The sequence below is a fragment of the Streptomyces sp. NPDC093260 genome (genome assembly GCF_040683715.1).
In the GTDB taxonomy this organism is placed as follows: domain Bacteria; phylum Actinomycetota; class Actinomycetes; order Streptomycetales; family Streptomycetaceae; genus Streptomyces; species Streptomyces sennicomposti.
The window spans coordinates 57672-114525 of record NZ_JBFBEK010000008.1; the positions used below are offsets into that span (position 1 = coordinate 57672).

Annotated in this window: 51 protein-coding genes and 1 pseudogene (2 of these 52 only partly in view); 23 read left to right on the plus strand and 29 right to left on the minus strand. The window is 71.5% G+C overall.

Going from position 1 to position 56854, the window contains the following annotated elements:
- Window positions 1–863, minus strand: partial view of a fatty acid--CoA ligase family protein gene (locus AB0N63_RS12435; RefSeq protein WP_365527728.1) — the 5' portion only. 661 nt of this gene lie to the left of the window's left edge; 863 of the gene's 1524 nt are visible here — the first part of the coding sequence; the start codon lies at window positions 861–863; its stop codon lies off the left edge, out of view.
- Between the two features lie 238 nt (window positions 864–1101).
- On the opposite strand from AB0N63_RS12435, the gene AB0N63_RS12440 reads away from it, so the two are divergent.
- The 4 genes from AB0N63_RS12440 to AB0N63_RS12455 all read left to right on the plus strand — a co-directional run bounded on the left by AB0N63_RS12440 (window position 1102) and on the right by AB0N63_RS12455 (window position 6655).
- The gene (locus AB0N63_RS12440) at window positions 1102–2727 is read left to right on the plus strand and encodes an NAD(P)-binding domain-containing protein (protein WP_365527731.1); all 1626 of its coding nucleotides are present in this window, start codon (window positions 1102–1104) and stop codon (window positions 2725–2727) included.
- A complete protein-coding gene (locus tag AB0N63_RS12445) occupies window positions 2724–3845 on the plus strand; it encodes an alpha-hydroxy acid oxidase (protein ID WP_365527733.1) in 1122 nt (373 codons plus the stop codon). Before AB0N63_RS12440 ends, AB0N63_RS12445 begins: the two co-directional genes overlap by 4 nt.
- On the plus strand, window positions 3839–5296 hold the full coding sequence (locus tag AB0N63_RS12450; protein WP_365527735.1) for a cytochrome P450: 1458 nt from the start codon (window positions 3839–3841) through the stop codon (window positions 5294–5296). The genes AB0N63_RS12445 and AB0N63_RS12450 overlap by 7 nt, the downstream gene beginning before the upstream one ends.
- A gap of 90 nt (window positions 5297–5386) precedes the next feature.
- Window positions 5387–6655, plus strand: coding sequence for a cation:proton antiporter (locus AB0N63_RS12455; protein WP_365527737.1), 1269 nt, complete (start codon window positions 5387–5389; stop codon window positions 6653–6655).
- A gap of 240 nt (window positions 6656–6895) precedes the next feature.
- On the opposite strand, the gene AB0N63_RS12460 is transcribed toward AB0N63_RS12455, so the two are convergent.
- Window positions 6896–7249, minus strand: coding sequence for a nuclear transport factor 2 family protein (locus tag AB0N63_RS12460; RefSeq protein ID WP_365527739.1), 354 nt, complete (start codon window positions 7247–7249; stop codon window positions 6896–6898).
- Window positions 7250–7293: 44 nt separating this feature from the next.
- Complete coding sequence (locus AB0N63_RS12465; RefSeq protein WP_365527741.1) at window positions 7294–8088, minus strand: SDR family oxidoreductase; 795 nt, start codon at window positions 8086–8088, stop codon at window positions 7294–7296.
- Between the two features lie 80 nt (window positions 8089–8168).
- On the opposite strand from AB0N63_RS12465, the gene AB0N63_RS12470 reads away from it, so the two are divergent.
- A complete protein-coding gene (locus AB0N63_RS12470) occupies window positions 8169–8984 on the plus strand; it encodes a MerR family transcriptional regulator (RefSeq protein WP_365527743.1) in 816 nt (271 codons plus the stop codon).
- A 212-nt stretch (window positions 8985–9196) separates the two neighbouring features.
- Here AB0N63_RS12470 and AB0N63_RS12475 read toward each other — a convergent pair whose 3' ends face one another.
- Entirely contained in the window at window positions 9197–9952 is a 756-nt protein-coding gene (locus tag AB0N63_RS12475; protein ID WP_365528149.1) for a methyltransferase domain-containing protein, read from the minus strand.
- Between the two features lie 598 nt (window positions 9953–10550).
- Here AB0N63_RS12475 and AB0N63_RS12480 point away from each other — a divergent pair.
- Window positions 10551–11030 (plus strand): hypothetical protein, encoded by a 480-nt coding sequence (locus AB0N63_RS12480; RefSeq protein WP_365527745.1) that lies wholly within the window; start codon window positions 10551–10553, stop codon window positions 11028–11030.
- 258 nt (window positions 11031–11288) lie between these two features.
- On the plus strand, window positions 11289–13376 hold the full coding sequence (locus AB0N63_RS12485) for a LysM peptidoglycan-binding domain-containing protein (protein ID WP_365527748.1): 2088 nt from the start codon (window positions 11289–11291) through the stop codon (window positions 13374–13376).
- Between the two features lie 312 nt (window positions 13377–13688).
- On the opposite strand, the gene AB0N63_RS12490 is transcribed toward AB0N63_RS12485, so the two are convergent.
- The 3 genes from AB0N63_RS12490 to AB0N63_RS12500 all read right to left on the minus strand — a co-directional run bounded on the left by AB0N63_RS12490 (window position 13689) and on the right by AB0N63_RS12500 (window position 17382).
- Window positions 13689–14255, minus strand: a complete 567-nt coding sequence (locus AB0N63_RS12490) for a type 1 glutamine amidotransferase domain-containing protein (protein WP_365527750.1) — start codon at window positions 14253–14255, stop codon at window positions 13689–13691.
- A gap of 319 nt (window positions 14256–14574) precedes the next feature.
- Entirely contained in the window at window positions 14575–15750 is a 1176-nt protein-coding gene (locus tag AB0N63_RS12495; RefSeq protein ID WP_365527753.1) for a glutathione-independent formaldehyde dehydrogenase, read from the minus strand.
- A gap of 516 nt (window positions 15751–16266) precedes the next feature.
- Complete coding sequence (locus AB0N63_RS12500) at window positions 16267–17382, minus strand: hypothetical protein (RefSeq protein ID WP_365527755.1); 1116 nt, start codon at window positions 17380–17382, stop codon at window positions 16267–16269.
- Window positions 17383–17879: 497 nt separating this feature from the next.
- Here AB0N63_RS12500 and AB0N63_RS12505 point away from each other — a divergent pair, with 497 nt between their 5' ends.
- Entirely contained in the window at window positions 17880–18185 is a 306-nt protein-coding gene (locus AB0N63_RS12505; RefSeq protein ID WP_365527758.1) for a hypothetical protein, read from the plus strand.
- A gap of 107 nt (window positions 18186–18292) precedes the next feature.
- Here the strand turns inward: AB0N63_RS12505 and AB0N63_RS12510 are convergent, their stop codons facing one another.
- The 3 genes from AB0N63_RS12510 to AB0N63_RS12520 all read right to left on the minus strand — a co-directional run bounded on the left by AB0N63_RS12510 (window position 18293) and on the right by AB0N63_RS12520 (window position 20155).
- Window positions 18293–18853, minus strand: coding sequence for a PAS domain-containing protein (locus AB0N63_RS12510; protein ID WP_365527761.1), 561 nt, complete (start codon window positions 18851–18853; stop codon window positions 18293–18295).
- 501 nt (window positions 18854–19354) lie between these two features.
- On the minus strand, window positions 19355–19510 hold the full coding sequence (locus tag AB0N63_RS12515; protein WP_365527764.1) for a hypothetical protein: 156 nt from the start codon (window positions 19508–19510) through the stop codon (window positions 19355–19357).
- Between the two features lie 105 nt (window positions 19511–19615).
- Window positions 19616–20155 (minus strand): phenolic acid decarboxylase, encoded by a 540-nt coding sequence (locus tag AB0N63_RS12520; protein ID WP_365527765.1) that lies wholly within the window; start codon window positions 20153–20155, stop codon window positions 19616–19618.
- Between the two features lie 137 nt (window positions 20156–20292).
- Between AB0N63_RS12520 and AB0N63_RS12525 the strand changes: the two genes are divergently transcribed.
- On the plus strand, window positions 20293–20826 hold the full coding sequence (locus AB0N63_RS12525) for a MarR family transcriptional regulator (RefSeq protein WP_365527768.1): 534 nt from the start codon (window positions 20293–20295) through the stop codon (window positions 20824–20826).
- A gap of 268 nt (window positions 20827–21094) precedes the next feature.
- Here AB0N63_RS12525 and AB0N63_RS12530 read toward each other — a convergent pair whose 3' ends face one another.
- On the minus strand, window positions 21095–22045 hold the full coding sequence (locus AB0N63_RS12530) for an SDR family NAD(P)-dependent oxidoreductase (RefSeq protein WP_365527770.1): 951 nt from the start codon (window positions 22043–22045) through the stop codon (window positions 21095–21097).
- Window positions 22046–22436: 391 nt separating this feature from the next.
- Window positions 22437–23021, minus strand: a complete 585-nt coding sequence (locus AB0N63_RS12535; protein ID WP_365527772.1) for a TetR/AcrR family transcriptional regulator — start codon at window positions 23019–23021, stop codon at window positions 22437–22439.
- Window positions 23022–23234: 213 nt separating this feature from the next.
- On the opposite strand from AB0N63_RS12535, the gene AB0N63_RS12540 reads away from it, so the two are divergent.
- Window positions 23235–24173 (plus strand): alpha/beta hydrolase, encoded by a 939-nt coding sequence (locus AB0N63_RS12540; RefSeq protein WP_365527775.1) that lies wholly within the window; start codon window positions 23235–23237, stop codon window positions 24171–24173.
- Window positions 24174–24381: 208 nt separating this feature from the next.
- Here the strand turns inward: AB0N63_RS12540 and AB0N63_RS12545 are convergent, their stop codons facing one another.
- The 3 genes from AB0N63_RS12545 to AB0N63_RS12555 form a co-directional block, all read right to left on the minus strand.
- On the minus strand, window positions 24382–24789 hold the full coding sequence (locus AB0N63_RS12545; protein WP_365527777.1) for a TraR/DksA C4-type zinc finger protein: 408 nt from the start codon (window positions 24787–24789) through the stop codon (window positions 24382–24384).
- Between the two features lie 265 nt (window positions 24790–25054).
- Window positions 25055–26134, minus strand: a complete 1080-nt coding sequence (locus tag AB0N63_RS12550; RefSeq protein WP_365527779.1) for a hypothetical protein — start codon at window positions 26132–26134, stop codon at window positions 25055–25057.
- A 474-nt stretch (window positions 26135–26608) separates the two neighbouring features.
- Entirely contained in the window at window positions 26609–27343 is a 735-nt protein-coding gene (locus tag AB0N63_RS12555) for a TetR/AcrR family transcriptional regulator (protein ID WP_365527781.1), read from the minus strand.
- Between the two features lie 89 nt (window positions 27344–27432).
- Between AB0N63_RS12555 and AB0N63_RS12560 the strand changes: the two genes are divergently transcribed.
- Together AB0N63_RS12560 and AB0N63_RS12565 are read left to right on the plus strand one after the other, a co-directional pair.
- Window positions 27433–28293, plus strand: a complete 861-nt coding sequence (locus AB0N63_RS12560; protein WP_365527784.1) for an SDR family oxidoreductase — start codon at window positions 27433–27435, stop codon at window positions 28291–28293.
- Between the two features lie 449 nt (window positions 28294–28742).
- Window positions 28743–28874 (plus strand): GTP cyclohydrolase I, encoded by a 132-nt coding sequence (locus AB0N63_RS12565; RefSeq protein ID WP_365527787.1) that lies wholly within the window; start codon window positions 28743–28745, stop codon window positions 28872–28874.
- Between the two features lie 123 nt (window positions 28875–28997).
- Here AB0N63_RS12565 and AB0N63_RS12570 read toward each other — a convergent pair whose 3' ends face one another.
- The gene (locus tag AB0N63_RS12570) at window positions 28998–29843 is read right to left on the minus strand and encodes a helix-turn-helix transcriptional regulator (protein ID WP_365528152.1); all 846 of its coding nucleotides are present in this window, start codon (window positions 29841–29843) and stop codon (window positions 28998–29000) included.
- Between the two features lie 93 nt (window positions 29844–29936).
- Between AB0N63_RS12570 and AB0N63_RS12575 the strand changes: the two genes are divergently transcribed.
- The gene (locus tag AB0N63_RS12575) at window positions 29937–30713 is read left to right on the plus strand and encodes an alpha/beta hydrolase (RefSeq protein WP_365527790.1); all 777 of its coding nucleotides are present in this window, start codon (window positions 29937–29939) and stop codon (window positions 30711–30713) included.
- 369 nt (window positions 30714–31082) lie between these two features.
- Here the strand turns inward: AB0N63_RS12575 and AB0N63_RS12580 are convergent, their stop codons facing one another.
- Both AB0N63_RS12580 and AB0N63_RS12585 read right to left on the minus strand, forming a co-directional pair.
- Window positions 31083–31229: a hypothetical protein gene (locus AB0N63_RS12580; protein ID WP_365527792.1), complete on the minus strand. Its 147-nt coding sequence runs from the start codon at window positions 31227–31229 to the stop codon at window positions 31083–31085.
- 50 nt (window positions 31230–31279) lie between these two features.
- Window positions 31280–31423 carry a hypothetical protein gene (locus tag AB0N63_RS12585; protein ID WP_365527795.1) on the minus strand — a complete coding sequence of 48 codons (144 nt, stop codon included), beginning with the start codon at window positions 31421–31423 and terminating at the stop codon, window positions 31280–31282.
- 536 nt (window positions 31424–31959) lie between these two features.
- On the opposite strand from AB0N63_RS12585, the gene AB0N63_RS12590 reads away from it, so the two are divergent.
- Window positions 31960–32577 carry a lasso peptide biosynthesis B2 protein gene (locus AB0N63_RS12590; protein ID WP_365527797.1) on the plus strand — a complete coding sequence of 206 codons (618 nt, stop codon included), beginning with the start codon at window positions 31960–31962 and terminating at the stop codon, window positions 32575–32577.
- Window positions 32578–32662: 85 nt separating this feature from the next.
- Window positions 32663–34363: an asparagine synthase-related protein gene (locus tag AB0N63_RS12595; protein WP_365527800.1), complete on the plus strand. Its 1701-nt coding sequence runs from the start codon at window positions 32663–32665 to the stop codon at window positions 34361–34363.
- Here AB0N63_RS12595 and AB0N63_RS12600 read toward each other — a convergent pair.
- Window positions 34347–35666: a hypothetical protein gene (locus AB0N63_RS12600; protein ID WP_365527802.1), complete on the minus strand. Its 1320-nt coding sequence runs from the start codon at window positions 35664–35666 to the stop codon at window positions 34347–34349. The genes AB0N63_RS12595 and AB0N63_RS12600 overlap by 17 nt on opposite strands.
- Before the next feature lie 681 nt (window positions 35667–36347).
- Between AB0N63_RS12600 and AB0N63_RS12605 the strand changes: the two genes are divergently transcribed.
- The 4 genes from AB0N63_RS12605 (at window position 36348) to AB0N63_RS12620 (ending at window position 40820) form a co-directional block, all read left to right on the plus strand.
- The gene (locus tag AB0N63_RS12605) at window positions 36348–37586 is read left to right on the plus strand and encodes a transcriptional regulator (protein ID WP_365527805.1); all 1239 of its coding nucleotides are present in this window, start codon (window positions 36348–36350) and stop codon (window positions 37584–37586) included.
- Between the two features lie 128 nt (window positions 37587–37714).
- Window positions 37715–39232, plus strand: coding sequence for an aldehyde dehydrogenase family protein (locus AB0N63_RS12610; protein ID WP_365527806.1), 1518 nt, complete (start codon window positions 37715–37717; stop codon window positions 39230–39232).
- Window positions 39232–39636 carry a DUF779 domain-containing protein gene (locus AB0N63_RS12615; protein ID WP_365527808.1) on the plus strand — a complete coding sequence of 135 codons (405 nt, stop codon included), beginning with the start codon at window positions 39232–39234 and terminating at the stop codon, window positions 39634–39636. Before AB0N63_RS12610 ends, AB0N63_RS12615 begins: the two co-directional genes overlap by 1 nt.
- Before the next feature lie 512 nt (window positions 39637–40148).
- Window positions 40149–40820: a GNAT family N-acetyltransferase gene (locus AB0N63_RS12620; RefSeq protein ID WP_365527811.1), complete on the plus strand. Its 672-nt coding sequence runs from the start codon at window positions 40149–40151 to the stop codon at window positions 40818–40820.
- Window positions 40821–40880: 60 nt separating this feature from the next.
- Here the strand turns inward: AB0N63_RS12620 and AB0N63_RS12625 are convergent, their stop codons facing one another.
- Complete coding sequence (locus AB0N63_RS12625; RefSeq protein WP_365527813.1) at window positions 40881–41726, minus strand: LLM class flavin-dependent oxidoreductase; 846 nt, start codon at window positions 41724–41726, stop codon at window positions 40881–40883.
- Window positions 41727–41939: 213 nt separating this feature from the next.
- On the minus strand, window positions 41940–42629 hold the full coding sequence (locus AB0N63_RS12630) for a M24 family metallopeptidase (protein ID WP_365527815.1): 690 nt from the start codon (window positions 42627–42629) through the stop codon (window positions 41940–41942).
- A 220-nt stretch (window positions 42630–42849) separates the two neighbouring features.
- Between AB0N63_RS12630 and AB0N63_RS12635 the strand changes: the two genes are divergently transcribed.
- Entirely contained in the window at window positions 42850–43119 is a 270-nt protein-coding gene (locus AB0N63_RS12635; protein WP_365527817.1) for a hypothetical protein, read from the plus strand.
- A 128-nt stretch (window positions 43120–43247) separates the two neighbouring features.
- Here the strand turns inward: AB0N63_RS12635 and AB0N63_RS12640 are convergent, their stop codons facing one another.
- The 3 genes from AB0N63_RS12640 to AB0N63_RS12650 form a co-directional block, all read right to left on the minus strand.
- Complete coding sequence (locus tag AB0N63_RS12640) at window positions 43248–43697, minus strand: DUF2267 domain-containing protein (RefSeq protein WP_365527820.1); 450 nt, start codon at window positions 43695–43697, stop codon at window positions 43248–43250.
- Window positions 43698–43789: 92 nt separating this feature from the next.
- Window positions 43790–44206, minus strand: coding sequence for a DUF2267 domain-containing protein (locus tag AB0N63_RS12645; protein ID WP_009193204.1), 417 nt, complete (start codon window positions 44204–44206; stop codon window positions 43790–43792).
- A 114-nt stretch (window positions 44207–44320) separates the two neighbouring features.
- Window positions 44321–44761: an Hsp20/alpha crystallin family protein gene (locus AB0N63_RS12650; RefSeq protein WP_365527822.1), complete on the minus strand. Its 441-nt coding sequence runs from the start codon at window positions 44759–44761 to the stop codon at window positions 44321–44323.
- 123 nt (window positions 44762–44884) lie between these two features.
- Between AB0N63_RS12650 and AB0N63_RS12655 the strand changes: the two genes are divergently transcribed.
- Both AB0N63_RS12655 and AB0N63_RS12660 read left to right on the plus strand, forming a co-directional pair.
- Window positions 44885–45547, plus strand: coding sequence for a type III effector protein (locus AB0N63_RS12655; RefSeq protein ID WP_365527824.1), 663 nt, complete (start codon window positions 44885–44887; stop codon window positions 45545–45547).
- A 133-nt stretch (window positions 45548–45680) separates the two neighbouring features.
- Window positions 45681–46209: pseudogene (locus AB0N63_RS12660) on the plus strand (GNAT family N-acetyltransferase); the annotation flags it as partial.
- A 226-nt stretch (window positions 46210–46435) separates the two neighbouring features.
- Here AB0N63_RS12660 and AB0N63_RS12665 read toward each other — a convergent pair.
- Window positions 46436–47653 (minus strand): PucR family transcriptional regulator, encoded by a 1218-nt coding sequence (locus AB0N63_RS12665; protein WP_365527827.1) that lies wholly within the window; start codon window positions 47651–47653, stop codon window positions 46436–46438.
- Between the two features lie 128 nt (window positions 47654–47781).
- Between AB0N63_RS12665 and AB0N63_RS12670 the strand changes: the two genes are divergently transcribed.
- A complete protein-coding gene (locus AB0N63_RS12670) occupies window positions 47782–49308 on the plus strand; it encodes an NAD(P)/FAD-dependent oxidoreductase (protein WP_365527829.1) in 1527 nt (508 codons plus the stop codon).
- On the opposite strand, the gene AB0N63_RS12675 is transcribed toward AB0N63_RS12670, so the two are convergent.
- The 4 genes in view from AB0N63_RS12675 to AB0N63_RS12690 are tightly spaced (at most 40 nt apart) and all read right to left on the minus strand, a layout consistent with a single transcriptional unit that may run on beyond the window.
- Window positions 49274–50470, minus strand: a complete 1197-nt coding sequence (locus tag AB0N63_RS12675; protein ID WP_365527832.1) for a cytochrome P450 — start codon at window positions 50468–50470, stop codon at window positions 49274–49276. The genes AB0N63_RS12670 and AB0N63_RS12675 overlap by 35 nt on opposite strands.
- Window positions 50424–52136: an NAD(P)/FAD-dependent oxidoreductase gene (locus AB0N63_RS12680; protein WP_365528154.1), complete on the minus strand. Its 1713-nt coding sequence runs from the start codon at window positions 52134–52136 to the stop codon at window positions 50424–50426. Before AB0N63_RS12680 ends, AB0N63_RS12675 begins: the two co-directional genes overlap by 47 nt.
- Before the next feature lie 40 nt (window positions 52137–52176).
- Window positions 52177–53841: an NAD(P)/FAD-dependent oxidoreductase gene (locus tag AB0N63_RS12685; RefSeq protein WP_365527835.1), complete on the minus strand. Its 1665-nt coding sequence runs from the start codon at window positions 53839–53841 to the stop codon at window positions 52177–52179.
- Window positions 53831–56854: the end of an amino acid adenylation domain-containing protein gene (locus AB0N63_RS12690; protein ID WP_365527838.1), read on the minus strand. Its footprint extends 6723 nt past the window's final position; the window shows 3024 of its 9747 coding nt (coding positions 6724–9747); its start codon lies beyond the right edge, outside the window; its stop codon occupies window positions 53831–53833. The genes AB0N63_RS12685 and AB0N63_RS12690 overlap by 11 nt, the downstream gene beginning before the upstream one ends.

Genomic DNA, 56854 nt, shown 5'->3' on the forward strand with positions numbered 1-56854 from the left:
CGGTGCGGGGCAAGAGGGGATCCGGCCACGACCAGGGCGCGCAGACTGCTGGTGTCCGCGCCGGTGTCGCGCACCGCGTCGAGGATGCCGTACAGGCGTGGCACCGTGGTCATGCAGGCGGTGACGCGCAGGTCGGCGAAGACGTCGGGGAAGACCAGAGGCCGGTGCGGTACGACGGCGGTGCCCCCGGCCAGCAGGGCGAGGCCCAGGTGCTCGAACATGACGGCACTGGTGAGGGTGCCGAAGAGCAGGAACCGTTCGTAGCGCGCCGCGAGGCGCCGGACGCGGTCGGTCCAGCGGGCGGGCTGAAGGGCCCAGTGCTCCGAGAGGGCCCCGTAGGTCACCATCGTGCCCTTGGGCCGGCCGGTGCTGCCGCTGGTGAGGTGGATGACGCCGACGCCGTCGCGGTCGCCGCGGGGAGTGAGGTCGCCGGGTGCGGCGGTGAAGCCCTTCGGGGGCCGCAGCGCGCCGCCGGTCTCCAGGAGTCGTGACCGCCCCGCGGCAGCAGTCAGTTCGGGGCGGCTCGCGGCGTCGTCCGTCACCACCGCCTCGATGTCCCGGGCGAGGATGTCGCGCAGGTGCTCACGGGTCAGTCCGGGGCGCAGTCCGACCACCTGGCAGCCGACGAGGTGGGCCGCGACGCGCACCGCGAACGCCTCCGGTGTGACGCCGGTGTCGAGGGCCAGGCGGGCTCCCGGGGCCAGGCCGGCGGCGCGCAGCCCCCGGACGAAGCCGGCGGTCAGCTCGAGCACCTCCCCCCGGGTGACCGTGCGTGCCCCGTGCTCGAAGGCGGGCAGGTCGGGGGCGTCACGGAAGGCTTCGACGAACGCCTGCGGAAAGAGGGTCCCGGGCTTTTCGTCCACTTGGTCTCCATTCTGGACCGGAAGCAGCCGACATAAAGACGGCGTGAATGTCTGGAAAGCGACCATGCCGAACGGCGAATGGGCTCACTCGGACCGTCAAACACGCCCCACGTTAATCGAGGGAAGAAATTCACCGACCGGAGGAGCAAGTGACCTACGTCACACCGAGGCGGTCTGGCTCAGTGCTTTAACCATCAAGTAAGGTCCTTTCCGCCCCCACGGAAGGCAGGACGAATCCATGTCCGCTTTAACGCAGGTTGACTATCTCGTCATCGGCGGCGGCCCCGCGGGCCTCCAGGCCGGCTACTTCCTGGAAAAGAACGGCCGAGATTACCTCATCGTGGAGCAGAGCGACGCTCCAGGAGCCTTCTTCACGCGTTTCCCCCGACACAGAACGCTTATCTCGTCCAACAAGGTGCACACCGGCTGGAGCGATCCGGAACTGCGTCTGCGCGTTGACTGGAACTCCCTCCTCTCGGACGACGGACCGCTCTTCACCGCCTACTCCCCGCGCTACTTCCCGCCGGCCGACGACATGGTCCGCTACCTGGCGGACTTCGCGCGGACCCAGGGACTGCGCCTCCGCCTCGACAGCCGGATCACCCGCGTCACCCGGCCCACGGACGGCCTCTTCACGGCGACGGACCAGAATGGCAACGTTATCCGCGCGCGCCGGATCCTCGTCGCCACGGGGGTCTCCCGGCCGTACGTGCCGGACATCGAGGGCGTCGAGGAGGCCGAACGCTACGACACGGTGACCGTCGACCCCGCGGCCTTCACCGACCAGCGCGTCCTCGTCATCGGGCGCGGCAATTCCGCTTTCGAGACCGCCGACAATCTCATCGAGACCGCCGCCGTCATCCACGTCGCCGGACCCGGCTCCCTCAAACTCGCCTGGCGGACTCACTTCGTCGGACATCTCCGCGCGGTCAACAACAACTTCCTCGACACCTATCAGCTCAAGTCACAGAACGCCGTACTGGACGGCGACATCCTGCGCATAGCACGGCAGCCGGACGGCACTTATCTGGTGAGCGTCAGATTCGCACGCGTCGAGGAAGTGGTGAAAGACATCCCGTACGACCGGGTGATCCTGGCCACCGGATTCCGCTTCGACGCCTCGATATTCGACGACGACTGCCGTCCCGATCTCGTCGTCAAGGACCGATTCCCGCTGCTCACCAGCGCGTGGGAATCCGTGAACGTACCCGGCCTGTATTTCGCCGGGACGATCACCCAGTCCCTCGACTTCAAGAAGTCCACCAGTGGTTTCATCCACGGCTTCCGGTACGGGGCGAAGGCGCTCAGCCGCATACTCGAACGCCGGTACCACGACCGGGACTGGCCGCACGCCGACCTGCCCGCCACCGCGGATGCGGTGAGCGACGCGATCATCACGCGGGTCAACCGCACCTCCGCCCTGTGGCAGCTGTTCGGGTTCCTCGGCGACGCGGTGCTGCTCGGCACCGACGGCGGGACCCGGTACTGCGAGGAGGTCCCGGTGGCGCATCTGCACGAGGCCGCCGCCCGGGGCGAGTTCGGGGCCCTGGCCGGCTACTTCGCCGTCACCCTGGAGTACGGCGCCGACCACGACCAGGTCGACCCCTTCGACGTCACCGTCACAAGGACACCCCAGCGGGACACCGGTGGCCTCGACGCACGCTATCTCCACCCGGTGGTACGGCAGTTCCTGCCGGACGGCACCGGCAAGCCGGTCGCGGAACACCACCTCACGGAGAACCTGGAGAACGAGTGGGACGACCCCGACGTCCACGTCGGCCCGCTCGGCTCCTTCCTCGCCTCCCGGCTCTCCGCCGGGGAGGGTCTCCCGGCCGGCGGAGCAGCCGCCGCGCCCAGGCCGTGACCGGCCCGCGGACGGGCCCGGCGTACGATCCGGCCGCACTGGCACTCCGGGCCCGCGCGGAACTGCGGCCGGAGCACTACGACTTCATCGCCGGCGGGGCGGGCGAGGAGACGGCACTGCGGGAGAACGAGGACGCCTTCGCCCGGCTGGCCCTGCTCCCCCGGGTGCTGCGCGGCGGCCCCGGCCCCGGCACGCGCGTGGGTGTGCTGGACCGGGAGTGGCCGGCGCCGCTCTTCGTCTCGCCGACCGCCTTCCACCGTCTCGCGCATCCCGACGGCGAACTGGCCACCGCGCGTGCAGCCGCCGCGGCCGGCACCCCGCTGGTCACCGGCATGGCCGCCACCATCGCCGTCGCGGACGTCGTCGCGGCGGCCCGCACGAGGGACCCGGAGGCCGTCGTCTGGTTCCAGCTGTACCTCCAGCCGGAACACGAGGTCACCGCCGAACTCGTGCGCCGGGCCGAGCGGGCCGGCTGCTCCGCCCTCGTGGTCACCGTCGACTCCCCCGTGTTCGGAAGCCGCACCCGGGACCTGCGCAACGGCTTCCACGACCTGCCGCCCGGTCTCGCGGCCGAGAACATGCGGGACCTGCCCGGCGCCGCGCCCGGCGGCACCCTCGACATCGCCATGTGGCCGGCGGGCTGGGACGATCTGCGGCGGCTGCGCGACCTGACCGACCTGCCCCTCGTCCTCAAGGGCGTGCTGCATCCGGCGGACGCGCAAACGGCGGTCGAGCAGGGCGTGGACGCGCTGCTCGTGTCCAACCACGGGGGACGGCAGCTCGACGCCGCTCCGGCGGCGGTCGAGGCGCTGCCGGCCGTCGCCGAGGCCGTCGCGGGACGGATACCGGTCCTCATGGACGGCGGGGTGCGCCGCGGCACCGACATCGCGCTCGCCCTGGCCCTGGGAGCGGTCGCCGCCGGCGTGGGGCGGCCGGTGCTGTGGGCGCTGGCGACGGCCGGTGAGGACGGGGTGAGGGAACTGCTGAGCGCGCTGCGCGCGGACTTCGCCCAGGTGCTCGCCCTCTGTGGCGGGCACCGGCCAGGGGACCTCACGGCCGACCAAGTCGTCACACGCGGGTTCCCGCGTCACCGGCCGGAAGGAGAACGCACATGGTGAACCGGAGGACGACGGCGGCGACGGCGCTGGGCGGCGCACTGCTGCTGTCCCTGCCCGCCTGGCTGCCCGGCCGGGTCGTCGCCCTGAGGATGAAGGTCTTCGCCCGTGTCAACGGCGACGAGGGCATACCGCTGCCCAGCGCCGTCTTCGGCGCCGACCGCTTCCAGGAGGTCTACGGCCACCCCGCCGCCGGGGGCCGCAGCAGGGGCGCGGCACTGTCCGACCTGTTCTGGTACTGGCTCGCGCCCGGCGCCGACGTCCACCAGGAGCATCTGGAGGCCGGTCCCCGCTACGACGAGGTGGCCCGGCGGACGCTCGCCATCCTCTCCGGCCCGTCGGCCGAGCTGTACGCCGCCGCGGCGAGGGCGACCCGGCGCATCCTGGAGACGGCGGACACCGGTCGGACCCGGTCCGTGCGGCTGCGTGACCTGATGATGCCGGTGTGGGCCGAGTTCTTCTACGAACTGGTCTTCCGAGAGCCCTGCCCGGCCGAGGCCCGGCGGCTGATCGTCGGCAACGCCACCGACGTGGTCGACGCCCTCAAGTGCATCCGGCTGCGCCACATGCGCCGCAGGAACCGGCTGACCCGCTATCTGCTGCGCCGGCTGGCCGCCGGTGATGTGCCCCACGAGCTGCCCGGCGGTCTGACCCCCCGCCAGCAGGCGTTCTATCTGCAAGGCACCTTCTTCAACACCGCCGTGGTCCAGATGTCCGAGGCGATGGCCCATCTCCTGCTGGCCCTGGCCCAGCACCCGGACGTGCAGCGGAGGGCGGCGGACACGCCAGACGACGACCGCTATCTGTCGTACGTCATGAACGAGACGTTCCGGCTGTTCCCGCTGTTCGGGGTGGCGCATCGCATCACCACCGCCGACATCGCGCTCGACGGCCTGCCCACGATCCCGGCGGGCTCCGTCCTCACCTTCAGCTACCCCGACTACCACGCCACCGGTCACACCGATCCCGAGCGCTTCGATCCGGAACGCTGGGCGACGCGGTCCGCGAAGAACGCCCACCACATCCCCTTCGGCGTCGCCGCCAACCGGCCCTGTCCCGCCTGGCGCCTCGCACCGGTCGTGATGCGCGCCGCGACCCGGGAGGTGCTGGCCCGCTACGTGCTCGACTCACCGGTCGGGCACACCCGTTCCATCCCCCACCGCGCTCCCTGTCTGCTGCTGCCCCGCGAGCGGCCCGTCTCCCGGGCCACCAGGGTCGCGCTGCGCACGGCGCTGGCCGTTCGCGACCGGGCCGAGGACGTCGGACGCAGCCTGCTGCAACTGGTCCTCGGCACCTGGATGGTGCTGGACGCCCGGCGTACCAAGCCCGCCACGACGTACTTCGCCCGGTACGACACCGAAGGCCGCCCGCTGGGCGCCGGCGGTGCGCCGGGCGCCGGGGCGGGACGGGAGCACGGCGTTACGGCCTGCCCGTACCCGGGCCAAAGGACGTGAAGCCGTCATCCCCGCAGACCCTCGTGGACGTCCCCGGCTCCGCACGGGCCCGCACGGGACTCCATGGGTCTCCTCCCCCAGGAGTCATCGTTGTCCACCACCGAGATGGGCCCGGCGTTCTTCCTGGCCGTGGCCGTCATCCTCAGCGTCTGCCGTCTCGTCAGTCTGCTCCTGCGCCGCCTCGGCCAGCCGCCCGTGGTCGGGGAGATGGTCGCCGGGGTGGCCCTCGGGCCGTCCGTTCTCGGCCTGCTCTCCCCCGGCCTGGAGAAGTCCCTGTTCCCGGACGAGATGCGGCCCGTGCTGTACGTGGCCGGGCAGGTCGGTCTCGTCGTCTTCATGTTCCTGTCCGGCTACGAGTTCCGGACCGACCGGCTTCGGTCGGTGGGCCGCACGGCGGTGCCCGTCTCGGCGGCGGGCGTCGTGGTGCCCCTTCTGCTCGGCTCCGGGCTGGCCTGGGCGGCGCACGGGACGGTGGACCTCTACCCGGACGGTGTCTCGCCCACGGTGGGCGCACTGTTCGTCGGGGTCACCGTGGCCATCACCGCGTTCCCCATGCTGGCCCGGATCATCACCGAACGCGGCCTGACCGACACCCGCTTCGGCTCGGTCGCGCTGGCCTCCGGTGCGCTGGACGACGCCGTGGCATGGGTGCTGCTGGCGATGGTGCTGAGCATGGCGGGCGGCAACGCCGACACGTTCCTGCTGGCCGTGGGCGGCGCGGCCGGGCTCGCCGTGTTCCTCGGCGCCTTCCTCCGCGTCCGGGCCAGGGCCCTGGAACGGGCGCGACGGCTCACCGAGGAGCACATGCTCCTGGTCACCGTGCTCCTGCTGTTCCTCGCCGCCTGGTACACCGACCGCATCGGCCTGTACGCCGTGTTCGGCGCCTTCAGCCTCGGCGTGGTCTTCCCCCGCGACCCGGTGGCGACCCGCGCCGTGACGGCCATCGCACCGATCAGCCGCATCGTGTTCCTGCCCCTGTTCTTCACCTACTCGGGGCTGAACACGGACTTCACGCTGCTGTCCGGCAGCGGTGTGATCCTGTTCACCGTCGCCTGTGTGGCGGTGGCGATCATCGGCAAGTTCGGCGCCTGCTGGGCGGCGGCGCGGATGCTGGGCGAGCCGCCGGAGATCGCCCTGCGGGTGGGCGCGCTGATGAACGCGCGCGGGCTGATGCAGCTCATCGCCATCAACGTCGGCCTCAACGCGGGCATCGCCTCGCCGGCCCTCTTCGGCGTCCTGGTCGTCGTCGCCCTGGTCACCACGGTGATGACGGCTCCCGTACTGACGTCGCTGGACCGGCGGGAGGCGGCTCGGCACCCGGACGAGAACCCGGCGGCCGAGATGCGCCCTGCGCGGTAGCGGGCTCGCCGGGCGGGGTGCCACCCGAAGGCGGGGGGCTGAGGGCGCGGCGGCGCGCACGGGTACCTGCGTCTGTCGCCGGCATGTCCAGAGCCGCGTACGTCCTCGCAACGGCCCTGCCGCCGGTCGGTCGACAGGATCAACAGGGGTTGCTCACCCCCCTTCTTGCGGCGCCGCGTGAACACGGAAGTCACCCGGTCGGACGATCACGCCCCGCTGCCCCCGGCCCCCGCGGGACGTTCACATGCACGGGGTGATGGTGAGTCCGGTGATGCGTCCGTCGTCGTCGAGCGTGAAGGCGTGGGCGAGGTCGACGGTGCCGCCGGGGAAGTCGCCTTCGAGGCGCTGGGTCACCGTCCAGTGCCGGTCGTCGTGCGGGACGGCGGTGAGCGGGGTGGTCGTATAGCTGTACTCGGTCGAGGTCCGGTCCAGCCAGGCCCGGACCTCGACACGGCCGCGGTGGGTGCGGCCGTCGTCGACGACCGCGGCGGCGGGTGCGAAGCAGTCGGCCGCCGTGGGCACGTCGTGGCGGGCGTGGGCGTCGAGGTACGTCCGGACGCGGACGGGCAGGTCGGGGAAGCCGTTCGGGGTCATGCGGGTTCTCTCCTCGGGTGCGAGGCGGGTCGGACGGTGGTGGGTCAGACGGTGGGGACCGTGCCGCTGTCGATGGTGTGCTCGGCGCCCGTGATCGCGGCGGCGCGGTCGGAGACGAGGAAGGCGACCAGTTCGGCCACCTCCTCGGGGTGTGCGGGGCGGCCGAGGGGGATGCCTCCGAGCGAGGCCAGCACCTGCTCCCAGGCAGCGGCCCGGTCGATGCCCTGCGCGTCGGCGATGCGGCCGACCAGGGCCGTGGTGCCCTCCGTCGCGATGGCGCCCGGGGAGACCACGTTGACCCGTACGCCGTGCGGCGCCAGTTCGCGGGCGAGGCCCTTGCTGTACGTGGTCAACGCGGCCTTCGCGGCGGCGTAGCCGAGCGTGGCGTCGGGCAGGGGCAGACGCCGCTGGATGGAGGAGACGTGGACGACCGCGCCCCGGCCCGCGCCGCGCATCGCCGGCAGCAGCGCACGGTCCAGGCGGACGGCGGCCAGCAGGTTGAGGGCGAGCTCGTCCTGCCAGTGCGCGTCGGTGAGGGCGGCGAACCCGCCGGCCGGCGCGTGGGAGCCGCCGAGCGTGTGCACGACGACATGCGGAGTGCCGAGCCGGCCGCGCACCGCAGAGACGACGGTGCCGACGCCTTCCGGCGTGGTCAGGTCGGCCGTGACGAACAGGGGGTCCGGGGCCGCGTCCGCGGGCGCGGTACGCGCCGTCGCGAGCACGGTGGCGCCGGCCGCGCGCAGGCGTGCCGCGATCGCGGCACCGGTGCCCCGCCCGGCGCCCGTGACGACGGCGAGGCGCCCCGTGAGATCGGGGAGAAAGGAGGTGGTACTGGTCATGGGGGCGAGCGTGCCGCCTCCCGCGACACACGGGTCAAGCGCTGCACTCTCCCCCCGCGGGAGGGTGCACAGTGGGATCCGTGCTGACGATCGGCGAGTTCTCCCAGCTGACCCACCTGAGCATCCGTACGCTGCGCCGCTACCACGAGGCCGGGCTGCTGGAGCCCGCGCACGTGGACCCGTCGAGCGGCTACCGGTACTACGACCCCGGCCAGATCCCCACCGCGCAGGTCATCTCCCGGCTACGGGAACTCGACGTACCGCTCGCCGACGTCCGGCGGATCCTGCTCACCCCGGACCCCGCCGTGCGGGCGCACCTGGTGGGCGAACACCTGCAGCGGCTCCAGGACCAGCTGTCACGGACCCAGGCGGCCGTCGCGTCGCTGCAACGGCTGCTGCGCCCCGAGCCGGCCGGTGTCGCCGTCGAGCTGCGCCACACGCCCGCGCGGCGCGTGGCCGCGGTGCGGGGCACGGTCACGCACGAGGAGGTGCTGCCCTGGTACGCGGGCGCCATGGCCGAGCTCGACGCCGTCGTCGACGCGCCCGCGGGCCCCCCGGGCGGCCTCTACGACAACGCGCTGTTCAGCGAGGGCCGCGGGGACGTGCTCGTGTACGTCCCGGTCGCCGCCCCCGTGCCGGACCTGGGGCGCGTGCACGGCACCGAGCTGCCGCCCGCGGAACTGGCGGTCACCGTGCACCCGGGGACCCACGACACCATCGACGTCACCTACGGCGAGCTGGGCAGGTGGGTCGCCGACCACGCCCTCGCCGTGGCGGGGCCGGTTCGCGAGACCTACCTCGTGGGCCCGCGCGACACCGGGGCCGCCGACCGGTGGCGCACCGAGATCGGCTGGCCGGTGTTCCGGGTCGCCGACGCCGGTCCCCGCCCGGTCTGACCGCGGGACGGCCCGACGGGGACGGTGCCGGCCTCCGCGACCGCCGCCTGCCGGTCGGACGACGGCCGGACGTGGCGCAGGTCGTCAGGGGGCCGGGGAACAGCGGCCCGTGCGTCTTGGGGTCCTCGCCCACGAGCGCGGGCCGGTGGCTGAGGTGGAACGCCTCGTCGCGAGTCAGTGGCGGACCGGGGTCTCCTCGCAGCGGTGCCGCATCAGCGAGCGGCCACCAGTAGATCGACGACGTAGACCTCTTCCACCGCCTCAGCGGGGAAAGCCTCCCTCAGTCGCCTGCGCTCCTCGGCGAGAAAGGCACGGTTCGCGGCCTGGCCGAGCACGAGGAACGCCGAGCGACTGCTGATATTGGCGAGGTGTGTGTCGAGGGAGACTGTGCGCTGCCAGCGGATCTGTCGGCGCGTGACCCGCAAGCCGCTCAGCCCCGCAAGCCGGATCGCCTCATCGCCGTCGGGACGCGCAGAACGCGCCGGAAGGCCGCAATGGTGCGCGATGCGCTCGTGCTGGGCACGGATCCACGGCACGTCGAAGGCGGTGGTGTTCCACCAGATCGCCAGCGCGCCATCCGGGCACAGAACACGCAGTGCCTCCGGGACGGAACGGCTGGTGTCGGTCCACTGCCATGACTGCGCGTACGTGACGAGGCCGTGCGAGGAATCGGCGAGCGGCAGGGCGTTGCCGTCCCCCCGGACGACCGGCACGTCAGGGAGTACCCGACGGAACTCGACGGCCATCGCGTCACCGGGTTCGACGGCGATCACGTCGGCACCCCGCTCACGCAGGAGCCTGGTCGCGATTCCCGTGCCCGCACCGACGTCCGCGACGCGGAGACCGACCAGCGAACGGCCCAGGGACTCCTCGACGGCGTCGAAAAGCGCGGACGGATACGACGGGCGGCTCGCCTCGTACTGAACGGCCGCCGAGTTGAACGAATGAGCGCGTGAGCCGGCAGTCATCTCCTCATCATGGTCCACGCGGTCCGGCGTTGGGCACCGAGCACTCACGCCGGTGATCGTTTCAGGTCACCGCACGGCTGGCCGTGTGTCGGAAGCGGATCTCGGCCCGTGGATGACCAGGCTTCATGAGGCGGGGAGATCTCACGGACGAGCAGGCGCCCTGACCGCCCGCCGCCCTGACCGGCGCGTCGGTGGCAGGAGCCCTCCTCGCCGCAGGCTCGGCGACCGCCACGTCCCCGCCGTTCCTCGACGCGCTCATCGACGGTGAGACACGGGGGCGGCAGCGGCCTTTCCGGCTGACGCGAGCAGGTGCTTCGCTCCCGGGCCCGACGTGATGCGCTCCCGCTCTGGCGTGCGCCGCCACGGGACCCCATCGGCCTAACTGTGGTGGTGGTGCGCGGCAGACCGGGTCCAAGCTCATTGGCAGAACCGACCGTACGGGCCGTATCGGGGCCGTCGCACTGTCCTGGCCCCGCCCCGTACCTCCGCCGGACCCGCGGTCCGCGGCGCGCGCGGTCACGTGACGGCTCGACACACGACCCGGGCGACCGGAGTGCGGCAGACGGAGATCGGTTTCCCCGATGGCCAGGAGGGCGATGTGGCGCTTACCGAGAGTGATCTTCTGGATGCCGGTGACGACGGCCTCATGGAGCTGTTCGGCAGGAGTCGGGCCGGTGACATCCCGAAGGGGCCGCTGGAGGGCACCGGCGTCATCCGCTGGGGAGGCAGCGGTCTCGCCCGTCCGTTGGCCTGGCTGGTGCGCTCGGCCCTCTGGCGGGGCAAGGTCTTCTCTCCTGACGGACATCTGAGCAACCGGATGACCTCGTTCGACGTGCTCGCCCTCCTCGCCCAGGTCTACAAGGGGCCGAGTCTGGTCGACGAGCAGGAGTGCATCGTCATCGACTACTCCAGGATCTCCCTCGCCGCCCGCGGGGTCCGAGACGAGATGCGCCAGGTCGGCCCGGACCTGTACCTCGGCGTGGTCTGGCTGTTCGGGGTCAGGGTCGGCTGGTTCGTTCTCAGGGTGCCCGAGGTCGGCCGCACGTTTCCCGGCGACGGAGAAGCTGCGGCCGGATAGCCACGACGTCGGACGAGCCCTCCGACCCGGCCCATCTCGCCCCGTAAGGCGGGGGTCCGTGTCGAGGACGGCCCTGGAAGGCATTCCGGGGACACGCCCCCATGTCGTCCGTCGGCAGGCGGGACGGCAACTGCAGCGAAAGGCCCGACGACCGTGAACTCTCCTGGCATATCCGTCCGCAGGCCGGCAGCCCTCGGCGGGCGACCGAGGCGGCGGCATTCCCTCCGTCTGTCCACCACCGCGACAGCCGCGGCGGCCATGGTCCTGGCCATCGCCCACACCCCCACTGCGGCCGCAGACGCCGCACCCGGTCCGCTGTCCGGCACCGTCACGGGCGCGGGCAAGCCGATCCGGGGGGCCCAGGTGACGCTGTTCGCCGGCTCCCGCTCGGGGGTCAGGGAACTGGGCCGTGCGAGGACCGACGCCACCGGAGCCTTCCGGATCTCGTACGCCGCCCCCGCTGCCGGAACGCTGTACGTGGAGGCCACGTCGGCCGATGCCCGCCGGCTGCGCCTGCGCTCCGTGGTGGCGGTCGGCGAGGGTGGCGCCGTCCGGGCGCGGACGCTGAGCCGGGTACAGGTCAACGAGCTCACCACCGTCGCCACCGCCTACGCCCTGGCCCAGTTCAGCGGCCGGCGCGGTATCGACGGGCCGAGCCCCGGACTGCAGAACGCCGCCGCCACGACGTTCAACCTCGTCGACCCGGCCACCGGCAGACCCGGCGGCGCGGTCACGGGCACCGACAACGGCACAGGCAACGAAACCCTCGCCACCCTCGACACGCTCGCCAACCTGGTCTCCCTCTGCGTCGCGGACACCGGCCGGTGCGAGAGCCTGCTGCGGCTGGCGACACCTCCCGGCACCGCGGCTCCGCAGGACACCGCGCAGGCGCTGACGAACCTGGCCCGCAACCCCACACTGGCTCCGGCACAGCTCTACGCCCTGGCACGCACCGCGCACCACTACGCCCCCTCGCTCACCACACCTCCCGCGGCCTGGATACTGGCGTTGCGCCACACCGACACCGACCTGTACGCCCCGGGCCGCATCGCCTTCGACGCCAAGGGCAACGTCTGGGCCTCCGACAACTGGCTGCCCGGCACCCAGAACCCCACCCCTTACATCAGCGTGCTCGATCCCACCGGACGCCCGATTCTGGGCAGCCCGATCCAGGGCGGTGGGATGAAGGGCGGAGACTGGGGCGCCGCCGTCGCCCCGGACGGCTCCGTCTGGATGAGCAGCTACGGCGGCAACTCGGTCGCGCACTATTCCGCCGCCGGCACACCGCTGTCGCCTCCGAAGGGATGGCGGAACGGCGGACTCATCCATCCACAGGGCGTCGCCGTCGACCAGCGGGGCAACGTGTGGATCGCGAACAACTACGGGCTGGAGACCGCACCGGGTCAAGGCAACGTGGTCGTCTACCCGCACGGCGATCCCACCAAGGCGATCACCGTCACCGGCGGCGGCCTCAACCACCCCTTCGCCGTCCAGATCGACGGCCAGGGGCGGGCGTGGGTCAGCAACGCCGGTCTGGGCGGCGCACAGCTGGTGAACACACGCCTGGCACCCCTCGTCGGCAAGTTCGGTGGCAGCGTCACCGTCATCGGACCCGACTTCAGACCCACGGCCAACTCGCCCATCGAAAGCGGTTCCTTCACATGGCCCCTGGGCATCGCCATCGACTCCGCTGACAACGCCTGGCTCAACAGCTACGTCAACAGCCAGATCACCCGGCTCTCACCCGACGGCGCCGTCGCGGGTGTCTACAGGCTTCCCGAGAAGACGCTCCCCTGGTCGGTGGCCGTCGACGGATCCGACCGGGTGTGGGTGGCCGGCTTCGGTACTCCCGGCGTGTGGACGCTGTGCGGCGTGGACACGACCGTCTGCCCGCCCGGCAGCACCACCGGCACCCTCCTGTCACCCCGTCAAGGCTTCCGGAACAAGGCACTCCAGCACCTCACCGCGGTGCAGATCGACCAGTCCGGCAACGTCTGGCTGGCCAACAACTGGTCCCGTCTCGTCCCGCCCACCGGCGGCACGGGACTGGTGGAACTCATCGGACTCGCGACCCCGGTCTGCACCCCCCTCACCCCCTTGCCCGTACGGCCCTCCGCAGCCTCCCCCGTCCCGTGCGCCGGCCGGAAGCCGGCAGCCGATCCACCGACCGGACAGCGGACGGAGCAGGCCGGCACCGGCCTCTACACCGTGCGGCCGGGAGACACCCTCGCCGGCATCGGCCGTGCGCACGGCCAGTCCTGGCAGACCCTGTACCGCAGGAACGAAGACGTCATCGGAGCCGACCCGGACCGCATCACACCCGGCCAGCACCTCGTCCTTCACTGAACCGCTCCGGAGCCGATCCCCGAGGAGCGTGGTGCGGGGGTCGTCGAAGACGACGGGCGCTGTGCCGCACAGGTCCTCGGCCGCCTCGCCGCCGTGACCGTGCACGCTGAGCGGGGACTCTCGCTCCTCGGGCAGATACACCGCCAGGTAGACGAGATGAGCGGCGGCAGGAAGGCCGGCGGCCTGGGTAACCGGAAAGCTGCGCAACGACGATCACCGAGATCTCGTGCTCGGTACGCACCCGCAGCCCCGGGCCGGAGGAGTCCCCGCTCCTGCAGAAAGGCCCGGAAAGCGCCTGGTCTCGTCGCCCGGCTAGGCGCCGGAGACCGGGCTGCCGGCCTGGGCGAACTGCTCGACGATGGCGGCGCAGAAGGCCGGCAGGTCGTCGGGCGACCGGCTCGAGGTGAACTGGCCGTCGATGACGACCTCCTCGTCGACGACCTCGGCTCCCGCATTACGCAGATCCGTGCGGATGCTCGGCCACGAGGTGAGCCGGCGTCCGCGTACGACGTCGGCCTCCGCCAGGGTCCAGGGGCCGTGGCAGATCGTGGCTACGGGCTTCCCCGTGTCGACGAAGGCCTTGACGAAGCCGACGGCGTCCTGGTTCACACGCAGTTGATCGGGGTTCATGGTGCCGCCGGGCAGCAGCAGGGCGTCGTAGTCGTCGGTGGAGGCGTCCGAGACGAGCCGGTCGACGGAGAAGGTCCCTGCGGAGTTCAGGTCCCCCTGGCGCGCCTGGATCTCGCCGGGATGGATGGAGAGGACGTCTGTCTTCGCCCCGGCACCGTGCAGGGCGCCGCGTGGCTGCTCGAGCTCGACGCGCTCGACGCCGTCGGTTGCCAGGATCGCGACCTTCCGATCGCGGAGTTGGTGCGCCATGGTACTCATTCCTTGGAGTGGTGGGCTGGTGAGGACTGTCCGGTGTCGCGGCGCCGTGACACACGCCGTGGGCTCGACAAGCTCACCGCCGGCAGTGCCAGGGTCTTCAGGAGCGGGTTCATGCCCTGCCTGTCGAGTCCGAGTCGAGGTGGGATCCGCCGTTCCGCCTCTTGGCCGGGCCGCGGGCGACCGCCGCTGGGTCGGATCCGAGCGGAGCGCCCGCGGACAGGGCTCGTCCGGCCCCGGCATGGCCGTCGCCCCGTCTGCCCGGACCGGTCCGGGCAGACGGGGTACAGGCGGACGGCGGACGGCAACTCTCTTACCGCTTATGGCCGTTGCCGTGTCCGTTGGGATGCAGGACCACCTTGGTCCAGCCCTCGTCACGGGCGTCGAAGTGCTCGTAGGCGGTGGGGGCCTCGTCCAGGCTGAGCTCGTGGGAAACGACGAAGCTCGGCTTCGCCTTCCCGCCGGCGATCAGATCCCGCAGCGCCCGGTTGTACCTCTTCACCGGAGCCTGCCCGGTTCCCATGCGCTGTCCCTTGAACCACATCATGCCGAAGTCGATCGGGACCTTGCCCTGGGCCTCCAGCTCGCCTTGCGCCTCGGTGCCGCCGGGGTCCTGGGGCAGGAACACGCCCACCACGCCGATGTCGCCGGTGAACCTGACCGAGTCGATCAGGCCGTTGAGCGTGAGACTGGCGTCCTCGTGTCCTTCAGGGTCGTGGGCCTGGTAGCCGACGCATTCGCAGCCGTTGTCGGCACCAAGACCGAGGGTGGCCTCCTTCACGACCTCCGCCGGGTCCTGCTCGGCGGTGTTGATCGGAATGGCCCCGATCTCCTCCGCCTTGCGCAGCCGGTCGGGCTGGTGGTCGGCCACCCAGACGCGGCCGGCGCCCTTGAGGAGGGCGGAGTAGGTCGCCATCAGCCCGACCGGACCGGCCCCGAAGACGATGGTCTGGTCACCCGGCTTGACGTGGGCCATCTCGGTGGCGTGATAGCCGGTCGGGAAGATGTCGGCGAGCATCACGTAGTCGGTCTGCCGCTCGGCGGCGTCCTCGCCCAGACGCAGCGCGTTGAAGTCGCCGTAGGGCACGCGCAGCAGCTCCGCCTGGCCGCCCTGGTAGGGGCCCATGTCGGCGAACCCGAAGGCGGCTCCGGCGAGATCAGGTTGCGGTTGCATGGTCAGGCAGTAGTTGGTCAGACCCCGCTCGCACTGCTTGCAGAACCCGCAGGCGATGTTGAAGGGCAGGACGACATACTCGCCGACTTGGACCTTGCGGACGGCCGAGCCGACCTCCACGACCTGGCCCATGTTCTCGTGTCCCAGGGTGCGGCCGGACTCGAACGAGGTGCGGCCCTCGTACATGTGCAGGTCCGAACCGCAGATGTTGGTGGTGGTGATCTTTACGATGATGTCGCAGGGATGCTCGATCTTCGCGTCCGGTACGTCCTTCACTGCGACCGTCCGCGGTCCTTCGTATACCGCTGCCTTCATGGTGACTTCTCCCGGTGTCGCGGTACGACCGTGACACTGCGATGATGAGACGGCGCAAAGAGCCCGGCTCCCGGAAGCGCACGACGGAGTCCGTGGCTTCGGCACGCCTCTGCGGGCCGCCCACCCGGATCGGGTGGAACGGTGGTGTCTGCCGTCGGGCCGTCAAGTGGAGCTTCGGCACTCCGGCGGCGTGCTGGGCGAGTCCCCCTCGGCTCACATCGCGAAACAACCACGCACCGATCGCTCAGCCGACTCTTCGCGCCCGGTCGGCCAAAGACCCGTCGCAGGTCGCCAGCCAGGGTCTTCCGTTTGGACCAGGCCGGATCAGGGAGCGGGGTCCGGTGATGGGGGCGCTTCCCACGCCGTTCAGGCAGTCGGGAGCGTCGCAAGGCGGAGGAGAGTGACATGGCGGAGCCATGACAACCGACGACAACGCCGCGCGGGGGTCCCTGCTCGAAGAGCCTGGTGGAGCGGCATCACACCCCCGCGAGCCCGGCAGGGCCCGCACGAGAGTCCCTAGTCACCGTCGTCCTCGCGCATGTGGCGACGATCCTGTTCACGCCTGGAGAAGGCGGCTGCCCGGACCGCCTCGTCACTCTCGAAGCCCGATCCGAGCGCGCCGCCCACCGTTGCGATCGAAGCGACGAACCAGGACAGCGTCCAGTATTCCGTGGCGTGCAGCGGGGTCCGTGTCACGGAGGCGAAGAGGCGGTCGTTGAGGATGAACAGGGCCCACACCAAGTTGATGACCATCAAACCCGCGTAGCAGACGATCACCCCGATTCCCACGGTCAGGATCGTGGACGCGTTGTAGAGGCTCGTCCTCTTCCTCTCTTCCGGCGAGGGGTCCGTTGATCGGTGCCACAGGTGCGCGTCCACGATCAGCCAGCCGATCATGAGCGCGACGGACCCGACCATGGCGATCACCAGGCGTGGCAGGCTCAGGGCCTCGGACAGGCTCCAGAGGGTGGAGTTCACGGTGGCGATCGCTCCCGTGGCGAGTGCGGCCGCCAGGGCTTTCGACAGACCCGGCACCAGCCGCCACGGCTGGTTGGCTCGGACCATACCTCCGAGCACCCTCAGATAACCGCGCGGCCCGCTGACGACATACCGCAGATCAGCCGTCTCCGCCTCACCGATCGGGCCCGGGTGAATCGGTGCGAGACGGCTGACGAAGCGTCCCAGCGACCGGTGACGCGGAACTCCCCCGGTCCCAGTGGCTTGCTGACTCGCCAAGCTGAGCACGGTCTCCTCCACCGCCCGCAAGGCCCTTCTGCGAAGCCGCAGGCCTCCCAGCGACGGAAGCGACAGCAGCGCCCAGCCGTGTTCATGACTCAGCTCCACTACGAGCTTGTGCCCGTGCGAGTGCAGTGGAAGATCGGTCAGGGCCACGACGATGTCCCAACGCTCCGCCCGCCTGCGGTCCATGATCCGGCGCGTCAACGTCGGCAGGTCCTCGGTCCCTGCGGTGAAGGGCTCGCTGACCACCTCCACGTCGAACCGCCGCCCCTGGCCCGACTTGCGGGCAAGCCGAGCGGGAAGTACCTGGGCCATGCGCCGTGCGATCTCCGTCGGCGCGTCCGGATCCGCCAGGAGAGCCACGACCGTAACGCCCTGCGACGACTTCCGCATGACCGGACCCTCCTCCTCGGCTGCCCCGGCCCCCACCAGTGCCCAGGATGCCCCCGATGTAACGCGGTCACCCAGTAACCGCTGTCGATCCGAAGCCCTGGGCCTACGGCCTGCTTCGTGCGCGAGTCACACAAAGCTTGAGGTGCCGCGCCTCCGCCGGCAGGTGCGGGTGACCGCTGAGGCCGTGACCGAGCCGCCCGAGCCGGTGGTCAGGGCGGAGGCGACCAGCGCGGACCGACGCGCAGGGCCGGTCGGCTGTGAGGTGGGGCCTTTCTGCCCTTACGGCGGCCAGGAGCACCGACAAAACTCGTGTGCGCGGCAGTGCCCTGCTGCGAAGCACCTCCGGTCCGGAGCCCGGATGCCATCCCCTCTCCCCTGCGCGGGGTGCCCTTCACAGTGCGGGCGGCACGGCCGGGACCGCGTCGCGACTGTCACGCCCGACGGCGCGGCCCTCACCTCAGTGTGCTGAGTGAGGTTTCGAAAGGCAGGCAATTCCCATGAACATGCAGCGCACCAAGCGGCTGATCGTCGTCTCCGCGGTCGGCGCCCTGCTGGCCGGCGGCGGCGCGCTCGGCGCGGCCGGGACCGCCGCAGCGACTCCCACGGCCCACCTCTCCTCGTACGCGTCCTCTCACCACTTCGACGACTGCGGCTGGTGGGGCGACGACTGCGGCTACGGCGGCTACGGCTTCGACCACGGCGGCTACGGCGGCTTCGACCACGGCGGCTACGGAGGCGGCGGACACGGCGGCTACGGAGGCGGCGGACACGGCGGCTACGGCGGCGGACACGGCGGCCGCTGATCTCCTCCCATGACAGCGAGGTGTGCGCCCCCTCAGGGGCGCACACGGCACCGGCACGCGAGGTGCGTGGCGATCCACGGTGGCCGAACCGACCGCCAAGGTCGCGGTCAGGGAGTGTCTTTGAGGGCGACTTTCCGTTCCCGGGCGTGGGCCAGGCGCAGTTCCTGGTTCAGCCGGGACAGCTCGCGGGCGCGCATGTACAGCTCGGCCGCCATGCCCTTTTCCCGCTCGTTGAACTCTCCGGTGAGCCCGTCTGCCCGGCGGGAAAGGACGAAGGCGGTGACGTCCTCGGCCCGCTGGACGATCCACTTGACCGCGCCGTCCGGTCCGGGGAGCGGAGTGTGGACCTCGGTCCACCACCGTTCCTCGAACTGATCCGGGCGGCGTGGGTCGGACATGTCGTACCGCTGCAGGGCCAGAGTGTCGGAAAGCCCGGTGTCGAGCACCCGCACCATCGACGCCCTCGGGCTGTGCTGTGCGTCGTCGGGGGCGCTGGGATTCTCCGGCAAGGCGTCGAAGAAGCGGCGGTCGAGCAGTTCGTCCCGGCTGCGGCCGGTGACCGCGCGGTAGGCCGGGTTGACGTAGCGGATCACCAGGTCCGCGTCCAGCACCAGATACGGGCTCGGTGTGGCCTCGAAGAAGGCCGTGAAGTCGATGTCCGCCGTCATCGCGGTCTGCCGTCCTTGGCACGCCCATCGCGACCGGCGAGCGCGACCAGCCACATGACCACCCTACGAGCCATCCGACGGCCCGGCCCGCCGGGAGACGGACGACGGGGAGACGGCCGACGCAGGGCCGCGGCGGCCAGGACCGATCAGCCCTCAGGACCGACGTGGCATGACGCCACCTGGCCCAAGCCGGGCTGAATCCCGCAGGCACTTCTGCGTTACTGGACGGGAACGGCGAGCGCGGCCCCGGGCCGACCTGAGTTCGTTTCGGCCGCCCTCCTGAGGATCAGGGGCCGACGAACCGGTCCGCGCCTGCCGCTCGCGGCTCCGGCGGCCTCCGACCTCTCTCCTTCGGGGGCCGCCGATCTGCTCTCCTTCGGGGGCCGCCGATCTGCGGCGGGCGGGCCCGCTCGTCGGGCCGCGGTGCGGTTGCGGGTCACCGGGCGCGGGACGGCCGGGTCCTCGGTGTCGCGCGGGTACAGGACACGCGGGTCGGGGTCTTCATCCGGCCGCACCCCTGACGGGGCGGGTGCAGTCGTCGATGATCGCCTGGACGATCTGGTCGTCCGGCCCCGGCTCGTGCGGACGGCCGCGCAGGGGCGTGGACGAGGTGGCGTCGGGCTTCCCAGTAGGTGGTGGCGCTTGAACGCGTGGCACGCCACGTACCCCACGGTGTTGAACGCGCCCCGTCGCACCGGAGGTCTGGGCCGGGTCCGGCCTCGGGGAGGTCTGGCGCGCGCTCGCTGAGACCCGTGCCGCCTTTCAGTTGGTGCGGTCGGCGAAGCCTCGGGGCAGGTCCTCGGGGCCCACCGCGACGACGCTCTCATCGTTCTCGCCGACGTACTCGAACAGGGTGATGCGGGCGAACTCCGGGACGACATAGATCGGGTAGGTGGGGCCGGCGTCCCGGTAGGCGCGCATCTCCTCCAGATGGTCGTTCTGGTAGAGCACCGTCTTGCTGCCGTCCTGCTCGATCCACTGCGGGAAGAAGATGGTGCCGTGCAGGACCCGCAGGCGGGGCAGCACGTTGACGACGACCGAGGTGCCGGTCGGTTCGTTCCAGGACACCTTGTAGACGTCGTCGGCGAGCCGCACCAGGTCGACCTCCTGGCCCTTCACCCAGCGGCCGCCGACCATCCCGGAGTGGATGCGGTAGTCGATGGTCGTGGCGTTCTTCACGTACATCTCGTACTGCCAGCCGTTGGCGTACGTGTAGATGAACCGGTGCCCGACGATGCCGGACAGATCCTGCGGCGGGACGGGGTTCTCGACGGTCGTCGGGGTGTCGTGCACGGTGGTCATGGTGGTGCTCCTCGCTGTGCGGCTGGCGGTCACCCGCCGGCGTCGGGTCCGGCCGGTCCGGTGCCCTCGCCCTCCACACCACTTTGCCACAAAATATGTTTGCTACAAAACTCTATCGCCGCGGTCCACAATGGGGCATGCACAACACAGACAGAGCGGCGGACGGGACAGGTGAGCACGGCGCACCCGGGACACCGGAGGCGGCGCGCGTCGCGGCGGGACTGGGCGGACTTCTGGGGCCGCTGCGGCGTGCCGTCCTGCGTGCCACCCGCAACGCCGAGGGGCTGCCCGACCTGCCGGAGGCACAGATCGAACTGCTGCGGGCCCTGTCCTCCTCGCCGGAGGGTCTCAGCCCCGGCGCGGCGGCCACACGTGTGCGGGTGGCGCCGTCCACGGTGAGCAACCTGGTCCGGGCGATGTCCGCCGCACGGCTGGTGGAACGGGTCCGGCCCGAGCACGACCAACGGACTGTGCTGCTCACCGCGTCGGAGGAAGCCCTCCACCTGCTGGAGCGCTACGACCGGGCCAGCACCGCGGCCCTCACCCGCGTCGTGGAGGAGCTGTCCGACGCCGACCGGGCGGCGCTGCACCAGGCGCTACCGGCTCTGCACCGGCTGGTCACCACACTGGAGACCGGTGACGGCACCCGGCCGGACTCGGCCAGTCCTTGATCACGGCGCGACACCCCGTCGAGTGCGACCCCGAACAGTCGCGGAGGGCTTGGCGGTGACGGGCCCGGCTCGGCCCACGGCCGACTGCGCACCCTGCCGTCCGTGTCCCCGTCGCGGACGCCCGCGCGGGCCGCGCGGTGAGCTGGACCGGCGCATGCTCCCGCGCCTCGGTGAACATCCGGCACGGGGCACGGCCGACCAGGGTCAGCCGGCGGTGTCTCCGCCCGGAGGCGGCGGACGCGCGAAGCGGGTGCGAGCGGCTGCTCGCCTACCGGAAGCCGAGGCGTGCATCAGTGCCGGCCAGCTCCTGGCTCGCTGCCCACAGACCGGCGGCGACACCCGGGTCGGCCATGTGGGAGGGGACGGGCTCGCGCCGGGGTGCGCCACGCAGTCCGAAGACCCGCGGCCCCCACAGCTGCCCTCCCCGCACCTCCGGGTCGAGGACGGCACGGACGACGGGCCATGCTCCGGCGGCCTTGCCCTGCACCAGAAGCGCACAGGGCAGGGCGCGCAGTCGCTCGCCGCGGCTCGTCTCGCACACCGGCGGGCGGGACGGGGTCAGGGAGTCGAGCGCGCCGCCGGGGTGGGCCACCACGCTGAGCACCGTGCTGCCGGCCGCACGCAGGCGGCGATCGAGTTCGAAGCCGAAGCACATCTGTGCCAGCTTCGACCGGCCGTAGGTGCGCTTGGGCCGGTAGTCCTGGGTCGACTGCAGATCACCGAGGTCCAGTCGTTCGGACCGGGCCGCGAAGCTCCCCACCGTCACGACGCGGCCCGCCGACGCCGCGGACAACAGGGGGGCCAGCCACTGGGTCAGCGCGAAGTGGCCCAGGTGGTTGGTGCCGAACATCAGCTCGTGACCGTCCTCGGTCTCGCGACGCGGCGGTGCGTCGAGGGCGACTCCCGCGTTGTGGACCACCGCGTCGAGACGACCGACGTCCAGCCCGGCCACCGCGGTCTTCAGGGACGACAGGTCGGCCAGGTCCAGTCGGAGGTGCCGCACGCGAGCGCCGGGAACGCGGGAGCGGATCGAGCCCATGGCGGCCTCGGCCTTCGCGGGGTCGCGGCTGCCGAGTACGACGACCGCGCCGGTGGCGGCGAGCTGTTCTGCGGCGAAGTAACCGATCCCGGCGTTGCCCCCGGTGATCAGGAAGGTCTTGCCCTCGGCGGACGGCAGCCGGTGAACGTCCCACGGCCGGCTCTGGGGTACGGAAGACACGGTGACAGGCTCCTTGCTCTCGGAACGGTGCTCGCAGGAAGCACCGACCCGCTCAAGGTCACAGTCCCGACCGACACATCGCCGACAGATCACGTACACCGCCGACGGATCTCCGACAGCCCGGAGCACGCGGCGGCACGGCGGGCGCGGACCGGTGAGCGAGCGCAGCCGGGCAGGGACGCGGCGGTCGGCTCGGGCGCTCCAACGCGTCCGCTTCCGGGCCACTGCGTCCGCCCGCCGTCAGGCGCTCGTGGTGCAGGTCGAGGCCGTCGCCGCGCCCACCGGGCCGGCGGGGACGCCCCGGATCGGCTCGCCTCCGACTGTCCGGCACCGGCCCCGGCCTCGCCGGCGCGGGCCTCCATGCTCGCGTACTGCGGCGTTTCCACTCCCCTTACGCGAGCAACGCCTGCGACAACGCGTCAGCGGTCACGCCGACGATGGCCAGGAGCTGCTCCGGGCTCGCCCCGGCCCTGCTCATGACGGCGAGCGACTGGTTCACAGCCGCCACGTGCACGGCGAAGGCCTCGGCGTCCCGGTCGTCCAGTCGGCCGGCCTTCAGCGCGGCGCGCAGGCGCAGGCGCTGGAAACCGAGCGCCTGCTTGGCGTGCGCTGCGACGCCCGGGCTCAGCACCGGAATCGCCATGGCGGACTGGGCGATCAGACATCCGTCAGGCAGTTCGGGATCGGCGATGCGCTCGAGGGTGACGTCGAAGAACGCACGAACAGCGGCGACGGGATCCGGGGCGGCGCCCGCCAGGGCGGCGTCGTACTTCTCGCCGTAGCGCGCGGCGTAGAGATCCAGGCAGCGCAGGAAGAGCGTGTCCTTGTCGCCGAGGGAGGAGTAGATGGAACTGCGATTCAGGCCGGTCGCCCGGGACAAGTCGTCCAACGAGGTGTCGGCGTAGCCGTCCCGCCAGAACTGGATCATCGCGGCGTCGAGCGCTGCGTCCACGTCGAACTGCTTCTTTCCTGCCACGCGCGGTACTTCCTTGCCGATGCCTCGTTGGTGCGGATGCTCCGCGCCATCTTATCTTGAACTAATCAGTTCATGATGTGTTAGCGTTCGGGTGTGGTCCTGGTCAGGCATGCCGCGCACTCCGCGACCGCGCGGGAGACACACCACGCGCTCCCGGCCACCGCCGTCGGCTGCACCCCCCAAACCGCACACCTGACACCACCGGAGGATCCCGTGACGGGCCCAGCAACCAGCACTCCACATGTCTCGGAAAGCAACCCCGTCCGCGACCTGCCCCTGCAACATCTGGCCGGATTCACTCACCGCTGGATCGACGCGGACGGCGTCCGCCTTCATGCCGTCGAGGGCGGACGGCCGAACGGCCCGGCCGTCGTCCTGCTCGCCGGCTTCCCGCAGACCTGGTGGGCCTGGCGCAAGGTGATGCCCGGCCTCACGGACCGGTACCGCGTCATCGCCATCGACCTGCCGGGGCAGGGCCACTCCGAGCGTCCGGAGAGCGGCTACGAAACGCACGCGGCCGCCGCGCACGTCCACACCGCCGTGAAGGCTCTCGGAGTGTCGGTCTACTCCCTGGTCGCCCACGACATCGGCGCCTGGGTCGCGTTCTCCCTCGCCCTCGACTTCGAGAGCCACCTGCGCAAGGTCGCTCTGCTCGACGCCGGGATTCCCGGCATCACTCTCCCGGAGACGATCCCCACCGACCCGGACCGTGCGTGGAAAACCTGGCATTTCGCGTTCCACACCGTGCCCGACCTGCCCGAGACGCTGCTCGCCGGCCGCGAACGCGAGTACGTCGCCTGGTTCCTGAGGACGAAGGCCCTGTCGCCCGACACGTTCGACGACGCCGAGCTCGACCACTACGCGGCGGCCGTCGCCGTCGACGACGGCCTGCGCGCCTCCCTCGCGTACTACCGGGCCGCCGCGGAGTCAGCGCGCCGGAACCGCTCGGCGCTGGAACGCCGGCACCTGACCGTGCCCGTCCTCGGAATCTCCAGCAGCCACGGCTCCGTTCCGGACATGGCCGCCTCCATCAGCCCCTGGGCCGACAACACCACCGGCATCGTCGTGCCCGACGCAGGACACTTCATCCCCGACGAGCAGCCCGGTGCCATCGCGGCCGCGATAGGAGACTTCATGGGCGACGACGACTGACACCCGTCGGACACACCGGCTCCGCGCGGCCTCTCTCGCGCTCCCCGGCGCCGGTCCAGGGCCTGGTGGTGTCCGTTGCCGGAGGCATGGCGGACGCCGGCCGCGTCCGCCACGACGGCTACTGGGACGGGGATGCGGACAACTCAGGAGTCCTCCACAGGCCCGGCCGGGGCGCTCGGTCCCGACGGGCCCGGCGATGCGGACGACGTCAGGACGAGCGTCGGCGCGGGTCCGACTGCGCGCAGCGCACACAGGTGGTGGCCGCCGGACGGACCTCCAGGCGTTCGGGAGGGATGGTCCCGCCGCAGCCTTCGCACTGCCCGTACAGCCCGCACTCGACACGTTCCAGTGCTCGGTCCAGTTCTTCCAGGTGCTCGCGCGCCCGCGCCATGAGGGCGGCCACGTGGGCCCGCTCGAAGGCGGTGCTGCCTCCATCGGGATCGTGCTCGTCATCGACCGCGACCAGGGCGTTCGCCGCGACGATCCCGTCGAATTCGCGGCCCAGCGCGGCCGCCCGCGCGAGTGTTTCGGCACGATCGGCCGCGAGGCGTGCGCGGCTCGCCGAAACGTCGGACCCGACACGCACGTCACGGCCGTACGGGGTTGCGTCGTCCATACAGCTGCCAACGCCGCTCGCCGGCCCGCGATTCCCCGGCCCCCACAGCACGCCGCCCAAGCCGGGCCCCCGGCTTCCAGCCTGCCCCGGCGCGAAGGCGGACGATTCCACCAGCTCCGCCGCCGATCGCCCAGCGATCCAGCCGTCGAGCTGATCCGGTACCCACCGCCGCGCCAGGTCGGCTGCTGTCCTCAGACCGGCCGGTCCGACGTATCCGTGACCCCGCTCCCCGCGCACTCGCTCAATCCGGCTCACTCAATCCGAGCTAACCGGTCGTCGCCTCGTTCGCTGCCGGTACGACCACGAGGCGCAGGTTCTCCTCGTCGTTGTGCCCGCTGATCGCGAACAGGCGGGTTCCGTCCGGAGTCCATGCGAGGCCATGGGGTCGCAGGTATCCGGCGTCGAAACCAGTGGCGGGGGCGAGGGACACCGTCCGGTAGGGAGTGTCGGCGCCGGCACGGTACAGATACACGTCCGGGTCCGGCTCGATGCTCTTCACCCCGGCTGCGACGTCGCCGCGCGAGGAGACCGCGACGGCGGCGGGGTACGACGTGCTGGGATACGTGTGCCCCTCGGTCAGGTCCGGCAGCCGGAAGGACGGGTGGTGGTACGGCGCCCCGGACGCGGTCAGCAGCGTCCTGCCGTCGGGGGTGATGGCCAGGTCGCTGAAGTTGGAGGCGCCGCCGGGACCGCTCACCGTGGCGCGCGGCACGGGACTCCCCCCGGAGACGTCGTACACGGAGAGCCGGGTCGGAGAGGTGTTCTCGTCTCCGGCGACGAGCGTGGCCGGCGCTGCCGGCGAGGTGACCAGGAGCGGCGCGCCGCTGAAGTCACCCTCGGGGATGAGCCCGAGACGCACCTGCGGGGTGTCGGTGCCGAGTGTGAGCGAGCCGATGCTCGCCTCCCACTGCTCTCCGTAGCCGAAGAACAGCGTCCGCCCGCTCAGCGCCGCATGACGCGGCGCCGAACCGGCACCGGTGGCGTAGCGTGCGCGCTGCCTGCCGGTACCGGTGTCGATGACGCTGATGGCGTCGCCCAGCACCAGCGGCGCGTACAGCGTGCGGGAATCGGCGGACAGCTCCAGGTCGCACACGCCCGGCAGGTCCTTGATCGTACGGACCAGACGGCCCTGGTAGTCGGCCACCAGGACGCTGCTCGTGGTGTAGTCGGAAATGAACAGCTGCTTGTGCAGCGGGTCGACGGCGAGATCGCAGTGGTAGGCGATCGGCAGCGCGGTGCCCTCGTCCGCCGGGGCGGCCTGTGTCGCGGGCGCGGCGCCGAGCGACAGGCCCAGCAGGGCCGCGAGCGTCAGTACCAGGCGGGCACGGGGAAGTCTTCCTGACATCGGTGTCCCTTCGGCGACGGGCGGCGTCCCTGGTCAGGCGCCGGCCCAGGTCATGGTCATGGCCGCCTCGAAATACCCCCGGTTCGTCCACGTACTCCCCGCCCGTGCCGATCACCACAAGGGACAGCGACCGTTCCGCTTGACCGCGGGTGCCGTGGGAGCGGGGGGTGGGGGTCTGACAGGGTGCGCGACCTCATCGGCGTTGAGCTCGGCTCTGGGAGCCGTCGGCTGCCGGTCCACCGTCGAGGCCCGACCGCCACAGCTCGATCTTGTGGCCGGAGGCGGTGACGGGCCGGCTCGGAACCCGTCTGGAGGCCTGCGTCCGTGAGGCGTCCGGCAGGATCTCCACTCCGGTCACCGTGGGCTGTTCGCAGCTCCCGTTGACCAGGGCCACGCGGAGCGGAGCGGCAGGAGACGTAACCAATCGGTGGTTCACCCAGAGCGGCGAGGGGAACGAGGACGCCTGACGAGCGATCACGCAGGCGGTGCGTCAAGGTTCGGGTGCGTCGCCAGGCGCGTGAGCCACTCGCGCAGCAGGCGCTGCTCGGCATCACTCAGGACATCGGCGTCGTCGGGGAGGGCGGCGCGCAGCGCGCGGGCCGCCGCGGCGGGACCGGACTCCGTGGCGGGGAGCGCCGGCTCGGCGCGGGTGACGGCCGCGACCATGGACTCGCGCAGGACGGTCAACAGCGCCGGATTGCGGCGGTTCGCGGGGGTGGAGTGCCACGTGGTGACCGCGCCCTGCCCCGTTGCCCGGATGATCTGAGCGGCCAGCTCCTCGTCGACCCGCAGCCACCCCCCGGCCGCCAGCCGCCGCACCCGTCCGTGGAGGATCTCCAGGCCCGCGCGGTGCGCTGTGTCCGATGCCCGGCCAGTGGCCCGGTTCATCACCGCGAACAACTCGGGGCGGGAGACGCCGAACTCGACGACCATGTCCCAGCCGCAGCGCAGCTCCTCCACCGGGTCCTGTGGAGCCGGGTCGAGCTGCGCGCGTTTCTTCTCAAGGAACTGCGCGTAACCGTGCTCGGCCACGGCCTCGAGGAGCCCCTCCTTGTCACCGAAGAGCCGGTAGATCGCCGGCGGCTGCATTCCGGCCGCGGCGGCGACCGCGCGGGTGCTCACGGCGTCAGGGCCGCCCTTCTCCAGCAGCTCGACGGCCGCCTCGACGATGCGGCGCCGAGAGCTGTCAGTGGACTCGCGCGTAGCCATGAGTCGATGATACCGATAATTCGATTCCACTGGAACTTCCGGTGTTATCGTTGAGTTGATTCCACCGGAAACAGTGTCGGGAGAACCCAGTGATCATCGTGACCGGAGCCACCGGAAAGCTCGGGCGCCGCACCGTCCAGCGCCTCCTGGACCGCGTTCCCGCCGACCGCGTCGGCGTCAGCGTCCGCGACCCCCGCAAGGCCCAGGACCTCGCCGACCGCGGTGTGCGCGTCCGGCAGGGCAGCTTCGACGACCCCGCCTCACTCGTGCATTCCTTCGAGGGCGCCGAGCAACTGCTCCTCGTCTCCCTCGACCGCACGGGCCAGGAATGCGTCAGCGGCCACCGCGCCGCCATCGACGCCGCCGTGCAGGCCGGCGTCGGCCGCATCCTCTACACCAGCCAGATGGGCGCCGCCCACGACTCCCGCTTCCAGGCGTGCCGCGACCATGCCCGGACCGAGGACCTGCTGCGCGCCACCGGCCTGCCCTGGACCGCGCTGCGCAACGGCTTCTACGCCTCCAGCGCCCTGCAGTTCCTGGAACCCGCCCGCCACACCGGCGACATCGCCCTCCCCGCCGACGGCCCAGTCGCCTGGACCGGCCACGACGATCTCGCCGAGGCCACCGCGGTGATCCTCGCCGAGGAGACCCGCTTCGACGGGCCCACCCCGCCGCTCACCGGCCCGGCGGCGCTCGACTTCGACACCGTCGCCGAAATCGCGTCCCAGACCACCGGCCGGTCCCTCACCCGCACCGTCGTCCCCGACGACGTCTTCCGCGAGCAGGCCCTGGCGCACGGCGCCCCGGCCCCGATCGCCGACCTGATGCTGAGCGTCTTCACCGCGGCGCGCGGCGGAGAGTTCACCGCTGTCGACCCGACGCTGGCAGAGCTGATCGGCCGAGAGCCCGCCACCTTCCGCAGCCATCTGGAGCGCGCGTGGGCCGCATAGCATCCCCACTCGGAACCGAGGCACCGCCGTCTGGAGAAAGGACTCCACGCGGGGAAGATCGTCGTCACGGTCTGACCGCAAGCCGGACTCCTGTGCGTCTGCTGGTCAACGGCCGTCCGCCCGAGGGGCGTCGGCCGCGCGCTCCTGGGACATCAGTGGCGCCTGTGGCGACATACGGAGGGTAATCAGCAGGGTAGGACGCTGTCGCTCACCCGGGCCACAGCGCGGTGGCAACCGCCCTCCATCAGCCGGTCCGTCGCAAGCTCCGCTCACACCGCCGATCGCGGGAACACCACCCACGTCGGCAGCCGGCCCGGCGGTCGCCTCCTGGGACTGGCCCGACTCGCCCGCGTCGGCGAGCACTTCGTCCGCCGTCCACAGGACCGGAAACGCCTGCCCCAGCAGATCGCCGACTGGCCGCAGACCCCCTCGAACCCCAAGACGTCGGCGTGGTGATCGATGCCGAGCAGGCCTGCGTGACCCCTCGCGGCGTCCAGGCCACCGGCTCCACGACGATGACCTCGGCCCAGCTCGGCCTGCTCCGCTCCGACTCGCGCTCCCGCAGCGAGTTCCTGCCCTGACCGGCACCGGCTCGTCGTCCCCTGCGGCACGAACACACGGATCGTGCGGCTTCGGATCTCGTCCCTCGGCCTGCCTGGCACCGGCGGTATCCGAGATGCGGTGGCAGGCGGCCACGTCCGCTCCTACTCGACGGTGGCGGCCGCCTGCCACGCACCCGGGCGCATGCCTGTCGCCTTGCGGAAGAACACCGAGAAGTTCGACGCGTCGGGGAAGCCGAGCGTGGCGGCGCAGCGAGCCGCGGTGAGGCGGTCGTGCGCGAGGAGTCGTTTGGCCTCCAGGACGATCCGGTCGACGATGTACGCCTTCGCGGTGCGGCCGGTGGCCTGCTGCACCGCTCGTGAGAGGGTGCGGGGCGCATATCCCAAGGTGCGGGCGTAGTAGCCGGCGTCGTGGTGCTGCCGGAAGTGCGCTTCGACGCTGGAGCGGAACAACGGGAACACCGGGTGAGGGGACGGTGCCCGGGCGTGCGGTGGCCGCAACCGGGCGATGAGCGCGGAGAGCAGGATCCGGGGCAGCTCCGCCGGGGCGTTCTCGGGGGGAGCGGACGTCTCCAGGAGGAGGTGGTCGCGTGCCATGTCGACGAAGGGCCAGTCGGCGTCGGGGACGCTCCAGTGCGCGGCGAGGTCCGGGGACGCGACGAGCTCCCGGGTGGCCTGGGTGACCGGCGCGGTCGGCACGAACAGCACGAGGTGCCCTGCCACACCGGCGATGTCGTCCCACCGGTGCACCGCGCCGGGCGGGATCCACACGCCGGACCGCTCCTTGAGCGGGTGGTGGAGGAAGTCCACCGTGACAGCGCCTTGTCCGGCGTCGACGACGGCGAGGACATGGAAGTCGGCGCGCTGTGTGCCGCCGCCGTTCAGCGTGCGCAGGCGGTCGAACGTCATCGTCTCGACCGCGGTGGCCCGGCGCCCCGCGGGCTGGTAGGTCATGTGCCGGATCACGCTCACGAGTCCATTTTCCACCATCGGACGACCAGTCACGCCGATGCCCCGTCCGGGCACGCAGAGTTCCATGGACGCAGCGGGTAATCACCCAGCACGCCGAACGGAAGAGCCACTGTGAACACGACGCGCCAGACGCACCTGCCCGTTTACGACCACCGGCCCGGGGCCGGGCCGACCCTGGTGTTCCCGCACTACTGGGGTGGTTCCGCCCGCACCTGGGACCTCCTCGTCAGCCGCCTCGCGGACCGTGACACGCTCGCGGTCGATTTCCGCGGATGGAGCCGGTCGAAGACCTTGCCCGGCCCCTACACCCTCGAACAACTCGCCGACGACACACTCGCCGTGCTGGCCGACGCGGCGGTCACCGACTACGTCCTGGTGGGGCACTCCATGGGCGGCAAGGTCGCGCAGCTGGTCGCGGCCGCCAGGCCCGTCGGCCTGCGCGGCGTCGTCCTCGTCGCCCCCGGCCCGGCGGAACCAGCCCCACAGATCACCGACCAGTACCGGGAAACCCTCTCCCACGCCTACGACTCCGCCGAGTCCGTCGCCGGGGCGCGGGACCACATCCTGACCGCCACCGAGTTGCCCGCGCCGGTCAAGGCACAGATCGCGGCGGACTCCCGGAACGTCACCGAAGCCGCCCGTGCCGAGTGGCCGCTGCGCGGCATCGCGCAGGACATCACCAGACACACGCGTTCGATCAGCGTCCCCGCCCTCGTGATCGCCGGAGCGAACGACCAGGTCGAGCCTGTCGATGTGCTCCGCGCCAACCTGCTGCCGTACCTCTCCCGAGCCGAGTTCACGGTGCTCCCCCACACTGGTCACCTGATCCCTGTGGAAGCCCCGGCAGACCTCGCCGACGCCCTCACCGCATTCGCGCCAGCGGCCTGACCATGCCCAGGTGCATGCCGCGGTCCTGCGAGGGGACTACTGGTCTCCGGACCCGGCCTAGCTGGTCCTCCCCTGTCGCACCTGTGACCTGAGGTGGTGCCACAGGTCCTGGATGCGCCGTTGGAGACGCTGATGAGAGGTCCGACCACCGCCCGGTGCGGTGCCCGGCCGCTCGTGCAGCAGCGCCCGGCCGTCGAGAAGGTCTTCGGCATGCAACTCTTGGTTGTACGGCAGAGGTTGCGGAACGGCTTTTCCAAACTGATGACGGCCCAGGCACGTGCCGCCGTGACTGTCGAGATGACCCTTTACACCGGTTTCCGTGAGGCGCCGGGGCCGGGCGAGCTCCTCGCCCGGCCCCGGCTTCGTTGTTCAGGGAGACCGTTCGACCGTGAGGAAGGTGGCGTGTTCGGCGACGGTGCGGGGCCGGGCGTCGAGCTTGCCTGCCTTGTCCTGCAGTTGTTCCGCGGGGGCGCGGAAATCTCCGGTGGCCGGGTCGAGGACGAGGGCGCGCTGCAAGGGATGCCCCCTCGGTGGCGGTGGCGACGGGTGCTCCATGAGCGCCACGTTCAGAGCCGGGGCCGGGCGGCACCGAACCGGGTGTCCTCGCCCAGCGCGGTCTCCTGGGCGAACGCGGCGTACGAAATCGGGTTGACCAGGGCGTCCGCGGTCGGGATGGTGCTGTAGCGGGGCATGGTGACGCCGTTGATCACGGCCGGGCCTGCTGTACTCCGGCGACCACCTCGCCCGACCACTCCGGTACGTCGACGCCGGCGTCGAAAGGGCGCTGGGCCGACGTCAACTGGGCCAAGACGACGTGACAGTGCGTCCCCGGGTTCATCAGAGCGGATGCCACCGTGACGGCGGGGCCGTCGCGTGGTCCTGCGACAAGTCGCGGGTCGGTGTCGAACGCCAGGTTTCCTTGGCAGCGCGGTCCGCACCGGCGACATCTCCCACATCTGTGTGACGCTGCGGCATGCGGCCCTGCGTGGCGCACGGTCATGGGAGGACGGCTCGACCGGCCCCACAGTCCGGTTGCGGGGCATTTCGGGCGGAGTAGCGTGGAGTTGATGCACTGCTCGGCCTGGACCGGAGGTGGACGATGTTTCTTCGATTGCTGCGACGCCGTAAGCCACATCGGCTGGTCCTCCTCGGCAACGGCCGTCTGATCCGGGGCTTCAGCGGCGGACTGCAAGACGGTCACGGTTACATGGGTTAGCCCCGTTCACGGTGAACCGGAGGAAGTGCGGTGGCAGACGACTCCGATGCTCTGGCGGTCATGGCGAGGATGCTGTCACCGCACTGCCGTGTCACCGGGATGTCCGGCGGAGCGCTGATCGCGGACTGGAAACGGACGCGTTTCCTCGGAATGGCGGCGGCGGACGTCCGCAAGATCACCGAGGGGAGCCCGGAGGAGCGCGCGGAGTTGGTCGCCGTCCTCCTGGCGGCCGGCTGCGCCCGGGACCGCCGTGGAGCGGCCGCGGACGCCGGCGTGGGAATCTGGTTGCGCGGAGTGCACCTGCTGATGCAGACCGTGGGATTCGGGCGGGTCCTCCGGCTGCTGTCCCTGGCCGCCCCCCAGTACGCACGCGCGGACGACCCCCGCACGGATGAGGTCCTGAGGCTGAAAAGAGCGGTGCAGTCGCGCGGTCGCGGCAGCTGGCTGGTCGACGGCGACTGCAAGTCCGAGGCGGTGACGGCCTTCGTCCTGCTGCGGCGGCGCGGTCTGAAGGCCGTGCTCCACGTCGGTGTGCGTGAACACCCCTTCGCCCTGCACGCCTGGACGGTGTCCGCTGGGCTGTGCATTCCCGACGCAGATCCGCGAGGGCACGCCTTCACGCCGGTGCTGACGATCGACGGCGAGTGACGGTGACATGGATGCGCTCCGCCTTGACTGGGCCGGTGGCAGGCCGAGGCTCCGGACCGACGAGGACGCAGCGCGTAAGGGACTCGTGACTACGGTCTCTTCGCCAGTCGGCACCGCCACCGTCGTCGGCTGGGTCGGCTCGGCCCGCGACCGGGTGACGGGCGCACACGTCCTCCTCGACGCGTTCCGCCGACGGGAAACGGCTCCGCTGATGCCCGTCGGCGACTACGCGGCCGTTCTGGTGTGCCGCGACCGTATCCTGCTGACGCGTGACGAGCAGGCCCGCATCCCCCTGTTCTTCCGGACGTTCGGCGGCCGCGTGGACGCCGTGAGCACCTCCGCTCGTGCCCTGGGCCGCGCCACCGAGCTGGAGCCCCGCTACTTCTGTCGGTACCTCACCGGGAACATGGCGCAACCGCACACCGGCCTCACCCCCTTCATCGACGTGCACCGCGTCCTCGGTGGCGAGGTGGTCGAGCTCTCCCTCACCGGACAGCTGCGCGGCCGCAGCCTGCGCCCCGCCCACCCCGCCGCCGGCCCGCCTGCGTCCACACTCGACGGAGTCCGTCTCGGCGAGGCGGCGCAGCGCCTGCGCCGGGCCCTGGAAACCGCTGTTGGACGCCGCATGGGTGAGAAGACGGCATGCCACGTCTCCGGCGGCACCGATTCCACGGGCGTCGCGCTGCTCGCCGCGCGCCTGCTGGTCGCAGGGCACGGCGGCCCCGGGGAGCTCGTCCTGATCTCCGGGCGCTTCTCCCACGGAGAGCTGGCGGCGGAGCAGTCCTATCTCGACACCGCCCTGGAAGAGATCCGCAGGCACGCACCCGATGCGCATCCGGTGATCGTCGACGCCGACGACCTGGCCGACTTCGATGACTTCGCCCACCACGCGGGCAACACGGACGAGCCTCATACGCACGCGTTCCGCGCCCCGTTCTGGAGCAGACTTCACGCCGCGGCGGCGGAACTGGGCTGTGACACCCTCCTGACCGGGTGCGGGGCCGACCCGATCGCCGACGCCAACCCGTTTCACCTGCACAGGCTCGCCCGCACGGGCCGGCTACGGCAGATGACCCGGCAGGCACACACATGGGCTGCGGGAAGCGACCGGGGCCTGAGGGAGGTCGTCCACGCCTACGTGGTGCAGCCGACTTTCCCGCTCACCACCGAGCGGATCGCGGCACTGGCCCGTGGCGGAACGATCCTGGGCGGTCTGGGCACCTTCAACCGCCCACGATGGGTACGGCCCGGTTTCGCGCGGGCCCACGGTTACCGGGAGGCCGGCATCGCGGAAAGCCGCTTCCTGTTCGGGCGCAGACCGGAACAGGCACTGTACGACGCCGCCAACTACGTCGCCGCGCCGGATCCGCTGTCCTGGCACCGGGCCGGGCGGGACGGGTTCTTCCTCTCGCACCCGTTCCTCGACCCGGAGGTCGTCGCCACGATGAGCCGCCTCCCCGCCGCGGCCACGTTCCGGCCGGGCCGTCCGAAAGCCGTTCTCCGCGAGGCTCTGGCGGACCTGCTCCCGGCGCCGATCCGCGACAGGACGGTCAAGACTCCCTTCGACGCCCTCTACGCCCGTGGCCTGCGGGCACACGGCGACGAACTCATCGCTATGTGCCGCTCGGCGCAACATCCGCTGGTCACGGAGATGTTCGACATTGAGACGCTGTGCCAGGCCGTGCGGGAGGCGCAGCTCGGCATAGGGGACGCGTACTCGTGGGACCGGATGAACAGTTCACTCGCCCTGGTGGCCTGGCTGGAGCAGCTCAGCGCCGGCTCTTGATGTCCCACAAGGTCCGCTCGACGGGGCCGGCGAGGAGATCGACAAACCCGTACCGGCTCACCAGCTCCCGTAGAGCCTCCCCGGACGGTTCGCTGCTGTTGTCGCCCCCTTCTCGCGTGATGGTCGACTGCACGGACGCGCCATGCGTGCCGAACGTCCAATAGACAGTGATGAAGCGCGGCTCCCTGATGTTCTCGTCGATCGAGTTGTTCTCGTGCACCCGGGCACGGTAGACGAGGGAGTCGAATCCAGCCGCCTGTTGCTTTTTCACCCACTCCGGGATGTCTTTGCCGCCGCTCCATGAGGTCGCCACGAATTTGAGCGGTGGATCCAGCACGATCTGGTCCTTGCGCGCAAGGCTGGCGGTGGCGTAAAAGGCCACCTCGTTGTACTCGGTGTCCACGGGTAGTTGCATCATGATGCGCGTGGTGAAGGAGTCGCTCGGCTCGACCCAGTTTCCGGGCAGCATCCAGGGTTTGGCCTCCACCAGCTCTCCAGGCTGGTGAATCTCCCTGCGGGAGAGCGGGTTCATCTCCCCCGAGGACTGGGCGAACTGCTGGGCATCGCTGCGCCACTGCTGGCGGAGGCGGTCCCTGGGGCTCAGCTCCACTCGTTCCCCCATGACGTGGACTTCCGTGCCGAGCACGTAGAACCCCACGTCGGCGTGGTTCTGGATCGTGATGTCGACCGGTACGGCGAAGGCCTTGCCGTCCTCGCTCAACACGGCCTTTCCCGCAGCCAACGTGACGACTGGCCTGGCCTCACGCCGGTACGGCAGATAAAGGTTCTGATAGCCGAAGTTGGCGACAGCGACGGCCGAGGAGACGACCAGTGCAGCGGCCACCCGCTTCGGGGCGGGGACGGTGACCGACGTCTGCCACACCGTGACGAGAGACCATGCCGCCCCAGCCGTGAGCGCGCCGAACAGCGCGGGGAAGACCACGAGATCTCCGGTTCTCAGTGTCCTGAGCAGGAGCAGGGCGTCGATCAGGAGCGCCACGAACACGCCGATCAGTGCGACCAGACCGGACTGCTGGAAGTTGTGCCCGACCCAGTGGTCCAGGACCGCGCCGGCGGCCACGAGCGTCGTGAAGGCGGCCGTGATGAGGACGGCACCGGTGAGGCGACCGGGAAAGGTCAGAGCATGTGCGAAGTTCCCGAGGCCGAACCAGCTCAGCAGCACCGTCGTCGCGAGGAGGACCAGCAGGATCACGGCCATGCTCAGCCGGGCCCGCCGCGTGTTCAGCGTGGGCCGCAATACTCTCGGGCGCAAGCCGTTGTGCGGCTTGCTGGGAGTCCGCACCGGATCACCTCCTGAGACCGTAGACCGGCCCCGCGCGCGTGTGTGGCGCCGGGAGAGACGAACGCGGCGATGCCGCGGGGGATCCGCTGCCGTGCCGAGGGTTCGTCACCATCGTCCGGGGTGATGCACCGGGCCGCCACCGTACGCCCCCGAACGTGGGACCTCCTCGGTTGCGCGCCGGTTCACCAGCTGGGCTCGGCGACTGCACCGTAGGGCCAGTGGGACCCTTGGACATCTCGAAGTGCAGGTGTGGTCCCGTGGCGTTGCCGCTGTCCCCACACGGTCCTCGGCAGAGCCGGCCCCGGCGGTGGCCGAATGAAGCCGATGCCTACGGTGTGGAGAAGCAGCACTCGGAGATCATGCTGTTCCGACCGACCGGAACCCGCCCGCAATCGGCCGTGCCGGAGCCACCTGGGCGTCCGGGGCCTGACGAACCAGCCGCTCTGCGCCTCTGCAGGGCATGTGCCCCGCGACGCGTACGCGACCTTGCTTTTGCCGTCGGCTTGACCGATAACACTGAGGACGGGCCGCGGACCGAGCCAGGTGCGCCGGTCCGGGCAGGGCGTCGCCTGCCCGTTCGGATGAGAAGGCCGGCCCGACCGGACAGGTGCACCCGGCCGAGTCCTCACGGACGACAGCGGACGACGACCGATCGGCCCCGTTCGACGGCAGGGAAAGCAGATGTCACAACGCAGTGACCTCCAGCGGCGCAGGGCGGCCACGGAGAGCGCATGGTCCCGTCTGGTGCCACAGCTGAGGACCACGGGAGCGGCGACGCGCGGTGCCGAGGCCCTGCGCCACGACTTGGCCGAGTCCTGGGCCCGCTCGCTGCACAGCGTGGACCCCGGCCGGGACAGCGCACCGGTCACCGACGGCGGCGCGGTGCACCACCGCTGGACGGACTCACCGCTGCGGCGGCCGGTCGACGACCTCGCCGACGAACTGCACAGCATCGCCGACGACGCAGGGTTCGTCACCGCGGTCACCGACGAGTCCGGGACGATCCTGTGGACGTGCGGCGGGCGGACCATGCGCCGGCGGGCCGAACAGGTGAACTTCGCGCCCGGCGGTCGGTGGGACGAGCAGGCCATGGGCACCAACGCCCTCTCCCTCGCCCTGCGCACCGGCCGCCCCGCCTCCGTCTTCTCCGCCGAGCACCTGGTGGCGGCCCTGCACGGGTGGGTCTGCTACTGCGCTCCCGTCCACGGCCCGGACGGCAGCGTCCTGGGCGTCCTGGACATGTCCACCACCTGGGACCGCTCGAACCCTCTGGCCCTGTCCACGGTGCGGTCGCTGGTGTCGGCCATCGAGGTGCGGCTGCGGACCGAACATCCGCACCGGGCCCGTGGTGCCGGGGACGAGGTGCGCCTGAGCTGCCTCGGCGCCGGGCGGGCCGTACGCGGGGACCGTCATCTCGGGCTGCGGCCACGCCAGGTGGAGATACTGACCCTGCTCGCCCTCGAACCGGACGGCTTCTCACCGGGGCGGCTCCGCGAGGCCGTGTACGGCGACCGGCCCGTCAGCGCCTCCACGTTCAAAGCGGAGATCTCCCATCTGCGCCGGGCGCTCGGCGGCGGCATCGCGACACGCCGGTACGCCCTCACCGTCGCCCTGTCCTGCGACGCGGTGGAGGTGTTGCGGGCCCTGCGGCACGGTGACGCGGAGACCGCCCTGCGGCTCTACCGGGGCCCGCTGCTGCCCCACTCCGTGGCGCCGGGCATCGAGGAGTGGCGCACGCAGCTGGAAGTGGGCGTCCGCGAGGCGGTGCTGGCCAGCAGCCGCCCGGAGCACGCCCTGCGCTACGGCGGACACGCCCCGTACGACACGGAGGTGCACGAACACGCGCTGCGGCTGCTCGCCCGGAGCGACGCACGCCGCGGGATCGCGGCCGGCCGGCTGGGCAGGGCGCTGCGCGACTGAGGCGGGGCCGCGCGCACGCCCCGGTCGCACCAACCTCGCGCCAACCCGGAGGGCGCACCCTCAACGGCAGCGCGGCGGCAGCGGCCGTCGTGCCACCGTATCGACCAGACCGTTCGAGGAGAGCCGCCATGGTGTACGCGCAGCCAGGAACCGAGGGCAGCATCGTCGAGTTCGCCCGCCGCTACGACAACTTCATCGGCGGTGAGTGGGTCGCCCCCGTGGAGGGACGCTACTTCGACAACCCGTCGCCGGTGGACGGCAAGGTCTTCTGCGAGGTGGCCCGTTCCTCGGCCGCCGACGTCGAGCTCGCGCTGGACGCCGCCCACACCGCGGCCGAGCGCTGGGGCCGTACCTCCGTCACGGAACGGGCGAACATCCTCAACAGGATCGCGGACCGCATCGAGGAGAACCTGGAGAAGATCGCCGTCGCCGAGACCTGGGAGAACGGCAAGCCCGTCCGGGAGACCCTGAACGTCGACATCCCCCTCGCGATCGACCACTTCCGCTACTTCGCGGGCGTGGTGCGCGGCCAGGAAGGCACCGTCGGCGAGATCGACGAGGACACCGTCGCCTACCACTTCCACGAGCCCCTCGGCGTGGTCGGCCAGATCATCCCGTGGAACTTCCCGATCCTGATGGCCGCGTGGAAGCTCGCCCCCGCCCTGGCGGCCGGCAACTGCGTGGTCATCAAGCCCGCCGAGCAGACCCCGGTCAGCCTGCTGAAGGTCATCGAGCTGATCGCCGACCTGCTTCCGGCCGGCGTGATCAACGTGGTCAACGGCTTCGGCGTCGAGGCGGGCAAGCCGCTCGCGTCCAGCCCGCGCATCGGCAAGATCGCCTTCACCGGTGAGACCACCACCGGCCGGCTCATCATGCAGTACGCGTCGGAGAACATCATCCCGGTCACGCTGGAACTGGGCGGCAAGAGCCCGAACATCTTCCTGTCCGACGTGACGGCCGAAGACGACGCCTACCTGGACAAGGCGGTCGAGGGCTTCGTGATGTTCGCGGTGAACCAGGGCGAGATCTGCACCTGCCCCTCCCGGGCCCTGATCGCCTCCTCGATCTACGACGAGTTCATGTCCCGCGCCCTGGAGCGCACCCGTGCCATCAGGGGCGGCAGCCCGCTCGACCCGCAGACCATGATCGGCGCCCAGGCCAGCAACGACCAGTTCGAGAAGATCCTCTCCTACATCGACATCGGCAAGAAGGAGGGCGCCGAACTGCTCACCGGCGGCGGGCAGCGCACCGTGCCCGGTCTCGAGGGCGGCTTCTACGTCGAGCCGACCGTCTTCAAGGGCACGAACGACATGCGGATCTTCCAGGAGGAGATCTTCGGCCCGGTCGTCTCGGTCACCACCTTCGACTCGCCCGAGGAGGCCGTCCAGATCGCCAACGACACCCTCTACGGGCTCGGCGCCGGTGTCTGGACGCGCAACGGCAACCTCGCCTACCGCCTCGGCCGCGAGATCAAGGCCGGCCGCGTGTGGACCAACTGCTACCACGCCTACCCGGCCCATGCCGCCTTCGGTGGCTACAAGGGTTCCGGTATCGGTCGCGAGACGCACAAGATGATGCTCGACCACTACCAGCAGACGAAGAACCTGCTGGTCAGCTACTCGGAGCAGAAGCTCGGTCTGTTCTGATGGGTACCCGGGTGCCGCGCGTCGTCCTGACCGAGGCCGCCGAGGACCTGGTGCGACGGCTGGCGGCCCGTCACGGACCGTTGATGTTCCACCAGTCCGGCGGCTGCTGTGACGGAAGCTCACCCATGTGCTATCCACGCGGCGAGTTCCGGGTCGGCGCGGCGGACGTCCTGCTCGGTGAAGTCGCCGGGGACACCCCGTTCTGGATGAGCGCCGGCCAGTACGCGTACTGGCGGCACACCCACCTCACCGTGGACGTGGTGCCGGGCCGGGGCGGCGGGTTCTCCCTGGAGGCCCCGGAGGGGGTGCGGTTCCTGCTGCGGTCCCGGGTGTTCACCGACGAGGAGTGGGAGAGCGTCCGGGTGGAACCGCCCCTGCCGACCGGGGCCGATCCCACGGAGTGACCCGGCGCGGCGGCCACCGGGCAGGCAGTCACGGCGCTGTCCGGTACCGCCTCGCTCACCCTGGACCTGGCCGACCTGGACGACAGCGTCCTGTGGTGCGCCGCGACCCTCCGTCGGCTGAAGGAGGCCGGGTCTTCAGGCATGCGGCGGGATCCGACGGCGCGTTGCGCCTACGGATCCCGCGCTGCGCGTGAGGAGTCCGAGGCCGGTGCCCTCTCCGGCCTCGGACCAGGGGGGCTGCGCGGGGTCGTCATGCTCGCTCGGGAGGTCGTGCGTGGGGGCAGCCCGCCCACGCCGATACGGGCGCCGGTCGGCGAGGGATCAGGTCGGTGGACGAGCCGGACCGTCCGGCGCCGGGTTGTGCCGGTGGTCCGCGACGTCACTTCGGCCGGCCGTCCGCCGGATCGGGTGCCGCTGTTCAGCGCATCCGCGTCGGCAGCGGTGCTCCCGCAGTGCGGCACTTCCCTGCCGACAGATTGTGGGAGCGCTCCCGTGGGAGGCAGCATGGGCCCATGACCACGCCCCGTGCCCTCATCCGGCCCTACCGCCCCAGCGACCGCGACGCTCTCTTCGACATCTGCGTACGCACCGCCGACAACGGCGGCGACTCCCGGCACCTCTACCCGGACCCCGAGCTGCTGCCCAACATCTTCGCCGCGCCCTACGCGCGACTGGAGCCGGAGCTGGCGTTCGTCGTGGACGACGGCGAGCGGGCGGTCGGGTACGTCCTCGGCACCGCGGACACCCCGACCTTCGTGCGGCGTTTCCGGGACGAATGGCTGCCCGCGCTCGCCGACCGCTACCCCGCGCCGGTCGGCGAGCCGGGCACACCGACCGAGGCGATGCTGCATCTGCTGCACCACCCCGAGCGGATGCTCGTGCCCGAGATCGCCGACCACCCCGCCCATCTGCACATCGACCTGCTTCCCAGTCATCAACGTGCGGGATACGGGCGTGAGTTGATGGACACGTTCCTCGCCGCGCTCGACGCGCGAGGGGTGGGACGGGTCCATCTCGGCATGGTGACCGCCAACACCGGCGCCCGCGCCTTCTACGACCGTCTCGGTTTCTCCGTCCTTCCGGTGGAGGACCCCGGGCCGCTCACCTACCTCGGCCGCGCGACCGCCGTCCCGGCCGCAGGGGTGACCGGTCCCGTGGGGCCGGGCGCTCGTGTACGCCGCTGAATCAGCCGGTCGCGGTGGCGCCGGGGCGGGCCGCCCCAGGGTTCACACGTGCGTGCCGTGTCACAGGACGTCGGCCAGGCGGTCCACCTGGTCCGGGTCGAGGCCGTAGCAGTAGAGCATCACCTCGTCGGCGCCGAGATCGGCGAACGCGGTGACGGCGTCGCGGATTTCGGCCGGCGTGGTGAGCATGCCGGCCACCATGCGGTCGGCCATGCCGGTGAACGCGTAGTACGCGTGCATCGCGGTCCGGGCCCCGTGGATCACGTCGTCCGGGCCGAGCGCGACGTTGACCTGTGCGACGATGCGCGGTTCGCCGTCGCGGCCGTACTCCTTCCAGAAGCCGCGGGCGGTCTCGAACAGGCTGCCGGCCCAAGAGGGCGGAGCGGCGGCGAGGAAGCCGTCGCCCCAGCGTGCGACGCGTTCGATCGCGGCGGGCTTGAAGCCGCCGAAGAGCACTTCGGGGCCGCCGGGACGGGCGGGGGCGGGGCCGATCGGCCCGACGTCGTCGCCGTACGGCTCGCCGGTCCACAGGCGGCGCAGGACCGCCATCTGCTCGTCGAGGCGTCGCCCCCGGGTGCGCATGTCGACGCCCGCGGCCTGGTGGTCGTCGTCGCGGCCGCCGACGCCGAGGCCGAGGGTGAGGCGGCCGCCCGTCATCCGGTCCAGGGTGGCGGCCTGCTTGGCCAGGAGGGCGGTGTCGCGCAGCGGGGCGAGCAGCACCTCGGTCTGGACGCGGATGCGGGAGGTGGCGCCCGCGAGGAGGGCGAGGGCGATCAGGGGTTCGGGGTTGTCGTAGACGAGCCGGTCGAGCAGGCCGAGCGTGCTGAAGGGCCCGGCGTCGGCGCGCCGGGCCCAGGTCAGCAAGGTGTCGGGGGCGCCGATGGGCAGGCCGATTCCGACGTTCATGAAGGATGCCTCCGGAAGGAAGGGTCGACAAGGACGGCTGCCGCCCCTCCGGCACCTCGGCGAGGTGGGACGCTCCCGCTCTGCGGCCTGCCTCCGGGGAGCGTCTCGTTGAAGTGCTTCCCAGCCTAGGACGACGCCGTGCGAGGGGACAAGTCGTTCGAGGGCTTGGGCGGTTCGGCGCACGACGGGCCGCGGCCTGCGCGTGAGCGGGGTTCAGAGGGTCAGCAGCTCCTCGTGGAAACCGCCGAACCCCCGTTCCCGGTCGACGAGATGGATCTCCAGGATCCAGTGGCAGGCGCGGCCGGCCTTGTCGGCGCGCCGCAGCGGGGTGTCGTTGGCGGGGGTGATGTACGACTCGGTGTCCGCGCCGTCGATCTGCTCGTGCGGGAACTCGCCGACCATGTGCCCGGCGTGCCAACCGCCCAGCTCCCAGCCGGCGTCGGCGGCGAGCCGGGCGACCTCGGCGTGCAGCGCCGCGCCCGTGATCTCCGGGTGGCTCGCGAAGTGCCGCTTGCCGGCCGCGAACACCTCGGGCAGGTCGGCGCGGAGCCGGAGCTTGACGGGGTCGTCGCCGAGGACGAAGGTGCGGCCGAAGTCGGCCTCGTACTCCTCGAAGACGGGGCCGAAGTCGGCGAACACGATGTCATCGGCCCCGATCACCCGGTCCGGCGGGTTCTCCCGGTACGGCGCCAGGGTGTTGGGGCCGGAGCGCACGATCCGCTTGTGCCAGTGCCGGGTCGTGCCGAACAGTTCGTTGGCCAGGTCCCGGACCCGGTCGCTGACCGCCCGCTCCCCCTCTCCGGGGGCGACGAGGCCGCGCGCCTCGATCTCACTGAACAGCCGTGCCGCCTTGTCCTGGGCTTCCAGCAGGCGGGCGGCACGCGTGGGTTCGTCATCTGCCATGGCCGAAGAACCTAGCCGGGGCAGATCTGCCGCGGCAACGCTGTACGGAGCGGCGGACGCCCCCTCGGCGACCTAGGTATGACAAGCCGATGAAATTGCTTCTTCAGAAAATTTGCACACAACGGCGTTAATCCCGCCAAAAGCCACAAAGTCCCCCTAATCTCATGCCTGTCAGCGACCAACCCATGACGGGTTGCAGTGACGCGAACAAGGAGAGGTAATGCGCAAGTTCCAGAAGGCCGCTGTTGTCGTGGCCATGCTCGGCAGTGTCGGCTTCATCGGTGCGGGTGCGGCCCAGGCGCACGGCGGCGACGGCGGCCTGACGGTCGACAGCAAGCAGACCCAGACGTGCACGGGTCAGGTCGACTCGCAGCAGGGCCTGATCAACGTCCAGGACCTGGGCGTCGCCGCCAACGCCCTCATCGGCGTCGGCAACCCGGTCGGCAAGTCCACCTCGGTGTCCTGCGGCTCCACCGTCAGCTTCGGCTGACCACCACCCCTCGGGTGATCTAGGTCGGCTCGGGGCCCGAACCTCTGGTTCGGGCCCCGAGCCGTTTCCGCGTCCCGGCAGGTCCGGTCGTGCGCCGCCGGCCGGACGGGACGGGTGTGCCGTCGGTGTCAGGCCGCCTGGGTCAGTTCCGCGCGGCCGAAGAGGATGGCGTAGCCGGCGGGGAGCCGGTTGAGGACGCGGTCGAGCAGGTCGCGTCCGATGAGGCGGGCCACGACGCCGAGCACTGAGCCGACGTGCCAGCGGGTGGTGGCCAGGGTCTCACCGGTCTCACCGGCCAGGTCCTTGACGAACGCCCAGCCGCTCGGGCAGCTGGTCCGCGGATGCGGCGCGGCGAGGAGGATCTCGGCGGCCTCGCGGGGCAGGCGGGCTGCGAGATCGGCGCGCTCCTCGCCGGTGAGCTGACGGCCGAGTGCGGCCAGGACGGTGCAAAGGACCCGTTCGGCGCGTTCCCGGGTGGGGTAGGCGCCGTCGTAGCGGACCTGTTCGAGCATCTGGGTGAACGTCGTGACCGCCGAGGTGGGTAGCGCGGTGGCGGCGGCCGGGATCGTGTGCTGCATCGGCGGGTGGTGTCTTCCTTGTTCCGGGGTCGGTTCCGGGATCGCGGGACGCGTCGGGACGCGACGCGCGGCCCGACGCGCTTTCGTCTCTGTCACGGATGGTGCGGGTGATGGGGTGCGGCGCCGTCCTGGGGACGGCCGAACAGGAGGTCGTAGCCGGGGGGCAGTTGGAGCAGGATGCGCCGGGTCAGCTCCTCGCCGGCCGCGTCGGCGGTGACGCTGAGGACGGCGCTGACGTCCCAGGCCGCGGTCCGTTCGGTGGCCCCCTCGATCCACGCCGCGGTGGCCCGTACGAACCGCTCGGCGGAGAGCGGCTCGGCGGCTTGCAGTGGATTGAGCAGGATCAGGGCGAAGGTCTCCGGGAGCCGGGCGGCCAGCTCGGCGCGTACCTCGCCGACCAGATGGGCGCCCAGCAGCGCCAGCACGGTGCGTGCCGCCCGGTCCGCCTCGGTGCGGCTGGGGTATTCACCGCGGTCCTGGACCTGTTCGAGGAATGCGTCCCGCTGCATGGCCACCGTTGCCTCCTGGTGTCGGCGGATGTGTGAGCGAGCGGCGCGGCGGGCGCAGAAACCGCGGGGCCCGGAAGAGGGCGGGTGTTCTGCGCCGCCGTGCGCGCCGTCCGGTCAGCCGGAGATCTCCTTGCGCCCCGGGGTGGTGGCGGCGATGGAGATCTTGCGGGGCTTGGCCCGCTCGGCGATCGGGATGCGCAGGGTCAGGACGCCCGCGTCGTAGTGGGCGCTGATGTGCTCGGTGTCGAGGGTGTCGGCCAGCATGACCTGGCGCGAGAAGACGCCCAGCGGGCGTTCGGAGAGTTCGACCTGGACCTCGTCGCTCCTGCCGGCCGGACGCCGCTCGGCCTTGACCGTCAGCATGTTCCGCTCGACGTCGATGTCGATCGCGTCGGGGTCGACGCCCGGGATGTCGAGGGCGATCACGTACTCCTCGCCCTCGCGGTAGGCGTCCATCGGCATCGCCGAGGGGCGCGACCAGGTGCCGCTCGTGCTCCCGAAGAGCTGCTGGGTGAGGCGGTCCAGTTCACGGAAGGGATCGGTGCGCATCAGCATCGTCGAACACCTCCACTCGCGGTAGCTGTGCTCATGCGCTGTCGTCTCCTCCCTTGTACCATGTCATCGGAATGATGACAACCTAGAGCGTCGCCCTCAGGGTGACGGTCTGGAGGTGAGTCCATGAGCACAGAGCAGCAGGGGGCCGGACCTGGCGGCGGGCCCGCGTCCTTCTTCGCCGCACAGACGGCGCTGACGGTGATCGAGGAGGCGGTACGCTCGGCGCGGACGCCACGGACCACGGAGGACGATGGGTCCACGGTCAGTTCCGACCAGGCGCTGGACGCGCTGCTGCTCCTGCGGGAGCTGCGGGACCAGCTCGCCGGATGGGAGACGGGACTGATCGAGGCCGCCCGCGAGGCCGGCGCCAGCTGGGCCGATCTGGCCCGTCCGCTCGGAGTCGCCAGCCGGCAGGCGGCCGAGCGCCGCTATCTGCGGCTGCGCCCGGGCGCCCCCGGCGCGACCGGCGAGCAGCGGGTCCAGGCCACCCGCGACCGGCGCGCCGCCGACCGCGCCGTCGCCACCTGGGCGCGTGACAACGCCGGCGAACTGCGCCAGCTCGCGGGGCAGTTGGCCGCCCTGAGCGACCTTCCGCCCAGCACGCGCGACGCCCTCGCGCGGGCCCTCGGGCCCGACGACGCCACCGGCCTCATCGGACCCCTGACCGACGCGCGGGCCCATCTCACCGCGGACCACCATCCGGAACTCACCGCCCGCATCGACACCCTCACCCACCACACGGACCGGCTCCGCTCCGGCGACGGTCGGCGCGGGAGCGCCACCTGACCCGCGGGGCGGACGGTGGCGGCCGGAGGGCGGCGGCACGCCGGGTCAGGCACGGTACCCCGGCCGACGGCATGAACGAGGGCGGGGCGCACACCCGGCCGACAGGTCGCGACGGCCGGCGTGGGTACGCCGGCTGCCCGGGCCGGGGGCGTTCGCCGACATGTTCAGCCACCCGGCGTCTCCGCCGGCCGGCTGGAAGCCGGTCTTCGTCCTGGAGGGGCGGCAGACGGTGTGGCCGGACGGCGGGCGGCCCGGCCCGGACCCCGCCGCGGCCGGTCCCGGCGTCATTGAACTGGGCAAGGCCGAGGTGCCCGAGATGCTCGACCTCGTCGCGCGGACCCGGCCCGGGCCGTTCTGACCGCGCACCCGTGAACTCGGGACCTATCCGGGCGTCCGCGAGGGCGGCAGGCTGGTGGCGACGGCGGGCGGGCGGCTGCGGCCCGCGGGCCCGACCGGGATCAGCGCGGTCTGCGTGGTTCCCGAGCCGCGCGGGCGGGGCCGCGCCGGTCGGCTGATCGGCGCGCTCGTCACACGTGTGCCGGCCCGGGGTGGGCGCCCCTTCCCGCATGTGGTGGAGACCCACGCCAGGGCGATCGCGCTCTGCGCACGGCTCGGCTTCGTGAGCCGCAGAGGTGACCTACCGCGGCCACACCACTGCGTGACGGCCGCCTCGACGGGGAGGGCCCGCGGCGCCTCGGGGTGGGAGATCCGCGGCTCCCCCGGCACGTGGTCTGTACCGGGGGAGCCTGAGCCGGGCCGGCCCCCTAGGGGTACGCTGCCGATCCGACCTGCTCGATGAGTCCCCAGCGTCGCCCCCATGATTCCCGCTGTCTCGGGGATCACCCGTTCTTCCCAGTCCCGAGGGTCCGTTTCCGTGCGGTCGCCCGGTCAGGAGCGGCCTCGCCAGTGCAGGATCTCCAGGGCCGCCCCGACCTCGACGGGGTGCTCGGCGAGCGGGCGCGGCAGCAGCCGGTCGGCGCGGGCGAGCCGCCGCAGCAGGGTGTTGCGGTGGGTGAAGAGCCGGGCGGCGGCCCGGGTGGCGTTGCACTGTTCGGCGATGAAGACGCGCAGCGTCTCGACCACCTCGGGCGACCCCGTCTCCAGGTCGCCGAGGGTGCGGGTGACGAACCGGCCGGCGCTCTCGGAGTCGGAGGTGAGCAGGGCGACGAGTTCGATCTCGTGGTGGGAGGCCAGGCGTGAGGGCGAGGTGAGCCGGGTGAGCATCTGCTGGGTGGTCAGGGCGTCGAGGTGGCTGCGGCGGAAGCCGTCGAGGCCGGGCGCGGTGGAGCCGACGGCGATCCGCACGTCCGGCAAACGGTCGAGGGCGGTGCGCAGTTGGCCGGTGTCGGGCCGGCCGTGGACCCACACCCACCGGGTGGCCGCCCCGGCCAGGACGCTCAGCGGCCGGGTATGTCCCGCGGCCTCGGCGAGGGCGTCGGCGGCGCGGTCCAGGCGGCCGAGGTCGGGGTCGGCGGCGTCGGTCCAGACGATCGCGGCGGTGTGCGTGGCCTGGAGCCGGTGGCCGAGTCGGTCCTCGGCGCGCTCACGGGTGATCGGCGCACCCTCCAGCAGCAGCGTGACGGTCTCCCGGCGCTCGGCGTGGGTGCCGCGGGTCAGCTCGTCGCGTTCGGCGCGCATCCGGGTGGTGATCGCGCTGAGGGTGTCCTCGACGAAGGCGGAGATGGAGCGCAGCGACACGTCGAGCAGTTCGCGCAGTTCCCCGGGGTCGGAGGTGAGTGAGCAGGCGATCTGCGTCCACAGCCGCAGGGCGACGCTCTCGCCGGCCCGGTAGGCGTCGAGGGCGGACTCGTCCAGGCCGCGCCGTACGATGTCGCGGGCGGTGGCCAGCGGCGTGTCGGTGTCGTTGGCCGGAACGGGTTCGCCGGGGTCGCGGACGTTGGCGGCGGCCCAGAAAAGCAGGTTGGAGCGGTTGACGCGGCGCGTTCCGGCGGCGAGCACCGGGTCGGAGGCGATCTGCCGTCTGGTCTCGCCGGTCAGGGTCGCCGCGTCCAGCTCGTCCAGCCACTCGTCCGGCGGGTTGAGGGCGATCTCGGCGCCGCGGCGGATGAGTTCCCGTACCCGGGGTGAGGGCGTCTTCCATGACACGCGTCCATCGTAGTGGTGCGGATCGTCACCTCGGGCGGGTGGTTCCGGTGCGGTTCGCACATTGCGGTCGGGTGCCGGGGGCCACAGCATGGAGGGACGCACCCGTCCCCCACCGTCTGGAGCCGCCCATGTCCGCCGCCTCCGGCTCGCCCGCCCCCGAGCACCTGGACGTCCTGATCATCGGCGCCGGGATCTCGGGCATCGGCGCGGGGCGCTATCTGAGGACCGAGCTGCCGTCGAAAAGCTTCGCGATCCTGGAGGCCCGGCAGGCGTCCGGCGGAACCTGGGACCTGTTCCGCTATCCGGGGATCCGCTCGGACTCGGATCTGCACACGTTCGGCTACGAGTTCAAGCCGTGGCGCGACGAGCAGTCCATCGCCGACGCGCCCCGGATCCTGTCCTATCTGCGCGAGACGGCCCGGGAGAACGGCCTGGACGCGCGCATCCGCTACCACCACAAGGTCCTCGGCGCGTCCTGGTCGACCGACGAGGCGCGGTGGAGCGTGGACATCGAACGCACCGACACGGGCGAGCGGGTCCGGCTGACGGCCGGCTGGCTGTTCTGCGCCGGTGGCTACTACCGCTACGACGAGGGGTTCACCCCCGACTTCCCGGGCCGCGACCGGTTCACCGGCCCGGTCGTGCACCCGCAGCACTGGCCCGAGGACCTGGATTACGCCGGCAAGCGGGTGGTGGTGATCGGCAGCGGCGCCACCGCGGTGACGCTGGTGCCGGCGCTGGCCGCCACGGCCGGGCATGTGACGATGCTCCAGCGGACGCCGACGTACGTCCTGCCGGTGCCGCGCACGGACGTGATCGCCAACACGCTGAAGAGGTACCTCGGCGAGAAGCGCGGCCATGCCCTGACCCGGCGCAAGAACATCGCCCAGCAGCGCCTGGTGTGGAGCCTGTGCCAGAAGTACCCGAGGGCGGCGCGGCGGCTGATCCGGTGGGTCAACGCCCGTCAGCTGCCCAAGGGGTACGCCGTCGACGTGCACTTCAACCCGCCCTACGACCCGTGGGACCAGCGGCTGTGCGCGGTGCCCGACGGCGACCTGTTCCGTTCGATCCGCACCGGCAAGGCGTCGGTGGTCACCGACCGGATCGCCTCCTTCACCGAGAAGGGCGTCCTGCTGGAGTCCGGACGGGAGCTGCCCGCGGATGTGGTGATCACCGCGACCGGGCTGAACGTGCAGGCCTTCGGCGGCATCCGCCTCACCGTCGACGGGCGCGAGGTGCGGCTGCCGGACACCGTCGCCTACAAGGGCATGATGCTGTCCGGGGTGCCGAACCTCTCGTACGCGATCGGGTACACCAACTCGTCCTGGACGCTCAAGATCGGCCTGCTGTGCGAGCACTTCTGCCGGCTGCTGGCGCACATGGACGCCCACGCGTACGACGTCTGCCGTCCCGAGCCGGCTGATCCGGGGATGCCGACCCGGCCGTTCCTGGACTTCGGCGCCGGATACATCCGGCGCGCGGTCGACTCCCTGCCCCGGCAGGGCGACCGGATGCCATGGCTGACCTCGATGGACTACCGGGACGACGTCAAGATACTGCGTTCGGACAGCGTCACCGATCCCGAGCTGCGCTTCTCCCGGGCCGGGGGCGCCGGCGACCTCACCAGTCGACCGGCAGTGCGCGCAGGCCTCTGAGCACGGCCTCCGTCTTCCAGCGCAACTCGCTCTCGGGGACGGCCGGTTTGAGCCCGGGCATACGGGTCAGCAGCGTCTCCAGCGCCACCTGGAGTTCGAGCCGGGCCAGCGGGGCGCCCACGCAGAAGTGGGCGCCGTGGCCGAAGCTGAGGTGCGGGGCTTCAGGGACGCGGTCCAGGACCAGGGACTCCGCGTCGTCGTAGACGGCCGGGTCCCGGTTGGCCGCCGACATGTCTACCAGCACCGGTTCGCCCGCGCGGACGAGGACGCCGCCCACGTCCACGTCCTCGGTGGCGTAGCGGGGGAAGGTGAGGCCGTTGGGCATGGGGACGTAGCGCAGCAGTTCCTCGACGGCGGCGGGGATGTCGGCGGGGTGGTCGCGCAGCCGTGACAGCCACTCGGGGCGACGCAGCAGGAGGTGGCAGAAGTTGGAGATCTGGTTGTAGGTGGTGATGAACCCGGCGGACAGCAGTTCGGCGGTGAGTTCGAAGAGTTCGTCGTGGGTGAGGCGGCCTTCCTCGTCGTGGGCCCTGACGAGGCGGGTGAGGAGATCGTCGCCCGGCTCCCGGCGGCGCAGTTCCACCAGTTCGGTCAGATACCCGCCGAACGCCTCCGACTGGTCCGTGAAGTCCTCGACGGTCACGGTGTGGGCGAGCATGACCTCCAGCCAGCGCCGGATGCGGTGGTGGTCGCCGTCCGGCACACCGAGGAGATCGCAGATCAGGGTGATGGCGAGCGGGAAGGCGAAGTCCTGCACCAGGTCGCCCGGTGGGCCGTTCTCCTCCAGCCGGTCCAGCAGTTCCCCGGCGATCTCGCACACCCGGCCGCGCAGTTGTTCGACGCGGCGGGCGCCGAAGTGCCGTGCCACCACGCCGCGCAGCCGCGCGTGTTCGGCGCCGTCGGTGGACAGCAGCCCGACGCCGCTGAGGGACAGCGGCCGTACCCGGGGCTGGTCGCGGTCGACTCCCGCCTTCAGGCTGAAGCGGGGGTCGGAGAGGACCTGGCGGGCCTCGGCGTATCCGGTGACCAGCCAGGCGTCCTCGCCGTAGGGCAGGCGGACCCTGGGCATCGGTCCGGCGCGCAGTTCGGCGTAGCGCGGTGACAGGGCCAGGCACTCATCGGAGGTGAAGGGGTACGGGAGCGGTTCCGCTCGCTCGCTCATCGAGGGTTCGGTCCTTTCCGTGCGGTCCTCGGGGTCCCACCGGGATGACCACGTGGGTGGGGGGCTCTCCGGTGTCGTCGGTGTGGGCGGTGAACGTCCTGCCGTCGTCGCGGCAGACGAACTGCATGACGTGCCGGCCGGCGGCCGCGGCGCGGATCAGGCCGCCGGTGGTGGCCCAGACACCGGAGAAGTAGAAGTTCTCCAGGCCCGGGAGGGCCGGCCCGTGTTTCTTGACGAGTTTCTCCAGCGTCTCGCCGCTCTCCACGAAGGGCTGCCAGCCGAGGACTGTGCCGTCGTGGTTGGCGGTGTAGCGGGTCTGGGTGAGCGGGGTCGACACGTCCCGCACGGCGACCGAGTCCCTCAGCCCGGGGTGGCGCCGGTCCAGGAAGTCGATCAGGGCGTCGCGGACCTGGTGTTTGGCTTCGTAGTAGGCCCGGCCGCGGCGCACCGGCAGGGTGTGCAGCTCCCTGCCGCCGCGGCTGCGGGTGCGCTGCTCGGGGCCGTCGTTCAGGGCGCGCCAGGGGCCGACGTCGCTGAAGTAGGTGGCGTAGACGACGGTCGTTCCCTCGGGCGACAGCTCCGGATAGTGCCGGCTGCGGAACTGGACGTTGACGCTGGGGTGGCGGATGCCGGTCAGCGGGGCCGCTTCGGCCTCGGTCAGCAGGTGGGTGGTGCAGGGGTCGCCGTCCGGGAAGGGGCGGCGCAGCCCGAGGAACAGGGCGACGTAGCCGGGGAAGATCATGCCGGGCCGGTCGATGATCTCGGTGTACAGCCGGCCGTACGCGCCGTCGAGGTAGCGGCCGCCCAGGAGTTTCGTGGTGGTGGTGTGGCCGTCGCAGGCGGAGACGACGATGTCGGCGCGGAACTCCCTGCCGTCGCTGAGGCGGACGCCCACGGCCCGGTCGTCCTCGACGAGGATCTCCTCCACCTTGGCGTTGTAGGCGATCTCGCCGCCCAGGCGCAGATAGCGCCGCTCGATGGAGGTGGCCAGGCCCAGGGAGCCGCCTTCGGGGACGCCGGCCGAGAGGCCGGCGTGCGCGGCGAGCTGGAAGTAGAACGGCAGTACCGGGAAGGCGGCGTGCTTCTCGTAGAGGATGAAGTTGAACGCCTCGCGCAGCAACGGGTCCTTGAAGCCGGCCGAGTAGTCGGTCATGAGGACGCCGATGGACTTGCGGATGACGTTGAAGTGGGGGACGAAGGAGGCGAGCATGCGCCAGCGTTCGGTGCGGCTCATCAGCCCGACGGGGGTGAGGAAGGGGTAGGCGGCCAGGCACCTGCGGAATTTGCGCAGTCCGGCGCAGAAGTCGCGGATGAGCTTGGCGTCGGCGGGCGAGAGGGACAGCAGATGGGCCTGGAGACGGTCGGGGTCGGAGTAGAAGTGGACGGCTCGGCCGTCGCGGCCGCGCACGATGTTGAAGACGTCGAAGTGCCGCATCTGCTTGCCCTGGAGGGCGCCGAGCTCCAGCCAGATCTGGTGCATCTCGTTGCCCGGGCCGTTGCCGAGCAGCCAGCTGACGCAGCAGTCGAAGGTGAAGTCGCCGCGGTCCCAGGCGGTGCAGCAGCCGCCGGGGATCTCGTGCATCTCGAAGATGCGGGTGCGGTAGCCGTTCATCCGGGCGTAGCAGCCGGTGGACAGGCCGCCGAGACCGGCGCCGATGATGATCATCGTCTCGCGGCGGGGCTTTCCTGGCATCGTCAAGCGCTCCTCACCTCTTGGTCCTGTCGAACTGGGGCAGCCGGCCCAGCTTCCCGGGGTGCCACGCCTCGCGGCCCGTGCTCTCCCAGGCCCGGAACGGCAGGCCCAGTTCCTGGCAGAGGTACTGGACGGCGAAGCGGCCGCCGGAGGCCACCCGGATCAGGCCGCCGCCGGTGAACCACTGGCCCACCAGGGAGAGTCCGGCCAGGCCCGGCAGCCGCATCCGGTCCTTGTCGATCAGCGCCTGCAACGGGTCGTCGGCGTCGGAGAAGGACTTCCAGGCGAGGATGCTGCCGTGCAGGTTGCCGGTGTAGCGCTCGGTGGTGACGGGGGTGGCGACGTCGACGACGTCGACGCGCTCGGCGACTCCCGGATGATGCCGGTCGAGGAACTCCCGGACGAAGTCGCCGGTCTGCCGCTTCAGCGCCCAGTAGCCGCGGCGGTCGGCGCCGCGCAGTGTCTTCCAGGAGGCGTAGTCGCTGAAGTAGGTGCAGTGGACGACGGACCGGCCGGGTGGTGCGAGCCCGTCGGAGAAGCGGGAGCGCAACTGCACGACGAGGCTCCTCTGGAGGGCGCCGGGCAGGCGGGCGCTGTCGGCGTCGGAGAGGAGGTAGGTCGTGCTGTGCGGGGCGTCCGCGCGCACGTCCCCGCGCAGGCCCACGAAGACCGACACCACACCCGGGTAGACCAGGTGCGAGGCGGGCAGTATCGACCGGAACAGCTGGTCGGACCGGGGGCTGGAGTAGCGGCCCTCGAGGAGGCGGTCGAGGGTGGTGGCGCCGTCGCAGGCCGCCACGACGTGGTCGGCGTAATGCCTCTCGCCGCCGCGCAGTTCGACCCCCACCGCGCGGTCGTCCTCGACGAGGATGCGCTCCACCCGGGCGCGGTAGTCGATCCGGCCGCCGAGGGAGGTGTAGCGCTCCTCGACCGAGCGGGCCAGGCCCAGCGAACCGCCTTGCGGGAAACCGGCGTTGAGCCGGTGGGCACCGGCCATGTTGAAGAGGTAGGGCAGCAGCGGGAAGCCCTCGTGGTCCTGGAAGAAGATGAACGGCAGCGCCCGGCGCAGCAGCGGGTCCTGGAAGCGCTCGGCGAAGGCCGCCATGGGGGTGCCGGCGGTGCGCCGCAGCAGGTTCAGCAGCGGCACGATCGTCCGGACCGTGCGGGCCTTCTCCCGCAGGGTGAGAAGCGGGGTGGGCTTGAGGAACGGGAAGAGGTCGACGTCGGCGAACCGCCGCAGGTCGCGGCAGAAGGACCGGATCAGGCGCTCGTCCGCCGGGGAGAGGTCCAGCAGGTGCCGTTCCAGGCGGTCGGGGTCGTTGTAGAAGGAGACCGAGCGGCCGTCCTCGGCGACGACCGTGTTGAAGACGTCGAAGTTGCGGACGGTCTTGCCGTCGAGGGCGCCCAGCTCGCGCCAGACCTGGTGGGCGTCGTTGCCGGGGGCGGTGCCGATCAGCCACTCGATGCAGTAGTCGAAGACGTAGCCGTCGCGGGACCAGGCGGTGCAGCAGCCGCCGGGCAGGACGTGTTTCTCGAAGACACGGCTCTCCATGCCGCTCATCTGCGCGTAGCAGCCGGTGGACAGGCCGCCGATGCCGGCGCCGATGACGATGACGCGGGGTCTGGCTCCGGGGGCGCGGTCCCGGGCGCTCCACCGCTGCCTGGTGCTAGAGCGCACGCGGATCCTCCTCCCTCTCCGTGGGGCCCTCCGCCAGTACTCCCCGGACCAGTCGGGCGTTGTGCTCGACGTGCCCGGGGTCGAGCATGTCGGCGTGGGCGCCGGCGCCGCGGAGCACGTCGGCGGGCCGGTGGGAGGCGCCGTGCCAGGAGCCGCGCTCGCCCGCGGCGTAGAGGGCGGCCTTGTGCGCGTCGGAGACGACGGTGACGCGGGCGCGGACCGTGCCGAGGTTGGGGGTGCGCCCGCAGAAGGCGATGTAGTCCCTGGCCTGTTCGAGGGTCTCCCTGGCGAGGGCGTCGGAGCCGGTGTGTTTGCGCAGGTGGTCCCGCAGCTCCCGCTCGAAGGCCTCGATGTGCTCGGGGCCCGGGGTGAAGGAGGCGTCGATGCGGTGCGAGTCGACGATGACGACGTGGCTCACCTCCCGGCCGCGCCGCTCCAGTTCCTTGGCGACCTCGAAGGCGAGGTTGCCGCCGAGGGAGTAGCCGAGCAGGGCGCACGGTCCGGTGGGCCTGAGCATGCGGATCAGGTCGGCGTAGCGGGTGACCTTGTCGTCCTGAGCGAGGTAGTTGAAGGCCGTCAGCTCGTACTCCGGCAGGTGCGCGGCGAGCCGCCGGTAGACCAGGCCGTGGCCGCCGGCGGGCGGGAAGCAGAACAGCATCGGGCCGGCGCCGCGGTTGAGCGTGAGGTAGGGCTGGGCGCCCGGCAGACGGCCGGTGACGATGTCCTCGACCGTCCGGGCCATCCCGTGCAGGGTGGTGACCTTGAAGAGGCGGCCGACCGGGATGCTGATGCCGAACTCTTCCTGCAGCCCGTGGATCAGCTCGATCAGCTTGACGGAGCTGCCGCCGCACTCGAAGAAGTCGTGCTGGAGACCGGCCTCGGCCACGCCGAGCAGGGCCGTCCAGTGCACGGCCATCCGGGTCTCGTAGAGGGTCACCGGCGGGTCGAAGACCTCCTCGCCGGTGCCGGCCCGCGGTGCGGGCAGAGCGGCCATGTCGACCTTGCCGTTCGGAGTGAGCGGCAGTGCGGGCAGCTCGGTGAAGGAGGTGGGGATGAGGTAGGTCGGCAGGTGCTCGCCGAGGTGGCGGCGCACCTCGCGCCAGTCGAGGCGCGCGCCGGGCGCCGCGACGCCGTACGCGCACAGGGTGTTCTCGCCGCGCCCGTCCGGCCGGACCTGGACGACCGCCTGGGCCAGGGCGGGCCAGCGGGCGAGCCGGCACTCGATCTCGCCGGTCTCCACCCGGTGGCCGCCCACCTTGACCTGCGAGTCGGCGCGGCCGAGGAGGTGGAGCGAACCGTGCGCGTCCCAGCGGGCCAGGTCGCCGGTGCGGTAGAGGCGTACGGCCGCGGTGTCGCCGTCACCGGTGAGGGCGCGGGTGACGAAGCGCCGCGCGGTCTGCTCCGGGTCGCCGAGGTAGCCCGCGGCGACCCCGGCGCCGCCGATCCACAGTTCACCCGTCACACCCGGCGGCACCGGTTCGCCCTGGGCGTCCAGGACGTACGCCTCGGTGCCCGGGAAGGGGCGGCCGATGGGGACCGTCCGGCTCGGGTCCAGGCCGTCGGTGGGCCCCTCGAAGCAGGTGCTGTCGATGGTCGCCTCCGTCAGACCGTAGGAGTTGACCACCCGGGTGGCTGGGCCGGCCAGGGCGCGCAGGCGGTCGTACTCCTCGACCTTCCAGGTGTCCGAGCCGACGACCAGCAGGCGCAGGAAGTCCAGGCGCAGGCCGTCGCGTGCGCAGTGCGCCATGAGCCCGCGGACGACCGAGGGCACGAACTCGGCGCAGTCGACGCCCTCGGCGCGCATCGTCGCGTACAGCCGCGCCGTGTCGAACAGCAGCTCCCGGCCGACGAGCACCAGTGTCCCGCCGGAGCACAGGGCGCGGACCAGGTCGCCGGTGAACACGTCGAAGGACGGGCCGGCCATCTGGAGGTGGACGCGGACGTCGGTGTCGAGGCGGTACTCCGTGCGCCAGGCGGCGTAGGCGGAGGCGAGGTTGCGGTGGGTGACCTGAACCGCCTTGGGGCGGCCGGTGGAGCCGGAGGTGCAGATGACGTAGGCGGGGGCGTCCAGGGCGACCGTCGGCGCGCCCTCGTCCGGTGGCTGGAGCGCCGACGGTGACCGCGCCGCTCCCACCGGCTCGGGCTCGGGTGCCCCAGGCGGCTCGGCCGCTCTCTCGGGTCCGGACCCCTGCGCGGGCTCGGTCCCTGCCCTGGGCTCGGTGCCTTCCGGCTCGGTGCCTTCCGGGGGCAGGTCCGTCTCCGTGGCCAGGTCCGTCAGGGTGATCACGCCGGGGTGGACGGTGAAGCGCCGTGCGTGCGCGGCGTCGGTCACGAGGTGCGCGGACCCGGCCTGCGCGGTCATGTGCTCCAGCCGGTCGTCCGGGTCGTCGGGGGCCAGCGGCAGGTAGGCGGCGCCCGCTCTGAGGATCGCGAGCAGGGTCACGATCAGCTCGGCCGACTTGTCCAGGCAGACGGCGACCACCGCGCCCTCCCGGACGCCGAGCCGGCGCAGCCGCCGGGCCCGGTCGCGGCTGCGGTGCTCCAGCTCGGCGTAGGTCAGGGACTCGGCCGTCCCGTCCGTCCCGGGGACGCGGACGGCGACGGCGTCGGGTTGCGCGGCGGCGGCCCGGACGATCAGCTCGTGCACCGGCGCGTCCGGCTCGGCGGGCCGGTTCCCGGCGCCGCTCCACTCGCCGAGGATGCGCCGGCGCTCACCGGGTCCGAGCAGTTCCAGCCGCTGGGCCGGATACGTGGCGGGGGCGCGGGTGAGGGCGTCGAGCAGGTTGACGTAGTGCGCGGACAGGCGACGCAACGTCTCGGGCAGGAACAGGTCGGTGTTGTACTTGAAGACGCAGTGGAAGCGCCGGTCCGCCTCGTCCTCGTACACCGACAGCGTGAGGTCGAACTGCCCCTCTTCCTCCGGCAGTTCGATGTACTCGAGACGGTAGCCGTACTTCTGCGCGGCCACCTTGTGGGTGAGCAGGATGAACATGGCCTGGAAGACCGCGGAGCG

Bases quoted from the DNA above. Each gene is read 5' to 3' on its own strand.
- AB0N63_RS12675 (WP_365527832.1), bottom strand. From the start codon at position 50,470: ATGAGCGAGCGAGCGGAACCGCTCCCGTACCCCTTCACCTCCGATGAG.
- AB0N63_RS12490 (WP_365527750.1), bottom strand. From the start codon at position 14,255: ATGGCGCACCAACTCCGCGATCGGAAGGTCGCGATCCTGGCAACCGAC.
- AB0N63_RS12570 (WP_365528152.1), bottom strand. From the start codon at position 29,843: ATGGTGGAAAATGGACTCGTGAGCGTGATCCGGCACATGACCTACCAG.
- AB0N63_RS12545 (WP_365527777.1), bottom strand. From the start codon at position 24,789: ATGGACGACGCAACCCCGTACGGCCGTGACGTGCGTGTCGGGTCCGAC.
- AB0N63_RS12635 (WP_365527817.1), top strand. From the start codon at position 42,850: ATGCGCAAGTTCCAGAAGGCCGCTGTTGTCGTGGCCATGCTCGGCAGT.
- AB0N63_RS12650 (WP_365527822.1), bottom strand. From the start codon at position 44,761: ATGCTGATGCGCACCGATCCCTTCCGTGAACTGGACCGCCTCACCCAG.
- AB0N63_RS12630 (WP_365527815.1), bottom strand. From the start codon at position 42,629: ATGGCAGATGACGAACCCACGCGTGCCGCCCGCCTGCTGGAAGCCCAG.
- AB0N63_RS12555 (WP_365527781.1), bottom strand. From the start codon at position 27,343: ATGGCTACGCGCGAGTCCACTGACAGCTCTCGGCGCCGCATCGTCGAG.
- AB0N63_RS12450 (WP_365527735.1), top strand. From the start codon at position 3,839: ATGGTGAACCGGAGGACGACGGCGGCGACGGCGCTGGGCGGCGCACTG.
- AB0N63_RS12500 (WP_365527755.1), bottom strand. From the start codon at position 17,382: ATGCGGAAGTCGTCGCAGGGCGTTACGGTCGTGGCTCTCCTGGCGGAT.
- AB0N63_RS12520 (WP_365527765.1), bottom strand. From the start codon at position 20,155: ATGACCACCGTGCACGACACCCCGACGACCGTCGAGAACCCCGTCCCG.
- AB0N63_RS12625 (WP_365527813.1), bottom strand. From the start codon at position 41,726: ATGAACGTCGGAATCGGCCTGCCCATCGGCGCCCCCGACACCTTGCTG.
- AB0N63_RS12485 (WP_365527748.1), top strand. From the start codon at position 11,289: ATGGTCCTGGCCATCGCCCACACCCCCACTGCGGCCGCAGACGCCGCA.
- AB0N63_RS12440 (WP_365527731.1), top strand. From the start codon at position 1,102: ATGTCCGCTTTAACGCAGGTTGACTATCTCGTCATCGGCGGCGGCCCC.
- AB0N63_RS12605 (WP_365527805.1), top strand. From the start codon at position 36,348: ATGTCACAACGCAGTGACCTCCAGCGGCGCAGGGCGGCCACGGAGAGC.
- AB0N63_RS12465 (WP_365527741.1), bottom strand. From the start codon at position 8,088: ATGACCAGTACCACCTCCTTTCTCCCCGATCTCACGGGGCGCCTCGCC.
- AB0N63_RS12550 (WP_365527779.1), bottom strand. From the start codon at position 26,134: ATGTCAGGAAGACTTCCCCGTGCCCGCCTGGTACTGACGCTCGCGGCC.
- AB0N63_RS12475 (WP_365528149.1), bottom strand. From the start codon at position 9,952: ATGACTGCCGGCTCACGCGCTCATTCGTTCAACTCGGCGGCCGTTCAG.
- AB0N63_RS12655 (WP_365527824.1), top strand. From the start codon at position 44,885: ATGAGCACAGAGCAGCAGGGGGCCGGACCTGGCGGCGGGCCCGCGTCC.
- AB0N63_RS12510 (WP_365527761.1), bottom strand. From the start codon at position 18,853: ATGACGGCGGACATCGACTTCACGGCCTTCTTCGAGGCCACACCGAGC.
- AB0N63_RS12645 (WP_009193204.1), bottom strand. From the start codon at position 44,206: ATGCAGCGGGACGCATTCCTCGAACAGGTCCAGGACCGCGGTGAATAC.
- AB0N63_RS12525 (WP_365527768.1), top strand. From the start codon at position 20,293: ATGCACAACACAGACAGAGCGGCGGACGGGACAGGTGAGCACGGCGCA.
- AB0N63_RS12495 (WP_365527753.1), bottom strand. From the start codon at position 15,750: ATGAAGGCAGCGGTATACGAAGGACCGCGGACGGTCGCAGTGAAGGAC.
- AB0N63_RS12620 (WP_365527811.1), top strand. From the start codon at position 40,149: ATGACCACGCCCCGTGCCCTCATCCGGCCCTACCGCCCCAGCGACCGC.
- AB0N63_RS12460 (WP_365527739.1), bottom strand. From the start codon at position 7,249: ATGACCCCGAACGGCTTCCCCGACCTGCCCGTCCGCGTCCGGACGTAC.
- AB0N63_RS12670 (WP_365527829.1), top strand. From the start codon at position 47,782: ATGTCCGCCGCCTCCGGCTCGCCCGCCCCCGAGCACCTGGACGTCCTG.
- AB0N63_RS12615 (WP_365527808.1), top strand. From the start codon at position 39,232: ATGGGTACCCGGGTGCCGCGCGTCGTCCTGACCGAGGCCGCCGAGGAC.
- AB0N63_RS12680 (WP_365528154.1), bottom strand. From the start codon at position 52,136: ATGATCATCATCGGCGCCGGTCTCGGCGGCCTGTCCACCGGCTGCTAC.
- AB0N63_RS12640 (WP_365527820.1), bottom strand. From the start codon at position 43,697: ATGCAGCACACGATCCCGGCCGCCGCCACCGCGCTACCCACCTCGGCG.
- AB0N63_RS12505 (WP_365527758.1), top strand. From the start codon at position 17,880: ATGAACATGCAGCGCACCAAGCGGCTGATCGTCGTCTCCGCGGTCGGC.
- AB0N63_RS12610 (WP_365527806.1), top strand. From the start codon at position 37,715: ATGGTGTACGCGCAGCCAGGAACCGAGGGCAGCATCGTCGAGTTCGCC.